Consider the following 57,671-nt stretch of genomic DNA (forward strand, 5'->3'; position numbering starts at 1 on the left):
TAATATTATGGGGAAAAAACAGATGGTCCATTTGTGAAATGTGTCAAAGTATTGATGCAGGAATGGCGATTGGTTCTTGTCAAGGTTCTAATCTAAAAAAGGTGCGAAACCATATGCTAATGTCCAATATGGATTTGGATTGGGTACATCTCTGAATGCAAGTATTGGATTTCAAAAGATATATTTTTTGAAAAAAATCATCTCAACCTCACCTTCTGCCCATAATTCAAATCGACATTTGAGAAACTTAAACATTCCTACTAGTATTCCAAATACTAATGTAAATAATATATTTAACACAGAAACAATAATAAATAATTTTAATTTTTTAATGATAAAGTAATCAAATATATGAAAAATATTTTAATATTTTTATTATTATTATCAGGATGCGATAATTTTGTAAGCCAAAAAGCACTTTCCTCTGATTGTTTAAATAATGCTGAAATTAGCCAATTAATGGAATGTGCAGAAAATGGAAATCTTGAGAGTCAGTACGAGTTAGGTATGGCTTATTTAGATGGACAAAATACAGCCCAAAACACTCAAAAAGCATTTGATTGGATAAGCCAGTCTGCCCAAAGTGGATATATGCCTGCTCAAAATATGATGAGTTGGTTTTACCGAACAGGAACTGTTGTCAACCGAAATGATAAAGAGGCATTTAATTGGGCTGTTAGGGCTGCTGAATCTGGTTCTCTGAATTCTTTAAATAATGTTGGTTTTTATTACCAACAGGGAATCGGGGTTGAACAAAATCAAAAGAAAGGGCTTGAATATTATTTGAAAGCGGCAAAACAGGGAAATATTAGTGCTCAAAAAAACTTAGGATTGGCTTATTTAAATGGATGGGGAACAGAAAGTAATCCTCAAGAAGCCCTATTTTGGTTTTTAAAGTTATCCGAACAAAATGACCCTGAAGCAATGGTTAATGCTGCAGCAATTTATAAAGTATTGGGAAATCATCAAGAAGAACTGATGCTAATGAAAAGAGCTGCTAATTTAAATTATATTTTGGCTCAAACTAATTTAGGTTATATGTACGCAACAGGAGAAGGTGCACCACTTGATAAAGCACAAGCTCTATTTTGGCTAAATAAATCAATGAATGAGGGTGACAAAAATGCTTATTATTTGATGGGGAAATTTCATGCGGAAAGCAGTGGAGCATTTCCTCTAAATGAAGCCGAAGCTTTTCAATACTATTTAAAATCAGCTGAACTGGGATCTAGAGACGGACAAAATGCCATAGCCAATTGGCTGATGAATGGTCGTTATGTTAAAAAAAACGAAGTCAAAGCATTAAAATGGTATGAACAAGCTGCTAATAATGGACTTATCGAAGCCATACAAACATTGATAAAAATCTACGGGCAAGGTACAGAAAAAATTCCAAAAGATAATGTTAAAAAACAATATTGGGAAAATAAACTAGAGCTTAGAGAGGAGTTGTAGTTTACATTATCGACAGCAATGGGCGGGTGTTTCATCTGGCTTTCGGCAATGTCGGTGACGCAGCCGACCCCAAAATGCGGCTGCTGTCGGTATCGCTGCTCGAAGCACTGCCCGCAGCGGGTGCAGATGCTCCCAGCGGTGAGGTAGACGAAACCGACAACCTGATTTACAGCAGCGACTAGAGAAGCGGCGTAAGAAAACTCGAATATGACCAACTCGGCAGAATCACCAAAGCCAATAAAGAAACCTTTGCCTTCGACCCGCCCACAATATCCTTTCAGACGGCCTCAAAGATAAGATTGCCGATAACCGTTTAAAAACCTACAACGGCATCAGCCGTTTAGGTTGCAAAACCAGTATTGCGACCAAGAAACGGGTTTGCATTATACTTCTTTAGGTATTACGAGCCTGATTGCAGGCGGTTTGTGAATCAGGATCGATTGGGTTGTGGGGCGGAGAAAATCTATATATTTATATGATAAATAACTGGATAGATAGTTTAATGACTTTATTATAAAAAAAGCCAGGTTTTCCTAGTGGAATTACAAGAATTATGATTCCAGGAGGAAACTAAGAATAGTTTTGATACATACAATACTGATCCTAATTTAAGGGTGTCTAAAATACCCCTTTAATAAGTGATAATTTAGAATGGGGGGCTGGATGCGGTGACAAAGACACAGATCATAAGGTTCCAGACTTTGCTGTAATTAATGGTAATACTGCCATTATGTCAACAACATGATAAATATTATAGCTCTGCAATAGATAAAAGGGTAAGTAAATTGCGTTGTGATGTACAGTTAGAACATAATATAAAGCAAGAATGTAAAATGCATAGAGGAATTAGTACAAGGGATTGCAATGCTCTTGCTCAGAGAACTTATTTAGGTGTCCGACTAGGGGGGAGTCGTGCATGGAAAAATGCAGGAGGAAAAAACCCATGGACAATTGAAAAATAGGAGAAATAAAATGAACTTCTATATCCAAGTATTAATTTATATATTTTGTAATTGTTTTTTAATAGCTTGCACACCTTCAAATAAACAACAAAAAAATATAGAAATTAATACTAATACTTTTTTTGAAATAAATCCTATTGATACTGATATTAAATATGGATCAGTTATTATTTCAAACGAACTAACTTCTCCTATTTTTTTAATGACAATAGGAGAAAAAGCGTTCAAAAATAAAAAAATAGAACTTGTGAAAACAAAATTTCAATTAAATGAAAAAAATAAATTTACTTTAATTAATGAGCCTTGCAATAAACTATGTAAATTAAATTTTGAAGTTATGGCTTTTGACTCAAATAAAAAATTAAAAATCTTTGGGACAAATGAAATATTTAATGAAAATGGAGAAGTTTTATTAAAGAAAAATGGAATAATAAAGCCTGTATTTAATAAACAATCTGAAGCTATCGGAATATTAAATTATAGTAATTTAGATTATGATAATCCAAATACGATATATACTGTAACCTATCAAAATTTAAGTGGGGAAACAATTAAAACATTAGAGCAGTGTGGGAATGAGGGTGTTAATACTAGCTTTCAATTCGGATCATATTGGAGCAATAATAAGATTAATTTTTTTTCAATTAATTTTGAAGAAAAATTATTATGCATTGAAGCTATAAATAAAAAAATCAGAAAAGTAAAGTGGCCTTTTTCCAGAATTAGCTTTACAAATGCATTTGAAGAAAATTTTTTAATTTTACAACCCATTAAAAGTGAAAATGCAGTTCAAATAATACTGGTAAATAAAGAAACACTGCTTCCCAAAAAACTTTTCAAATATTCAAAACCAGATATATTCAAACTAATTAGTGATACTAATAATTTTTCAAATGCTACTTCATTTAAGGGTTGTGATGACTACGATTATTTTGCTGTCAACTTACAAGGAGGAGTAGATTATCCTTTTTCAAGAGTCTTAATTTTCAATAAACAAGGTCATATTATTTTTGATATGAAAAGTAATAGAATCCACGATCTATATTACATAAATCATCTACATAAAATTTTATTAATAGGAAATGATGGAGTATTTTTGTTAGAAGATAAAAGATGTTAACAAACCGTAGTGGCATCCGACGGCGGCGAGAGTTCACGTTTTGCCTGTGCGGGAAAGTTTGGTATGGCAGTTTGTTGTTTCAGCTAGCCCAGCGGGTCGAGTTCGTAGCGGCTGGCGAGCTTACCCTGAGTCCGTTCGATTTAGCGGTATGGTTTGAGGTCTTTACAATAAGATAGGTTGAGACCTTTGCGAAATAGCCCTTCACCCGACAGCCGAAATCCTGTGCTTGGAGTTCGGCTTTCTGTTAAAAAGCTATTTCGCAAAGGTCTCGGACTATTATTTTTAAGAAATTAAGAACTAGTGTAGCAAGTATAGATGGGTATCGACTTAACAAACCGTAATAGGCTACGACTTACAGCGAGCTACTGGCATAAATCCACAATTGGACAAACGAAGAGGGGGGAAGCTACCAGGAAACCAACTACTTCCATTTCGACCAAATCGGTATTCAGCGAGAGATGACGGATAAAGATGGGAATTTATTGTGGTTTGGGGATTACTACGGTTAGGGTAAGCTGAAAAACAAAAAACCAATATTACCGGAGTGCATCAGCAGTTTAGGTTGCAAAACCAGTATTGCGACCAAGAAAAGAGCTTGCATTATAACTTCTTTAGGTATTATGAATCTGATTGCAGGCGGTTTGTGAATCAGGATTCGATTAGGTTAGATGGTGGGAGAAACTTCTACTACACTTTTGTGGCTAACTTCCAAGTATAAATTGACTCTATAAGGCTTAAAGATACATATGAATAAGCCATGAAAAAAGCTATGAATTGTTAATAATACATGGTTTTAAAGCTGAAAAGTTCTTTTAGGTAGGCTTGGTAATACTGTTGAGAAACCTGTAGAAATACAAACAGTTGATGACTGGTGTGATTTTAGAGTTGAATTTGAAGAACGTTTAGAAGCATATATCAATGGTCAAGCAGGCAAAAGAAGGTCCACATTTCTATTTGAAGCTACAGACAAAATATTTGAAAAATTACAAAAAATATTCGGGAGCTGATTATATATATGTTTGATGATGAATTAAATAATTTTCTTAATTTAAATAGTATTAAATTTTCAATTTTAGATAAACAAGTATTCAATAGGTATGTAAAAATCGAAAATTATCCTTTTATTGGTTCTAGAATTTCTTGGAGCAAACTCAAGATTCACATTAGCAAGCCATTTCATGAGCTGGAGAAATTTATTGATGAAACTTTTAATATTATATTGGAATTGAATAAAAATCAATCTGATATTATTTTAATCGGAAATGATTTTAAAGATGGATATAATATTGAATTTTCAAAAGAAAATTTAGAGCTGATTTTAAATTTTCTATTAGACTATCCAGGAGAAAATTATCTGTTTGAGTTAGAGCAACAATGGTGTATTTGTATTTATGATGTACTAGATTTTGGACTATCTGAATTGAAATTATCTCTAGAAGATAAATAACTTGAGCTGTCACAACCAGCCTGTCCTGTTTCAGGAGGTTTATGGAAATGGCAGATATACCTATATTTACACTAACGAAGACAGTTATTAATCGCTAGTACAAGTTCACACATTATACCAATGTAGAAGGCAAAGACGAATGGGTTTGCCCACAGGTGCATCAGCTATTTAGACCACAGAATGCGACCAAAAAACAGGCTTGTATTACAATTTTTTAGATCAGGATCCGATTGGGTTATGTGGTGGAAGTAATTTGTATCAATTTGCACTAAATAAACAGATTGGAGTGGATGTGTTTGAGTTAAGCATAAATATCCCTCAAGAAAAAAATTTTAAATTATTGGGTTACCTTAAAATAAATTATGAATCTCATGGTCAACCAGTGTTTGAAAAAACAAAAACACTCCTTTCGGGTGTTCTAAATTTATAGTCTGGATAAAGATGGTCACAATGGAGGTGCTTGGAAGTAGATTCAATAAAAATATTGGTAGTAGGCAATAAAATTAGGTACATATGATGCAGTTCTTAAATAAATTGGAATTAAATGATGAAATATTCTTTTAGAATAACAAAATACAAAATTTATGGTGATGATAAGAAAACGTTATATTCTCTACCTGATGAATGGACTAGCTTTTTTGATGTAGAGAAAGGTATTGTTTCAATGAAGGAATATAAAAGAGTTGAATTAGAGTATATCAATATTATATTAAAAATATGTGAATTATTAAATGTTAAGTGTTTAAAAATAAAAGCATTATCGATTTATAGCAATATAAAAGCATATAAAAACAATCAACATATTGATATAAAGAAGTTACCTAAATTGCTGGAGCTTATATTAAGGGAAGATATGTGGTGCAAACTATGTTCTAGAAACTGTCAATTCCACTTTGGGTATGACTATTATTTATATGCTGTTTGTAATAAAGATATTGAAAAAAAAACTCAAAAACTCATCAGATATATTAAATATAGAAAAATTTATATCTCCCTATTTAAAGGCTAAACAAGCATTGAGAATCAAACCATTTTAAGTGTTTATATATTTTCTGTTTAAAATTCATCAGCAAAAAATCTTTTCTGGTGGCCTTAATCTGGTTCTTTAACAATAGAGTCTGATTTTTGCCGACCGGTAGCTTTTTCTAGAAATGCGATTATTACACCCCCACCGGCATGATTTGATTCTCAAAGTACTGGCCAACCGCACCAGTTTGGGCGAAGAATAGCATTTCAATTATCACAACAGCCATGCCGAAGTTGCCGACATTCTCCGCCATCTCGAACCATACCATTATGATGACAACAACGAGCTGACCAAACGGGTCTATGCTGGCGATAGTGAAGTCTTAATGGAACGTGACCATCTTGGACGGTTGCTCAGCCACGCTGACGTGATAATGCCATTCTGTATTTCGACTACGAAAACAGCTACGCCTAAGACAAAACTAGCAACCTGATTTACAGCTGTGACTCTACCATAGCACCCCGCCTACAATATCATTTCAGACGGCCTGTATACCTATTAGACCTTTGCAAAAAAATATTATTAACAAAATTTAATATATAAAAATAATTGAAATATTTATAACTAACTAAAACCTTTCTAATTTTTAATGAAAATTGGGTAAAATTAGAAAATTTTTTATTTTGAAAATTTTATTGAGTATAAAATCTTAATAGCCTATATTATTGCGAAGACCTCGGATCTTTAGCACAAATCCGCAATTGAGCAAGTAAAGAGGAGGAAGGCTACTAAAAAATAAACTATTTCCACCGCGATCAAACCGGTATCTCATGAGAGATAACCGATGAAGACAAAAATTTATTGTGGTTTGGGATAAAGATTGGGGAAAATTAGAACAAGAGACTGATATTACCAAGTGTATCAGCCGTTTAGATTTCAAAACCAGTATTGTGACCAAGAAAGGGGGCATAATAACTTCTTTAGTTATTATGAGTTTTATTGCGGGCGGTTTGTGAATCAGAAGCTGATTGGGTTGGATGTTTCAATAAATTTATATATCTTTGGGCTTAATACTCAAATTTAGGTAAATTTATTGAGATTAAATAATACATAAAAATGTGTATCAATTGCTAAAAGAGTAAAAAATTTAGAAAATGAAATATATAAAAAAATGAATTATCCTAATAATTTGCCATAGAGAATCAGGCAGGGTGAGACACTTAGAGATACCGTTAGAGGGCATATAAAATTACTAAATTTGGCTTATACACAATTAGTAAAAGCTGAAAAAAATGGAGAAATAATAATTTTGATAAACCATCACCTCCATCTTTTCCTAATAAAAAGTACTCAAATAATTTAAATTCGAATAAATCAGATTCATCTCATACACTAAATTTTATATAAATAATTGATATTGATACATTAGTTTAGGGTTATATATTCAACTACAGGTTTATTGTGATACTGCACGACTTGGTGAGGAAGGCTTGGCTGGAACTTAATCATTATAACTAATTAATTTAAATAGGAATATTTATGGCGAGTCAAGATTTATATATAAAAAATAAAATAGAAAAAATATTAAATAATGGAAATATAAATAAACTAATATTATATTTTGATCATTTACCAATTAAAAATATTAGGAGAAATTTATCTATTTTATCTGAGATATTTCCAGATAAATTAATAATTTCTGATAATTATTTTGATTTTATTAAATATATACTAATTAATGATAAGTTTCTAAAAGTACAGAGCATATCAAGTTTTATAAGAGCAATAAATATTATTAAATTCAATGATATACAAAAAAATTACCTTTCTGATTTAATTCTTTCAAAAATAAATTTACTAAGTAAATATTGTGATTTTGAATTGAATATGTTAATAATTAATATATTTAAACCTAAAGATTTTATGAAAAGATTATTTCTTTACAAAATTTATTTAATGATGATGCAAAAATTATTTATTAAATTTTATTTTATTTGAAGATGATTATTGTGAAAATTATATGGAAGAGGAAATAAAATATTTAAAAAATATATTAAAAAATAAAGAATAAGTTTTCAATAAAAATAATATGCTCAAGCTATTTGGTTTATATAGTTGTAGCTATAAGAATGATTGTTGGATTAGTGTTGTTATTATGGCCAAATTCTATATAGTTAATGTCAAGATTTAGATTATTATTTAAATAATCCGGATAAGTATGGAGGAAATAAATGAGTTCTGTTCATGACAAAGAAATTGTTGGAGTATTTCATCATAAGGAGAATAAAACGTTAACGATCCAATTAAGCAATGGTGAGTCAATAGTATATAAAAATATAATTTTTTTTCTAATTAAGAATTTATCAGATCAAAATATAATTTTTGATATATATTACTTTGATAATAAAAATATTCCTGATGATATCATAGAAAACTTTCCAAGTTTGTTATCTTTTAAAAATAGTAATGAAAATTATGAAATTTCCTATATACATTCATCTGTTGGTATGGAGGGCGTGGTTGTTTCTTACTACTTAAATTAACTTTAAGGAATTAAGTTATTACAATACGAGCATTTTCTTAGTGTAAATACTTAGAGACTTTGTTGAAAAATATATTCAAATATTTAAGGATTTAGAGAAGGTATTAAAAAACATAAAAATAGTTAAATGATAATATACTACCAATACAAGCGAAATGTATTTATTCTGTTTCAAAACCTGATACTGTACCGCCTAAATCGCAAGAAAATTTAAAAACTGCTGGAAAAATTGTAGGTACAGCTGCTGCTGTTTACATAGGGTATAAAGTAGTTAGAGTGGTTGCATTATCATTTGTTGCGACTCCAGTGGCCGGAGTTGGTAGTTTGGTATTACCATAAAAATGTTATTTTAATAATGTTTAAGAGATAAAATAATTATGCAATTATCGTATGTAGCTATATCTAAAATGAGTAATAAGGAAATTATAAATTACTTAGTAAATGTAGAACAAAAAGATTTACAAGCTGCATTGGAATATATTTCTATTAATTTAGATTCAAGTAGGTTCCCAACCTTCATTGATAAAGATACATTTTCATTTATATCATGTCTTTTTACTCATAAAAAAATAATTCAAAATAGAGGATTTTTTTATTGGATTGTTGATTTTGAAAATTCAGATTTAAATTTCTCTAAAATTGATAAAACTGATAGGTTTAACTTAATAAAAGAAATTATGTCACTTTGTGAGTTTTATGAAGAATTAAATACTAGTGAAGTAGGAAGGTTTATTATTCGATGTTTATTGATTAACAAAATAGAGCGTATGGAATATATCAATATAAGTAAGAATAATTTAAATAAAGCTAAATTAAATTTTATAGATATTTTATATTTTATGTTATTGGAATATGAAAGTTATAAAGAGCTTACTGAAAGTGAGAAAATTAAAATAACTGATTTTTTAAAAGAAGTTAGTGCGATGTAGAAAGCCATATTCCGTATAAAAAACCTATTCAAATCATAATAAGTAAGAGTAGCATGTAGAGGATTTGATTTAGACATAGAGGGGCGATATTTTAAACCTATTGGTTCCGGCCGTCTGAAATCTTTCAGACGGCCGGAACCAATGCTTATTTAAGCTAACATCCTTATTATTAGGAAAACTATATTGATTTCCATTAAAAAATACATCGATATCGTATTTTATATGAATTTTATGACATAAATTTAATTAAAAGCTGAGAAGATAAAAAATAGAAAGGGTATTTATGAAATTAAAAAAGAATGAGCGTATGGAAAGAGGAGGCTATTATTCGGGAGCGGCCTGAGAAACATTGTTGGGAAGGTAGGGATAGTGGGCATGGGCAAGCCATGACTCAAGCATGGAATGTTTATACTCATTGTAAAAAAACTATTACTATAGATTTTATTTTAGGATTGTAACAATGATTTATCAGATATCTTATCGTTCATTGCCTAAAGACGGGCTCGTTTCAAGCCAATATAAAAATAATTTATATATTATGTCAGAGTATAAAAGTGATTTTGAATACTATGAAAATACTAATATAAATCAAATTCAAATAGATGAACATCACTTAGTCCCTTGGTGCTATTTTTCACCAGAGGGGGTAAATTATTTAATTCCCAGAATTATTTTTAGCATTCAAAACAATATTTTTGATATTTCGATAAATATTCAGGATTTTATCAATAATTTAATTTACGAAGAAAGCTTAAAAGATTCATTAAGATATTTAAGCCATAGTGAACTAATAACTCTGAAAGATTTTTTTGAATGGCTATTATTTTATTCAGATAGACTAGAAGATATATTTGGAGATAATACATTAATTAACAATATTGAATACATGGAAAATTTAATCAACATCAAAATATAGTAGATAACTATCTTTATTGAATATAGATCTTTAGACGGTTCTGTATCGTTGTGTTTTGCGCCGTTAACGGTTTCCAACGATGATCCGAACGGCGAAAGTTATATCGAACTGCACTTGGTCGCCGTAGAAGATAACAATGGCAACCACCAGTGTTTTGTTTACCGCCCCGTCACCGGACTGTCGCAATACATTATCAAAGGTAATAGTGAGTGTTTCATCTGGCCTTCTGCAAGCCAACTCCAACATACGGCTACAGCTGCTGTCGCAATCGTAGTCTTTACATTACGTTCGACATTCACTGTATGCAGTAAATGTAGCACACCTCAGCCTAAATGTTTTTCTGATGTTTGTGTGAAATTAAACAAGGCTGTACAAAAAGCCAAAACCTATACTTCAAGCTTAAGTGGGTGTAAAGGATGGATGGAAAGTCATAGTTTATATATGCAAATAAAAAAGCTTAAAGTAAGAAAAAAAAGAGAAATAATTGCTGAAATGGGGGATATTTGGAACATATACAACGAGTAAATAATTCATGTAATCAAATTAAAAAAATATAAAAAGTATATTAGTAGAAAATAGCGTAGATATTAAATATGAAAGATAAAATAATATTAATTAAACCTAAAGCTTGGCCTAAAAAATTCTTAAATATCGAAAAAGATTATATTGCAATTACACGTCCTGAGGATTTGGATGGATTTGAATATGCTACATCTTTAAGACCGAATCAATCAATTGATTTTAATAGATTAGATCTTGCATGTACTGATATAACTTGGGAAGCATGGAATTATTTGTTACCACTAATGGAGCGGCGTTATTTTGAAAACTTGCCTAATGAGATGGAAGATTTTTTAATAAGCTTTTTTTACTATCTTTCTGTTAGTAATAATTTACAAAATTTATTAGATTTTTTAGATACTGAAGATTTAAAAAATTTTAAAGATTGGATTTTGTTCATATTATTTTCAGGTGATGATCCTAATTCTTTTGTAGTGGAAGATGAATTATTGTCTATTTTAGAAAAGCTATAATTAACTATAAATTTAGCTATTTTTATTCAAATTGTGATTGTTTTTGGGCATAATAAAAATATGTTTTAAAACCTGAGTAATTAAAACCTAGTATGGTTCCTGTTGAACTCTTTATTAATTAGGTAGAAAAATTATGAAATACTCTGATGGTAACAATGTGAAATTAGGAGATAGGGTTTTTTGGATAGCATCAAATCCCATTGAAAAAGGAACAGTTGTTTGTTTAATTGATGAAGGAAAATTTTTAGATGGATATGATTTTACTTTACTTAAACAAAAAGGGGGAGGAATTATGGTTTTATTTGATGATATGGGCTTGGTTCAAATATTTAGAGATGATGATACGGATTTAGGTATTATTAAAAGAAAAACAGGTTTTTTAGATAGTTAGCAAACCGTAGCCTGTCAGGATAATAAAGATTTTTTATTTTGTCATGGCTGGAACACATAGATAGTAAGCAATTGAAATATATAGAAAGAGAAATAAATGTTAACCAAAAAAATTGCGAAAATTTTTAAAGATTCATCCATTCAGTTTGAAGAACTTCTTTTTGATTATGAGACATTTGAAGAACCCCCTTTAATTAACAGATATACTAAAGTAAAAAAAATAGCAAAAGATATAGATAGAAAGGATTTAAATACTTTTTTATTTAATTTGGCTTTGGCACATTTAAACAGTGTGGTGTTATATGCAAAAAATAAACTAACCCCGGAAGAGTTTGCTAATTTTTTTATTTGTTTAACTTATACTGACGATGAAAATGATGAGGTATATTCAGGTGTAAGTGAGTTTGGTTTTTATATGCCATCTTTTTGGGTTACAAGAAAAGAGAAGCAATTTGACATTAAAAATAAAATTAAAAAGAAAGCTATTATTAATTTGGAAAACTATCCTATCATAAAAAAAACGCTAACGGATTTAAATCTCATTCAAATTATGGATGTTTACCTTGAAAGTTTTACTGACCAATTTGGCTCTGAAATTAAAAGATTTTTCTTTTTATATAAGGAAAATTAAATAATTGTATTTTTATGGAATTTCTATTCAAAGCGTGAGGTGTGTGCCTTTTGGGCACGCACCTTTTCTTGAAAAGAAGCGGCGTAACACAATTCGAATACGACAAACTCGGCCGAATCACTCAAGCCAACCAAGAAACCTTCGCCTTCGACCCCGCCCACAATATCCTTTCAGACGGCCTCAAAGACAAGATTGCCGACAACTGCCTCAAAACCTACAACGGCATCAGCTATTACTATGACGACTTAGGCAATCTGATTCATAGAGAACTGGCTGATGGCGAAGTACAGAACTATTTCTACGATTTGCACGACCAACCGGCGAAAGTGGAAATCTTCAAACCCGAACAGGGAAAAGACATTTGGGCTTATAACTACAATGCACTAGGCAGAAGAATCGGTAAAGGCCGTCTGAAAAACGGTCAAGAAGTTTCAGACGGCCTAGAAGATACAACTGACTTTACTTTGGACGGCAGCCATATAGGATAAATAAAGAGGGAGAAAGCTACCAAGGTATTAATTATTTCCATCGAGATTAAGTTGTTATTCCGCAGGAGATAACTGATAAAAACGGGAATTTATTGTGATTTGGAAAATAAAAGGTTAGGGAAAGTTAGAGGAAGAGACTAATATTACCGAAGTACATCAGCCATTTAGGTTGCAAAATCAGTATTGTGATACTGAAACTAAACTGCATTATGACTTCTTTTGGTATTACGAGCCGGATTGAGGGTGGTTTATTAATTAGGATTTGATTAAATTAAGTAGAGGAAGTAGCCTTTGCGGGCTATGTGAAATAGTAACATGGGCAGATCCATTAGGATTGAGTGTAAGTAAATCTCTTGGACATGTAATGATCCTTGTGCAGAGCAAGATCCAGCAAGAGGAGGCATACAATATTATCTTCCTAAGGAAATTTGAGGAACTTTAGTTGCTGGAAAGGTGAGATCTGTAGTAAAGGGTCAATTAGGAAGTATTTTTATCTTTTTAAAAAACCGCCTAACTGTTGGCAAAGAGTTTTTAACTGATAATATTAAATATTCTATTAATAACAATATTCATTTTGGATGGGATGATGGATGTAGATGTAAAGCTCATAATCATTTTTTAGTAGTCAGGCAATTGTAATAATATAAATTTTAGTAGCCTGTAATATAGTATGATAAGCAAGCGGTGGCTTACATGGGGTATTTGAGAATGAAGAGAAAATATGCTTAAAAAAACCAATCAATTTATTCAAAACAACTGGTTAAGTATTTTAATATGGTGTTTACTATTGTCTATATTTTTCGCATATTATTCAACTAATTTAATATTTAAATTACTTGGGGCACCAATAATTTCACTTTGTTTAGTTTTATTATTTCATTTAGAATTAGAAAGGAAACAAATTAGATTTTTATCTATAATACAGGTTTTTATTGGAATACTATTTGGGTTGGCGCTTCAAATCAAAAGAGAAAACTTTATGGTTATAGAAGGGGTGGTATTTGGAGGGATTATAGGGCTTTTAACTCCATTATGGGTAAAACTATTTCTACTTTTAAAAGAAAAAATAAAAGATTATATATAAGTTATTAATCAAAAAATTATTTTAGTTTACTAGGATAGCCACTATTTTAATTATAGTGGATCGAGCTTTCCCTTTCCTTTATTTGCCAATTTGAGCAGCGCTAAAACTGTTACCAAAAACGTTAAAGTCAACCGCAAACCCGCCTTTGTATTCAATGTCAGTAAGGCCTGTAAAACTTATGACGATGAAACCGCCTTGCCCTGCTATAAAGGTTCGTTTCGCGCACTCCTACTAAACAAACTGTACAATCAACTGGTTAAAGTGAAAATCTTCAAAAAAGACAGCAGCAAAGAGACTTGGATTTATACGCACGATGCGTTAGGCAGAAGAACCAGCAAAGGTCGTCTGAAAAACGGCCAAGAAGTTTCAGACGGCCTGGAAGATAAAACCGACTTTACTTGGGGCGGCAGTCACCTGATACAGGAAACCCGTTCAGACAGCCCGTACACTTTACTATGTAAAACAACTGGAAACTATTGATTGGTCGCAATATAGTACATTTGAAGAAGCGTGGGCTGCCATTGTAGCTGCTTGTAATCAATAAGCAGAAGTTGGAAAATGTGTAAAGAAAACTCAATTAACCTAAATATAAGGGGGCTAATACAATGAAGAATTTATTATTCTTTATTATCATATCTTTGATTCTTTCTTCATGTCTTTATAATAAAGAATCAACGTTAATAAAAAGCACTAATTTATTGGATGAAACAGGCCTTGAAGAAAGTATTGGCGATAATTTTAATGAAATTTTTAACCTGCTTTCTGACGATGGGATTAAATCAGCAAGCATACATGCAAAAGTAATTGAGGTAAATGGATATAAAATATTATATTCAAAACCTAATGATATATTTATTTTAAAAGATAAAGATGTAGTGGCAAGAATTAATAATGATAGCCGTATTTTTTATAACTCTAGTGCAGCTCCTTTAGTTGGAGAACAGGTTCTATTAAGAAAAAATATTATTGTTTATAATAATAACAATAATAGTTTTATTGATTATGGTATTGATGGTCTTGATATCATTGAAGAAAATCAATTTAAATTCCTTAGGGAAAGTCAGGATAATCAAAGTAAAAAGTTACCAAACTCCTCGTTTGTCAATGGAAATAAGTGTCTTAATCCAATTGAAGGTTTAGCTGGAGTAGCTTGTTGTGGGCAATCAGGGTATGCCTTTACTTTAGAAAAAGGATGGACAGTTAATGAAAAGTTAACACAAAAATGTCAATCTATAAATTAAATATATAATCTATTTTCTATTTATTTTATTTGATATATATTAAGCCTTAGTTTACATGAAATGGTTATTCGAAGCGTAGAGTGTGTGCCCTTTAGGTATACACTCCTTTTCTTGTTCTTGGTGCCATCTGAAAATACTGATTCAAAATTCAGTAGCTCCTCCGGATCAATATCATTAAATTCATCAGGAAGCTCATTATGAAAAATGGATTAATTATGTCTAGCATTGTAAGTTTTATATTGTCAGCTTGTTCTCTTAAGAGTGAAGAGATTAAATTAGATAATATTTGGAATTTTAAAATTACTGTCAAAGAAAATCATGATAATAGACAAGTTGAGTTAACAGGTTTATTAAATAATAGCTCAATGGGAATATCTAATATGAAAACAAATATTAATAATGATGAGTTAAATATAACTTTATATCAAAAGTTGGCCGGTAATAAATATTCTGGGCAGTTAAAAAAAGAAATTACTATTGGAAAAAATATTAATATGATTACCTATGGGTTGGAGAGAAAAATCATATGGAAAAATAATAATTAATTTGTTAAAAAATTAGCAGAAAATATACTCATTTATTTGGCAAACTAAAATCTGGTAAAGCTCGTAGAAAAGTAGGTAATTAATATAGTGGAAAGCAAAGCCTATTTACTAATGGTTCATGTTAATTAGTAAGAGGATAAAATAATGAAAAAATTATTTTGGTTTATTAAAAAGCATGGTTTTAATATCTTATTATGGTGGGTCGGGCTTTCTATAATTATGTCTTTCTATGCTAGTAATAATATTAGGTTTAATTTAATTGTCATTCCTATTATTTCTTTTTTTATAGTGTTACTTTATCATTTGGAACTAGAAAGAAAAAATATCAGTATGATATCGGTTATCCAGATAATTTTGGGTATGTTTTTAGGATTGGCTTCACAAATAGAAAGAAGTAATACATTCATCATAAAAGGCTTGTTAATTGGTGCATTATTAGGACTTGCTACACCTGTCTGGGTTAGGCTGTTTCTTGTTATTAGAAAGAAAATTGGTAATTATATATAAATATAAACAATGCAGAATCTAATAGAATAAGTAAAAATAAAAGAGGAAATCCTAGATAACTAAGCCAAATTATCTCTTACCAATTGTTTTAAAAGAATAATTTAGACTTTATCTCACTGTCGTTAAAACGCTATTCGCGCTCCTTCAAAATACAGCTTAAGATGGGCTTTAGGAATACCATTGAACTTACGCAAATGACGTTTCGCCTGATTCCAAAAGTTCTTAATATCGTTTATGTGGTTTTGCCTGTCTACAAAATAAATCTTGTCATTTCACTTTAACAGCTTGAATACCGGTACCTTCCCGGGTGCACTGTGGAGCTATGTTTATCTTTTCTGCGGCCACTAAAATAGCTTTTATGGGCTTCGATTTTACCGTTGAACATTTCCAAATGTGTCAGTAGTATTTTTTCTGTCTCTTTTTGTTCCTGAATAAGTAAGGCGGATCTCGTTGTTTTGAGGATAGGTGTAGCAGGTAAAGCTGTCGTGTCGGTACGATGATAGTAGCAAATGAAAATCAAGTAGATACTGGTATTGCTAATCAGGTTTATACAAAAGTAGATAAGTGCTTTCAAAGTACAGGGAAAAAAATAGATAAGTCTGAGGTGTTGTAAGAATTAATTGATTCTGGACAAATATTTGCTAAACGAGCCAAATCTATTTAAAGGCTTAGGGTATTGGCATTTTCGATATTCTAAAGATAAATGTAGGAAATAATATGGGAAAAAATAAAATTTCAGATTTTGATGCTTTTTTAATATGCAAAGATTTGCCAATTAATGAGCTATTAGATCATTTACTCAATTCCAGTAAAGTGCTTCGATATGAAGCAGCGAAAAGATTGCAATTTTTTCAGTATAAAGAAATTAAAAATATAGTACAAAACATTTTGCTGAAGAGTCGTTATGCTCGCCATAGAGAGATTGCAGCATTCATTTTGGGGCAAATTCAAGAAAAACTTGATAAAGATCTATTGGAGGAGGTTATTTACACATTAATTAACATGGTGTTAAACGATAAGAGTATAAATGTAAAATCTGCTGCAATATCTTCTTTAGGACATATATTTCAATACTATAGCTTAGGAGAGAGGAAATTCTCTTCAATAGAGGATAGTCTTGTTGAGCTTTGGGATTTAAATAGGTACTCCATAGTAATTTCACTCACGTTTAGCTCTGCATTTTTTCCAACGAGGGATTACATAAAAAAATATCTTATCAACAATTTATATAATAATCATCCCCAAATTATTTCATGGACTCTATACTCATTGAAGAGAAAGCAATATCAATCTAAATTGATTGAAGATATTTTAGTTACCAGACTAAATGATTTACCTGAAAATTCTTATATATATAGTGAAGTGGTTGCATTCTTAATTTCAATCAATTCTCAAAGAGTTATCCCTTATTTAACAAATATTTTAAGAAAAAATAAAATTGACGATGAAATTTATACTGAACTCAAAGCTAATTCATCTAAAATTTTTAAAAATCTAAAAGATATTATGTTAGAAAAATTTAATTGATTTTTAAGTTCACTTACTGCAACAATCTGATGATATCATACAAAAATACTATAAGATTAAGCTTCCTATAAATTATAAATATAACTATTATTTCAGTAGATAAATACTTATGAATGATACACTTATTTTAGAAATAAAAGAAACCTTCATTTTTTTGCCAGATAAAAATCAAAATATGGAAGATGAAATAGCTAGAATAAATTTTTTTAATAATTTGAAAAAATTATTGATTGATGCCATCTCATTGCCAACTGTTAGTAACAGTATTTTTTACATTAATGTTTTAATTGGAGAATCTAAAAATTATAGTATAGATTTTTCAATTTCTTTACTCAGAACTTTGTCAAGGAATCAAAAAAAATTAGTTAATCAATCAGTTAAGATAGTTACTAATTTTTTGTACCAACAAGAAATTGATCAGGAGGTACAGAAAAAAGCCGATGATGCAATCTATATGCTGAAGTGGCTGATTATGGAAGAATATTTTTATGATGATTTAAATAACCATTTTAAATCACCAGGAACCATTTCTTCGGAAAAAGTTTTAGATAAAAACTCTTTGGAATTCAGTAGGGAAAGTGACCAAGACATAAATTGGTTAGCCCATAACGTTAGTGAAATACATTGGTATGATTTACAAACTGAAACTTTAAATTCTATTTTGGAGTCTCGTAATTATTATTTATTAAGTCCTATTGCATATAAATTCTTAATTCCTGCAGTCATAAGAAATATCAAAGGATTATTATCGGCTGCAACTAATGGAAACTTCTATATTAACTTAATTGAACTTTATGATCTTATATATTATTTAAATCCTGTTAGTGATTATAAGTTAGAGTTATTAACTCAAGAAGAAAAAAATTATGTTGGCGCTTTTATGCTTATGATTAAAATTTTATTTAATATAATAGGTAATGAAGAAGGAGTAGATGATTTAATGGCTAGCAAATATTGGAATAGCTATTTATCAAATAATAAATAAACTACATCAAAAATATATCAAAGTCATATTTATATAATCATATTCTGAGGCTTTTGCAAAACCCTAAAAATCCCCTAAATTTTTCACCGAGATATCTAAGAAATGTCTGATAAGTACTTTTTTCAACAAACCACGCAAGCCATGATTGCCAAATACATCGACCGCTTTCCTTTATTAAAGCTCGAGCAGGTGATTGATTGGCAGTCGATGGAATAGTATCTGAACCGCTAGACAACCAAAGAGTTTTTATTATTAGAGTATTATTCAATATGTGCGGTACTCATCAGCCGCACGGCTTTCAGACGGCCTGTTTGTTCCTGATATTCTGCTAAGCCGATAAAGGTGTTGTCTTCACCGTATATTCTCATCGGGCTGGGTGATTGCGGGATGATATGGCATGTCGGTTGTCGGCCTTTTTGTAGCATATCGACTGCTTCGGGGTTTACTACGAGCTTGGGTAAATGGCGGACTAAAACATCGCATGGAAGCAATAGGGCATCGCGTTCGGTTTCGGTTAGCGTTTCCAAGTCGGTTAGGGTGTGGCTTTGAGTGATATCGAACCCGGCGGTTTCCGTACGGCGAAGGGCGGTTAAGTGGGCAAAGGTGCCGATGTGTTTGGCAATGTCTTCGCTTAGGGTGCGGATATATGTGCCTTTGCTGCATCGCACATCAATCACGGCTTCGGGTGGGGCATAGTGTTGGATATCAATGTTATAAATGGTGATGTTTCGCGGTTTGCGTTCAATCACAATACCTTTGCGGGCATATTCATAAAGTGGTTTGCCTTCGTGTTTTAAAGCGGAAAACATCGGCGGCACTTGGCGGATAGGGCCTGTAAGCGCCGAACAGGCCGTCTGAAAGTTTTCGAGGGGGATATCGGCGTTGGCGGTGTCGATAATACGGCCTTCTGCATCACCTGTTTCAGTGGCTTCCCCTAGTTTCATGGTAGCGGTATAAGCTTTGTCGGCATCGAGTAGATATTGTGCGAATTTGGTGGCTTCGCCAAAGCAGATGGGCAGCAGCCCGGTTGCCAACGGGTCCAACACACCGGTATGGCCGGCTTTTTCGGCACGGTAGAGACGGCGGGCTTTTTGTAGGGCGGTATTGCTGGAAAGGCCTTGGGGTTTATCCAGCAGCAGAACGCCGTTTACAGGCCGTTTTTGTGGTTTTTTTATATTGGTGGCGGGCATATTGGGGCAAACTTCTTAACAGGATAGGGGATGGTGATTGATTGCGGATCAACAGGGAAGATTAGGTATAAACTAATGAGATGTTTGAACAGGCCGTCTGAAATTTCAGACGGCCTGTTTATTTCATTAATCTTCTATGGGCTTTTCAGAAGCAACCTGATCAATTAAATGTGAAATGCTCATACCGCGTTCGAGTGATTCGTCGTATTTAAAGTGTAACTCGGGGGTTTTAAACAGTTTGATGCGTTTAGATAATTCGGTGCGCAGATAGCCTTTGGCATTTTCAAGCGCTTCTTCGGTAATCTCGCGTGTATTGTCGTCTAAAACAGTATAGTAAACGGTGGCATGGCTGTAATCACGGGTAACATCCACTTCGTTGATGGTGATAAAGCCTGCACGCGGATCTTTCAGGCCGGTACGCACAAGTTCGGCCAATTCACGCATGATTTGTTCTTTTACGCGGTCTTGGCGGGCATAGCCGCGCTGTGGTTTTCTCATGGGATTCCTTGTTGCTGAATGAGTCAGGATAAAAACTGTTATTATACTGCTTTTCTTGATTTAAGGCTTTAATTAAGAAGAGGTCGGCTTTAGATAGCTTAGAAAATTGGCTTATTAACTGAGTAGTTTAGATAAAATAAAAATAGTGTAAGTTGCGAGCCAAACAAGCAGATGGTTATAATTAATTAACATGTGGTTATCAATGGCATATACTCTATGCAGTCTTTTACTCATAATAGGAGTTTTGATGGAAAACCCCAGTATCCTTTCCCATGTTTCTCTAGGTACAAACCGCTTTGACGAAGCCGTTGCTTTTTATGATAAGGTTTTGGCTACGCTCGGTATTGGCCGTATTTTAGATGTAACCGAGCATTTTCCGGCTATTGCTTATGGTCGCGCTTATCCCGAATTCTGGATACAACAACCGTTTAACGGTAAACCGGCGGAGGCTGCCAACGGCGTACACATTGCTTTTATGGCTAAAAATCGCGAAGAAGTGCATGCATTTTATGAAGCGGCGTTGGCGGCAGGAGGGAAAGGTGACGGAGAACCCGGCCCGCGCCCGCATTATGGTGATGCTTATTACGGCTGTTTCGTACGCGACCTTGACGGTCACAAAATCGAAGCGATGGCATGGTTAGAGGGTGAAGTGGTTAGCGGGTAAACTATATTATTTTGTATCATATAGATAAACAAGCCGCCATGTTTTGTAATATGGCGGCTTTTTGATAACTAAAAATAAGAAGTGTAGCTTTGATAAGGCTTGAATAATGAGGCCGTCTGAAAATATTTTGACTTTTTAATATCTTGCATTAACCAATCGGCCTTTTTGGTAGGTTTGTTGCTGCATAATATTACCGTTATAAGCGTAAACTGTTAATGTACCGTTTTCAGGGTGGGCTCGGAATTCGAGTAAATGTTTGCGGTCGACTGTATAGGGATCGGTACGTTTTCTATTGTTGTCGCTGTAAAAATCTTGCACAACATATTCATTACCGCGTCTGTGCAATAGTTGACGATGGAATCCACCTTTAACAGCACTGTTGCTTATCTTACCTTGAGCATCGAAATAAGTCACGATGGGTTCTTCAACGGTTTTAATACTGTTATTTTCCGCTTTACCGATATTGGTACCCACTGGAATATTAATGGATGTGCCTAAACCGATATGTCTACCAATGCCGGTTCCCAGCCCAACACCGACCGACATACCGGGTGTGCCGACTGAGCAGGCACTTAAAGTAGTTACCAACAAGCCTGCAAATAGGATGTTTTTCATCATATATCCTTTATTTATATCAATAATATAAGAGTATAAAGGTATTTTAGAGTTGATTTTGTTAGTATTGGTAAAGAGTAGGGTGCAGATATTGTATTTAATGCTATAAATTTTAATTATTTTAAAGGCTTAGCAATATATTAATATTGTTGATTGAGATGTGTTACAAATGATAAAAAGGCCTGTTGCACGAAAAGTGCAGCAGGCCTTTTATTTTGGGGAATATATTTAATCTGTTAAACCGGCCTGTTGAATAGGAGCTGTATTGCTGAATTTAATTTCTTTGATAACGCTAAATTGAATAGCATCACCATTCATAGTAACAGGGCGCATATATTGTGATTGAATCCAGTTGATTGCCTCTTCATCGATAGTAACAGAGCCACTACTGCGGACAATACGGGCATTACTCACTTCGCCGGTAGGGCCGATACTGATACTCATAGCAACGTCACCATCGGCTTTGCTGTTGATATTGCTATCATGGAATGTAACATTTTGGGCTGAAGCGATTTGAGTGCCGGCGAAAAAGGCAAAAGCGGTTAGAATGGGTAGGACATGTTTGATTTTCATATATTATCCTTTTGGCAAATATGCCTGAGTAATGTGTTTGGCCATTTTTATTTAGAAGTTTTGAAACAAAAACCATTATTTCCTTATTGGGGAATAACTTTTGGTTCTAAGTTGTTTCGTTATCTATTCTGTATGAAGATTATCTATACGGCAAGAAAAATTTAAATTAATTGGCATAAAAACAGGATAATCGGTTTTTATGTGATTTATAAAAATTATATTTTTATTAATTATTATTCTTGTTCTTTTAATATAAATAACTGTTTGCTTTGGTACTTTGTGAGTAAATGGTAAAAAACATTATCTTTGCCGTTTGTCTTTTTTATTGTCCGATTGTCTCGTCTTTACAACTTTAAGGTAGTTGATTGTGTAAGTAATGATGAACGGCTGTCTGAGAAAAATAGCTCAAACAGCTTCATAAGGTGCAATTTTTATTAAGTTTAAAGGTGTCTGATTTTTCTGTTAATTGCTTATGTTGGATACATATTTGAAGATTATGGTAAAAATATTAAATAATAATTTAAATAACTATTTTTGTGTTTGTTATCTCGGGGTAATAAAGAGGGTTTTAAGTGGTTATCCAAAAATTTAAGTTGCTGATAACATATAATCAAGCGCATTATCGTGTAGAATCTGATTGGTTTGTCAGACGGCTTTGAAGATTGCCGGTGTTATGGTAAGGAAATATGATGAAGACATTGAAATTTACTAAAATGCATGGCTTAGGTAATGATTTTATGGTTATCGACGGAATCGGTCAGTCGTTTGATCCCACGGATGCCCCACTGACTCAATGGGCGGATCGCCATAAGGGTATCGGATTCGACCAGCTTTTATTAGTGGAAAAACCGCAATCGGATGCAGTCGATTTCCGCTATCGTATTTTTAATGCTGATGGTAGTGAAGTTGAACAGTGTGGTAATGGTGCGCGTTGTTTTGTACGTTTTGTAGTAGATAAAGGGTTGACCGATAAACATGAAATTGTAGTGGAAACGGCAAAGGGTATTATTGTGCCACGATTGACGGAGAAGGGTTTGGTGACCGTGAATATGGGGAAACCGCGTTTTAGGCCGTCTGAAATTCCGTTTACACCGGCATCAGATGAAGTTGAAGATGATGTGACTCATATTGTTTTGATCGGCTTAGAATCTGTACCGGTCAGTTGTGTGAATATGGGCAACCCCCATGCAGTGATTATGGTTGATGATGTGGAAACAGCGCCGGTTGAGCATTGGGGAGAAGCGATTGAGTCGCATGAACAATTTCCGGAGCGTGTGAATGTCGGCTTTATGCAGGTTGTTGATAAACAGCATATCCGCCTGCGTGTTTATGAGCGTGGGGTCGGTGAAACACAAGCTTGTGGAACGGGGGCTTGTGCGGCTGTGGTTGCGGGTGTCCGTCTTGATTTATTAGAGGCAGGTGTTCCTGTAAGAGCCAGTTTGCCTGGGGGGGATTTGTATATTACTTGGCAAGAAGGGACGGATGTTATGATGACGGGCCCTGTTGAAACTGTATTTGAAGGTGAGTTGCAATACTAATGAATAATTTAAACCCACAAAATGTTTTAGATTTTTTAAAAGAACATCCTGATTTTTTGGTAGAGCATGCGGCTGAATTAGGTGTGCGCTTGCGAGATGACAAGGTTCGTTCTTTTGCACAGGCCAAATTGGCTGAGTCACAGTTGAAAATTGAAAAAATGGCCGGTCAATTAACGTTGATGATGGCAGATGCCGAAGCCAATCAAAATACTATGCTGCGTCAGTTTGCTTTGGATATTGAATTATTAAAAGTGAATACGGTGGGACAGTTGGCTGATGCCTTATATAAATCGTTGCAAAAAGATTTTGGCTTGCAGCTTTTTAAATTAGTGATTGCTGCCGAGCCTAAAAAAGCTAAAGCCCGTATTCCCGAGGATATGGTAAGCGGTAAAAAAGTGCGTGAAGAAATTTTGGCGATGACAAAACCTATCTTAGGCACCAAGATAAGCAAAGAGATAAAGAAGTTATTGCCATCAAGCGATATTGTGGCGGAAAGTTATTTACAATTGCCCATTTTGGTTGGCAAACAAACCGGTGCGGTATTATTAGCGGCTGATAGTGATGTCAATCGCTTTGCTGCAGGCTTGGAAACTGATTCGGTTCAATATATGGCTGATGCGATAGGTGCTGCTTTATCGCGCATTATGGGTTACCGCTAAAATGATGCCAGGGTTGAATTTATGGTTTTTAGCGGTTTATATCACAGTATTTCTAGTTGCCGCTTATCGTTCCGGTGAGTTTCAGTGGATTTGGGGAAGTGTGTTGTTATGGGTTGGTTTTAGTGCTGTCGGCCTACGTTTATTGCCGGGTTTGTGGGGGCTGACTCATATTGCACCATTGTATATTCCTCATTTTTATATTGCCTTGGCTAGTTTGTTTTTCTTTGTCAATCAATGGCGTAGATTTCCTGAGGGAAAAATGTGGTATGCGGTAGGTAGCAACGGTTTTATCAGTCTGTTTGCTGTCAGCAGTATGTTGATGAGTTTGGTATCGTTTTTATTGTTGTTGATCGTTTATAGTCGTTTTCCAATCGGTATCACGCCTTATGTCTTACCGGCTTTTTTGCAGATGTATGCTTTGGAACCCGGAGGTTGGTTTGTGATGCAGGGTGTGATAATGATGATTTTTTATATTCACCGGACAATGATTTTAAAGGAGCCGTCCAACTATTTTAGTAGTCGTCAGTTGCAACTTGGATTTTTTTTGGCTTTAATATTTCAGACGGCCTATATTGTTTGGATATTGTTGAATTTTCGCCATGTTTAACTATATAGTACGTCTCCGTAGATATTGGTATTTTGGCATAAAAAATATAGGAGTAGAGAGTTAAAAATAGTGTACTTATCCTATCATTTAAAAATAATTATTTTTTATAACTAAAAGTTATAAATTAAGAATAATAAATTATTGGTTTTTTAGATAGCTTCACTTTACGATTTACACTTTAATTGAACTCTGGGGAATTATTATGAATATTGCACACAGCATTACCGACTTAATAGGTAATACACCGCTTGTCGAATTAAACCGTTTAACTGAAGGCTTACCCGGTCGTGTCGTTGCCAAGTTGGAGTTTTTTAATCCCGGCAGCAGTGTTAAAGACCGTATTGCTATCGCTATGATTGACGAAGCAGAAAAAGCCGGCAAGATTGATAAAAATACCACTATTATTGAAGCCACCAGCGGCAATACCGGTATCGGTTTGGCTATGGTGTGCGCTGCGCGTGGTTACAAGTTGGTAATTACCATGCCGGAGAGTATGAGTAAAGAGCGTCGTATGTTATTACGTGCGTATGGTGCCGAATTAATTCTTACTCCTGCTGCAGAGGGTATGGGTGGTGCGATTGCCAAAGCACAATCTTTGGTAGATGAGCATCCGGATACTTATTTTATGCCGCGCCAATTTGATAACAGTGCCAATCCTCAGATTCATAGAGAAACCACAGCCGAAGAAATTTGGAAAGATACCGATGGCCAAGTGGATATTTTTGTTGCTGGTGTCGGTACCGGTGGTACGGTAACAGGTGTAGGCGAAGTGTTAAAAGACCGCAAACCAGAAGTACAGATTGTGGCCGTAGAACCGGAAGCTTCTCCGGTATTAAGTGGTGGTGAAAAAGGCCCGCACCCGATTCAAGGTATCGGTGCCGGTTTTGTGCCCAGTATTTTAAATACTAAAATCTACGATACTGTAATGAAAGCTTCTAATGAGGCATCTTTTGAAACCGCCCGGCTGATGGCGGAAAAAGAAGGTATTTTGGTCGGCATTTCTTCCGGTGCTGCTGTATCGGCCGCTTTGGAATTGGCAAAAAAACCGGAAAATAAAGATAAATTAATCGTCGTATTAATACCATCTTACGGAGAACGTTATCTTTCTACACCATTGTTTGCCGATTTGGCTTAAAGTTGTATTAAGCATTTAATATATTGAGAAGAGGCTTTTTAAAGGCCTCTTTTTTATGCTTGCTAATTGAAGGCCGTCTGAAAAAATACTAGGTCGGTTGGTATTATTCAGTTACTCCACAATATGCTACAATCCCGCGTTAAATTTTACATTTGTTTCGAGAATTAAATATGAGCTTAAAATGTGGCATCGTCGGCCTGCCCAACGTCGGCAAATCTACTCTTTTCAATGCGTTAACCCAATCCGGTATTGAGGCTGCTAATTATCCTTTTTGTACCATCGAACCTAATGTCGGCATTGTCGAAGTACCTGATCCACGTATAGATGCGCTGTCTGCCATTGTTAAACCGCAAAGAATACAGCCTGCTATTGTTGAGTTTGTCGATATTGCCGGATTGGTAGCAGGTGCCAGCAAAGGCGAGGGCCTTGGTAATCAATTTTTGGCTAATATTCGGGAAACCGATGCTATTGTAAACGTTGTCCGTTGTTTTGATGATGACAATATCGTACATGTTTCTGGTAAAGTCGATCCGATTGCCGATATAGAAACCATTGGTACCGAATTGGCACTGGCTGACTTGGGTAGTGTGGAAAAAGCCATTGTGCGCGAAGGTAAACGTGCCAAATCAGGTGATAAAGATGCCCAAAAATTGGTGGCACTGCTTGAAAAGCTATTGCCGCATCTGAATGAAGGCAAGCCTGTACGTTCGTTCGGATTAGATGAAGACGAAATCGCTTTATTGCGCCCGCTGTTTTTACTGACATCCAAACCGGCGATGTATGTCGCCAATGTGGCTGAAGACGGTTTTGAAAACAACCCGCATTATGACCGTCTAAAAGAATTAGCAGCACGAGAGAATGCTCCTGTTGTAGCTGTCTGCGCGGCACTTGAAAGTGAAATTGCCGAGTTGGAAGATGATGAGAAAGCTGAGTTTTTGGCTGAAATGGGTTTGGAAGAACCTGGTTTGAACCGCCTTATCCGTGCCGGTTATGATTTACTCGGCCTGCAAACTTATTTTACCGCTGGTGTAAAAGAAGTTCGTGCATGGACTATTCATAAAGGTGATACCGCGCCGCAAGCAGCAGGTGTGATTCATACCGATTTCGAACGTGGTTTTATCCGCGCGCAAGTGATTGCCTATGATGATTTTATTGCACTAGGCGGTGAGGCCAAAGCCAAAGAGGCTGGTAAAATGCGTGCGGAAGGCAAAGAATATGTAGTGCAAGACGGTGATGTAATTCATTTCTTATTTAATGTTTAAGCAACATTTAAAATCAATTTTTTAAGGCCTATTTATAAAGGCTGAAATAAATTTATATCAAATGGGCTGTATCAGATAAAAAAGATTCTGATGCAGCCTCAATATTTAATAAAATATAAATTATCATCTTGATGATAATTTATATAATATTTGATCTGGCTCTATAAAAGATATATTTATTCTTTTTGCATACCATATTTAACATAAAGTATACGTCTTTATACAATATTCACATTAATATAGAGCACTATTTAAAATTAATAATATAGTTATTGTAAAAAATAGATTGGGTAAAAAATTCTTATTAAGTGATTAAGAATTAAATCACGGATTTATTTTATTGATATATCAAACTTTTTTAAATTAAAAACAAGGATAATAAATGAACTTGAATAAAGCTTTATTCCTACTGCCTGTTTTATTAACCGGTTGCATTTATATCGGTGATACAGATAGCATTCCTGAAACCCATGAACATCCGCGTGGGCAACCCGCACCTAAACGCCATCCGAGAATCCATTACCCTTCTGAAAATACGCGAACTTTCCGTATTCAAAATGTAGATGGTAAGTGTTTGGATCTGAGCGGTGCCAATGGTAAAGATATTATTTCTTATAATTGCCATGGTCAAAGCAATCAAAGGTTTACATTTAAAAATAATAGTCTCCGTGTAAATGGACTATGTTTGGATATTGCTGAAGCTGAAAGAAGAGATGGGGCCCCTGTTATTGCTTATGCTTGCCATGGTGGGGATAACCAAAAATGGTACCGTGATGGGGAAACTATCCGTAGTGCATTGAATGGAAAATGTTTGGATACGGGTAAGGGTGGTAACCGTGTACGAATGTATCGTTGTGATGGTAGCAGAGGGCAAAGATTCCGAGTTTCATACCGATAATGACTTGGCAGTAATTATGGTTTAAAACTATATTATTTTTAGGGTTTAAGTAAATAAGCCTATATTTCAAAAAGCCGTCTGAAAATTAGATTTCAGACGGCCTTTTATATTAATAATATATTAAATACAATTGGTTATAACTAATCTTAACCACCAAATAAATTCTTTAAATCTGAAGATTTTTTGCGATAAGGTAAACGGATATCGACACGGAAAATACCATCAAGCTGTCGGCTTTTAATTACGGCATCATTGTCGTACATTAAGGCGAGGCGTTCTTTCAGGTTGTGCAATGCCATTGAATTGCCTTTATGCGGTTTGGCATTTTCTTGGCTTTCCGTCGGTACATATGGGTTTTCAATCCGAATATAAATCCAATGTTTTTGACGGGTGGTTAATACAGATACGCAGCCGGGGCGATGGGTGGATTCGATTCCGTGAAAAACGGCATTTTCTAATAAAGGTTGCAACAGCAAGTGGGGGGTTTCCGCATCGTCAGGAGCATGGTGTTGCCACATCACTTGAACGCGTGTGTGCCCCATCCTAATCTGTTCAATGGCAATATATTCTTGAGCCCATTCAATTTCTTGACCTAAAGTACTGTTTTGGCTACCGTCCCGTAGTTGCGCACGGAAAAGGTTGGCTAAGTTTTCAAGCAAGGTTTCGGCATCATAAGGTCTTAATCTAATAAGGCTGATAGCTGCATTCAAACTATTAAAGAGAAAGTGTGGGCGGATGCGTGCTGTTAGTGCACTTAACCGTGCTTCTGAAAGTGAAGGTACGAGACTATATCGGCGTGAAGCTTCGGAATACATAAAACCAAAAGCAAAAATATTAAATAAAAAGAAGTGCTGCCAAAAGTACATCCGTTCACCTAAAATCACGCAATCAATGAATGAAAATATTGCTAAATCAGTAAGATGAAAAATTAATACAGCCCATTTAGATTCAATAATGCGAGGAAATACGCTAACCAGTATATAACCTTTAATCAAAATCAATAATAATGTCGGAGCTGTCCAAGCAGAATGGATATACAGCTGCTCCAAATAGCTTGCACTTGAACCACTGATTAAAGGGTATAAAACCAAAGCCAATATTCCGGTCATAATTAGGCGCGAAATTGTGCCGAAATTTCGAAAATCAGGCAGTACAAACCAAGATTGTATTTGACGTATAATAGGCATCTTTACAACAAACTCTCTTAGATACTATAAGCGAATGGATTAATTTATGAGTGATAATAAAACTTGGTCGGGGCGTTTTAATGAGCCCGTATCCGAACTGGTAAAAAAATATACCGGCTCAATCGACTTCGACAAACGTCTGGCAAAGTGGGATATACAAGGATCTTTGGCTCATGCACAGATGTTACAGCAGGCAGGTGTATTGAGTGTGGAAGACTTATCCGCTATCCGCCAAGGAATGGCCGATATTATATCAGAAATAGATGCCGGACGAATGATTTGGTCGTTGGATTTGGAAGATGTCCACATGAATATCGAGCGGCGACTAACCGATAAAATTGGCGATGCCGGTAAACGTTTGCATACCGGACGAAGCCGAAATGATCAGGTTGCCACCGATATCCGTTTATGGTTGCGCGACCAAATCAGTGATATTCAAGTATTGATTCACGATTTGCAAATGGCATTGGTTGATTTGGCTGAAAAAAATGCAGATATCGTGATGCCGGGGTTTACCCATCTTCAAGTGGCACAACCGGTAAGCTTTGGTCATCATATGCTCGCTTATGTTGAGATGTTGGGTCGTGACGATGAGCGTATGGCCGATTGCCGCAAGCGTGTTAACCGTATGCCTTTGGGTGCGGCTGCACTGGCAGGTACCACTTATCCGATTAAACGGGAAACCACTGCTGAGTTATTAGGCTTCGAACAGATTTGTCAGAACTCATTAGATGCTGTTTCCGATCGGGATTTTGCAATTGAGTTCACCGCCGCAGCCAGTCTGTTGATGATTCACTTGAGTCGTTTGAGTGAAGAGTTGATTTTATGGATGAGCCCGCGTTTCGGCTTTATTGATATTGCCGACCGCTTTTGTACCGGCTCTTCGATTATGCCGCAAAAGAAAAATCCGGATGTGCCGGAATTAGTGCGCGGTAAATCGGGCCGAGTTATCGGCCATTTGACGACATTGTTAATGCTGATGAAGTCCCAACCTCTTGCCTACAATAAAGACAATCAGGAAGACAAAGAACCTTTGTTTGATACGGTAGATACATTAATTGATACTTTGCGTATTTATGCCGATATGATGCGCGGCGTTAGCGTTAAGCCTGAAAACATGCGTGCGGCCGTGTTGCAGGGTTTCGCGACGGCAACAGATTTGGCGGATTATTTGGTGAAAAAAGGTATGCCTTTCCGCGACAGCCATGAAACCGTTGCATTAGCGGTACGTCATGCCGATACTGAAGGAGTGGATTTGAGCGATTTGCCTTTGGAAACCTTGCAAAGCTTTAGCAATCTGATTGATAAAGATATTTATGATGTTTTAACACCTGAAGGCAGTTTGAATGCCCGTAACCATATCGGTGGGACAGCTCCTGAGCAAGTTCAGCTGCAAGTGAAACGTTGGAGAGGTTTATTAGCAGATTGATATATTTGTGATTGGAATATGTTAGGCCGTCTGAAAGTTTTCAGACGGCCTTTTAACAGTATGATTTTTTAAGATTATAAAATCAAAAATTACTAACTTATTATTTAAGTATCTTTGTTCTGCTGTCGTTTGAGTGATCCGTTAGTAGATAGAGCCATAGCCGCTACCATCTCATCTGAATTTTCCATCGTATGTTCACATTCAGGTAATGGTTTCACACCCACTATACGTTTTTGCAAAACCAAACCATAAACTGCTGCTGCCGACGGCCACCATCGGTTTCCTGCTGCTTCCATAAATTGCCAGCGCTTTAGTGCTTGTTCAGTTTTTACCGGGGGTACATAGACCATAAATTGGCCTTGTTCAATCTCAAAATTTAATGATTTAATTTGTTTTTTTAAGTTTGCAAGTGGTTGGCAGTGTTGTTTTTCAGGTAGTTTTTTACCGTTAAACCTGTAATACCATAAAGAATAAGGGTTAAAACCACTGATAACCAATTTGCCTTCAGGTTCGAGAACGCGAAATGCCTCTACTAATGTTTGATAAGGGCTATCACTAATTTCTAATGTGTGGGGCATGATCAATAAGCTTAGAGAACTGTCAGGAAAAGCTAAAAAATCAGGCTGCATCAAAATGTCACGATATACACAGATATCATTTTCAGACAGCTTTAGCCAATCTTCCATGCCAAACTGTACTATTTTGCCTATAGTTTTTTGTTTGGATGTATGGCGTTTGAAAAAACGTTTTTCCCAGTCGGCAGTATATAAACCGATAGGGTTATCTAAAAACCATTTTTTTAAAAGCTCATATCTCATTAGAATTAAACTCTTTTTTATTTTATACCATACCTACAGTTAAATGATAACCTCATATTTAGTTTAGGTAAAAATCATTTTTTATCTATATAGTTTTGATGGTAAATATTTAAAATATTTCATTTTATTTTGTTTATTTTACAATAAAATCTTGACGATATTATGTGAAAAATATTACTATCCGATACATTCAAATTAACTATTCATATTTTATTTAAAACTATGGCCAAATTAAAATCAATAGCCCTGGCCGTAACCGGTGTCTCTGCGGTTTCAGGTGCGGCATACAGTCACGCAGCAACTTCTAACCAAACAGGTATGGCAATGATGCGTTTAAATTCATCATTACTCGACCAAGTACAAAAAAAGACAACGGGAGGAAGCCTCTGGAGTGCAATGCGTAAAAATTTCCAGATGGCCGAAGTCAACTCTGAATTAGTACGGCGTCACGAGAGTAAATTTTCTGCCGGTCGTGCTTATTTCGACCGTACTATCAACCGCAGCAAACCTTATATGTATCATATTGCGAATGAAGTAAAAAAACGCAATATGCCTGCTGAAATCGCATTATTACCCTTTATTGAAAGTGCTTTTGTCACTAAAGCCAAATCGCATGTGGGTGCATCCGGTTTATGGCAATTTATGCCCGCAACCGGCCGCCACTTTGGTTTGGAGCGTACATCAATATATGACGGTCGTCATGATGTTTATGCTGCCACAGATGCAGCATTAAATTATTTAGAATATCTTCATGGCATGTTTGGTGACTGGTCTTTGGCATTGGCTGCCTATAACTGGGGTGAAGGTAACGTTAGCCGTGCAATGAAACGTGCACGTGCCCGAGGGCTGGAGCCGGTATATGAAAATTTGAAAATGCCTGCCGAAACCCGCAATTATGTGCCTAAACTGCTTGCTGTTCGAAATATTGTTAATAATCCAGAATCTTTCGGAATCGGTTTGAGTGAAATCGAAAACAAACCTTACTTTAAAGCAATTAGTGTTGATAGGCCGATGGATACCGAGGCTATTACACGTTTGGCCAATATTAGTGAAAGTGAATTCTTGGCACTAAACCCTGCTTTTAATGCACCGGTATTTGTTCCGAAAACCAATCGTAAACTACTTCTTCCTGCTCATGCTGTTTCTACATTTGAGAAGAATTACCGTAATACCAAACCTGAAAATTTATTCTCTTGGCAAACTTATGCTGCAAACGGAAAAATTAGTTTGAGCCGGATTGCCGCTGATGCAGGAATGACTGTAGCAGAGTTGAAAGGACAATATGTACCAAGTACAGACGTTTTCAATTCTACTCAAAATATTTTAGTTGCTAAAAATGATAAGGTAGTTCCTGATAATTCAGGCTTTATACATGTTGCTGCAACCAATAAAAAATTACCGGATAGCTATAAAACCAATTTAACTTCTTTACAAGAAATTAATAGTAATTCTGATCGTCAGAATTCCTCACCTATTACCATTTTGGCACAGCAATCGAAACCGGAAATTAAACCGGAACAAAATACGGCTTCAAAATCTATCTCCATTGCTGCTGCACTCATTGCTCAAAATCAGGCATTAATCGATACAGGTAAGTCGAATACTGCAAACCTTGAGAGTGATATTCAAATTGCTTCAAATACTATTGAAGCCCCTGAGCTTTCAGCAGACAGTATTGAGGTAGCTATTACGGAACCGTTGCGATTGCCTACTCAAACTTCAGCAACACCGGGACCGGATCAGCCGGCGCCTTCTGATAATCCAGTAGATGTCGCGATTACTGAAATTAACCTGACTAATAGAAATAATACCTCAGAGTCTAAAGACCCGTTATTAGCATTGGTTAATGATGCGGAGCAACAGCGTTTAGATGCTGCTGAGCGTGTTAAAAACTCTCTGGCTCAATCTGAAGCGGAAGAGGCAGCAGCTAAATCTCGTGCAGAGCGTATTGCTGCGAACCGTATCAAGCAACAGCAACGTACTGAAGCACGCTTAGCACGTGCTAATGAGGCTGCAATGCAAGCCAATAATACGCACAAAGTGGTGACTGGTGATACGCTATTTAATATTTCTCAACGGTATAACGTCAGTGTTGCAGATTTGATTACCGTTAATAATATTAAAGGTAACAGTATCCGCAAAGGACAGGTATTGAAAGTAACTGCTGCGGCCGTTCAGCGTAATGCGGTACGTAATGTTTCTTATACTGTTCGCAAAGGCGATACTTTAAATACGATTGCCAGCCGTTTTAATGTTGATATTAATGATATCCGCCGTTGGAACCGTAATACACGTACAGTAAAACCGGGACAACGCTTAAGATTGATCGGCAGTTAAAGTAAATGTGAATCCATATAAAACACCTGAATATTTTCAGGTGTTTTTTTTAGCAATTAGAGAATATCTACACAATCAATACAAGGCTGCCGTCTGAAAATCTTCAGGCGTTTTTATTCATCAATCTACTTCTAAAGAACTACCCATCCCCTTATTCCAGCCATTTAATACACATTATTTTGCTGTTTCTGATTGCGCTTTCGGGGCATATTTTTCTTGCGTGCTATCCACTAAGCTTTTATCAGTGAAAAAGCTATAAAAATAAAACCGCTATTTCTTAAAAGCTACTTTCAGACGGTGTGAAATATGCCGTTTGAACAGCCAACCCAAAAGGAACACGATAATGAAAATAAGAGCACAAGTCGGCATGGTTTTGAACTTAGATAAATGTATCGGCTGCCATACCTGCTCCGTTACCTGTAAAAACGTGTGGACTTCGCGCGACGGTGTCGAATATGCATGGTTCAATAATGTGGAAACCAAGCCCGGAGTCGGCTTTCCGAAAAACTGGGAAGATCAGGGCAAATGGAACGGCGGTTGGGTTCGCAAACCTGATGGCAAACTGGTTCCCAAGCAGGGCGGTAAACTAAAGATTTTGGCCAATATTTTTGCCAACCCCAATATGCCGCAGATTGATGATTATTACGAACCGTTTACCTATGACTACCAGCATCTGCAAAACGCACCGAAAATGTCCACGCCGCCGACAGCACGCCCGATATCGGTATTAACCGGTAAAAAAATGGACAAAGTAGAGTGGGGGCCAAACTGGGAAGACGATTTGGGTGGTGAGTTCGAAAAACGGGCGAAAGATGTTTTGTTTGAAGGCATTCAAAAAGACATGCATGCCGCATTCGAACAGACTTTCATGATGTATTTGCCGCGCTTATGCGAGCATTGCCTGAATCCGACTTGTGTCGCATCCTGTCCTTCCGGCAGTATTTATAAGCGGGAAGACGACGGTATTGTATTGATTGACCAAGATAAATGTCGTGGTTGGCGGATGTGCGTTTCCGGCTGCCCCTATAAAAAAATCTATTACAACTGGACCAGTGGTAAAGCGGAAAAATGTACGTTTTGCTATCCGCGTATCGAGGGCGGTCAGCCGACGGTTTGTTCGGAAACCTGCGTCGGCCGCATTCGTTATTTAGGTGTGTTGTTATATGATGCCGACAAAATCGAGCAGGCTGCTTCTATCGAAAATCCGCAAGATTTGTATGAACAACAATTGGGTTTGTTTCTCAATCCGCACGATCCCGAAGTACAACGCGAGGCTTTAAAACAAGGTATCAGCCAAAGTTGGATTGACGCGGCTAAAAAATCACCGGTCTATAAAATGGCGATGGAATGGAAAGTTGCTTTCCCATTGCATCCCGAATACCGTACCTTACCAATGGTTTGGTATATCCCGCCGTTATCGCCGATTCAATCTGCCATTGAAAACGGTTTAGTGGGTGAAAACGGCATTATTCCGAGTGTGGATGAAATGCGTATCCCGTTGCGTTATCTGGCCAATTTGCTGACCGCCGGCAAAGTGGAACCGATTAAATTCGCATTGGAACGCATGATTGCCATGCGCCGTTTCAAACGCGGACAAGTGGTACATGGTGAAACATTGGCACAAACATTGGAAGGTACGGGGCTGACACCTGAAATGGTTGAAGATATGTATCAAACCATGGCCATTGCCAATTATGAGGATCGCTTTGTTATTCCGACTTCTCATAAAGAAATGGTGGAAAACAGTTTTAATGATCAATCAGGTTGCGGCTTTACATTCGGCAATGGTTGTTCGGATGGGGAAAGTAGTGAAAGCTTATTTGGTAAACGAAAAGGTGCGCCGATTGTTTTTTATGGTTTACGAAAAGATGTTGAAGAAAACCGTAAGGAAAAAGAAGAGGTGCGCTGATGGATACTTATCCTGTTTATCAATGGTTTTCTGCGCTTTTGTGTTATCCGGAAGCCGAGTTAATTGAGGTTTTACCCGAGTTTCAGACGGCATTAAACGAATGGCCGCAGCTTAGCCGTCAGGCAGGCCGTCTGCAAATGTTTTTAGATTATTTAAACAGCCATAGTCTGCGCGAATTGCAAGAAAATTATGTCGCGACTTTCGATCGCAACCGTAATCATGCACTGTATATTTTCGAGCATGTATATGGAGAAGACCGTGACCGTGGTAGTGCTATGGTCGATCTATTAGAGGAATACCGTAGCGGCGGTTTTGAATTGGGTGATGAAGAACTGCCTGATTATCTGCCTGTATTATTGGAATATTTGAGTCAGGTGCCGGCCGAATATGCGCAAAAGCTGTTGGGCGATGCAGTTCATGTGATTGCTCATATCGGTAATAAACTGGCACGAAATGATTCACCTTATGCTGTTTTGTTGCAAGGCTTGACCGAACTCAGCCCAATCCGACCGATGCCGCTTACCGAGCCGCCAGTGCGTGATATGGATGAAGCCATGGAAACGTTCGGTCCTGATATTGCAGGTATCGAGCCTCTCTTGAGGCCTTCGGTCGAAACCATACAGTTTTATCCTAAAGCCGCATTTCAGACGGCCTTAAAAGGAGCATAAACCATGAACACGTTTAACCAATTTTTCTTCGGTATCTATCCTTATATTTGCTTGGCTGTTTTCTTCTTAGGCAGTTTGGTTCGTTTTGATCGCGAGCAGTATTCGTGGAAGAGCGATTCCAGCCAGATTTTATACGACGGGCGGCTTCGCTTAGGCAATATTTTGTTTCATGTTGGGATTTTGGCTATTTTCTTCGGCCATCTATTCGGCTTGCTTACCCCGTTGTGGTTTTGGGATGCTATCGGCGTGTCTCATGGTGCTAAACAGATTTTTGCGATGGTGATGGGCGGTGTTTTCGGCATTATTGCCATGATCGGTTTGATTATTTTATTACAACGCCGTCTGAAAAGTGAACGCCTTGCCGCTAACAGCACTTGGCGCGATAAACTGGTATTAATCTGGTTGATTATAACGCTAAGCTTGGGTCTGCTTACTATTTTTGTCAGCATGGGGCATACCGATGGTGAGGAAATGGTGAAACTAATGAGATGGGCACAGCATATCGTGACTTTCCGTGGTTCGGCGCCTGTTTATATGGAAGATGTGAATATCTTGTTTAAACTGCATATTTTTATGGGTATGACTTTTTTCCTGATTTTCCCGTTCACCCGTATGGTGCATGTATGGAGCGGTTTTGCCAGTGTCGCTTATTTAGGACGGGCATGGCAGTTGGTTCGGCGCCGTTAATCATACATATTTATCAAGACAGGCCGTCTGAATATTCAGACGGCCTGTTTTATATGGATTTTTAAGTGTTGAGTACGGACGGTACAAAACGTAAAACCGTATCACGCAACGCAATTAGTTTGCCGTGGAAAAAATGGGAAGCTTCTGGAATCACGATAACCGGCAATTCTTGGGGCTCTGCCCATTTGAAAGCATTTTCAAGCGGTACGACTTCGTCAATCTGACCGTGAATAAGTAAGGTTTTATTCGTATCAGGAGCCTTTGGTTCGGTGATACGGTCATAATATTTAACGGCAGGCGCCATTAAAAGTAGCAAATCGGGGTTGCGCTGTTGGGCGGCAAAAAGGGAAACATAACCGCCGAATGAAAAACCGCTGATAATCAGTTGGGATGCTTTTGGGTGTTGTGCCCGGACATAGTCGATAACGCTGATACAGTCTTCGGTTTCGCCCTGACCGTGGTCATGCTCGCCGTCACTATTACCAACACCGCGAAGGTTCGGTAGATAGCAATGAAAGCCAAGTGTATTCAATGCTTTGGCAACGGTTTGTATCACTTTATTGGTATTGGTGCCACCATGTAGCGGGTTTGGGTGATTGATAACGGCAACGCCGCGTTCCTCACCTTGTGCCGGTAGATAAATGGTTTCTAATCCACCGACAGGGCCGGGAATGGTTATTTTATCAACGGGTTTCAACATAATATGCTCTTGGTGTGAATGGGTTGGAAAAATGTATCTAAAAATGTTTTCAGACGGCCTTATTCGTTTTCCGCTTCCGGCGGGTCGATAAGCAGTCGCTCGACAGCCTGGCCTTGTACCAAATCCTGATCAAGGATGTCTTGTAGGTCTTCTTCATCAACATAAGTGTACCAACGCCCTTCCGGGTAGATAACCATCAGCGGGCCCGATTCGCAACGGCCGAGGCAGCCGGTTTGGGTGATGCGTAGTTTGCCGGGGCCGATTAAACCCATTTTTTTGGCATTGCCCCGAATAAAATCAATGGCCGTTGTCGCTTCATCGTTGTCGTTACAACTTTGTTTACAGGCATCGTGGCGGGCATTGGCACAAATAAATAAATGGCGGTCGAAATAGCTCATATTTTTTGCCTTCTTTTTCGGTGTGCGGCGTTTCAGACGGCCTTAAGCCGTATTATAGATAAAAATGTTTGCCGTTGTTTTGGTTGTTGGCTTTTAATGCGGACAACATTCCTTTTAAATCAATATCATATTGTGTTGTTAGTTTTTCAGCCCGTTTTTTAAGTTTGTCGATATTTTGTTCTTTAGGGCTGCTTTGAAAGGCCATAACGGCAACGTTGCCGTGACTTTCGGCGGGTAGTTCTAACACACGACCCTCGAAAACATTCAACAGTCGTTCGACAAAGCGTTGGTAACGGCGGTCGCCGCTCCACCAGTTAGTTACGAAAATGCCGTTTTCGGAAAGTGCTCTTCGGCAATCTTCAAAAAAAGGTTCTGCTACCAAAGCATCAATAATCTGCTCGCCGTCGAATCCGTCGGTTAGAATCACATCGGTGCTGCCGAGCATGGTTTTAATATATTCGGCACCATCGGCTTCGATAATTTCAAAATGCTCATCTTCAAAAGGTAGCTCGAAGAGATTGCGGGCTACATTAATCACTTGCGGATTGATATCAATAGCGGTTTGCCGTGTGTTAGGCAGATAGGCATCAATCCATCTGGCGAAAGAGCCGCCGCCAAGTCCGATTTGCGTGATGTGGCGGGGCTGATCGTTGAATAGCAGCCAACCCATCATGGCCCGGCTGTATGACAATACCAGTTCGGCAGGGTGATCAAGGTTCATCGAACTTTGTACGGTAGCGCTGCCTAAATGTAGCGAACGTATATTGCCCGTTTCGGAAATACCGACTTCGGGCAGTTCGTTTTTTTGCGCCCGTAGGCGGCGGTAAGGGTGATGAGCCATAAAATGATTGTGTGTAAGAAAGGGGGTATTTTAATACAGTTTGTACTTATGTGAATGGATTTCAGACGGCCTTTGCAACCATAAACTAAAACCTTAACCGAATAAGATTATGGTTTGGTGGTATGTGTGAAACAGCATTTAAAGAATAGGGAAGCTGTTTCACACATATATAAATGGTTACTTATTTTGAGAGGGCGTCACACTCAGTTGTTGTTTGCTCGGCCTGCAAACGCAGTATTTTACGTTTTTCGGCAGCTTCAAAACGGCAATGTTGTAATGCTGTTTTCAGTTCTAGTGGTGGAACAGGGACGGGCTTGCCATCATGCATGGCAACCATAGTGAAATAGCAGCTATTGGTGTGGCGGGTTGTGCGGTCGTGTATGTTTTGTGATTCGACACGGATACCGATTTCCATAGAAGTACGGCCTACATGGTTAACGCTGGCTAAAAAGGTTACCAATTCACCAACATGGATAGGCTCTTTAAAGGTGACTTTATCTACGGAAAGGGTAACGCAGTAATGACCGCTATAACGGCTGGCACAGGCATAAGCTACTTGATCGAGTAATTTGAGTAAATCGCCACCGTGAACATTGCCGTTAAAGTTCGCCATATCGGGGGTCATTAAAACAGACATTTGTAATTCATGTTGAAGTGCGGTAGGGGTGTGTATATCCATAATCAATGATTCTTTCATTTGGGGTAAAGTGGTTTGAAGCGGTTTCGTATTGTCTGAAAAATACTGTTTGAATATATGGAAACCGTCGGTTTTTATCATATAGTGCCAAATGTATATTTTTCCATCTTAGGTAATATTTTTTAGTATGGTGTTATATCAACTTTATTTGGAATATTCTCTATCGGCGTTGAATTTTAATGGGCTAGAGTGTTGAAAAAATTTAATTAAATACAATTATTTAAATGTTTCAGACGGCCTTAAGGCCGTCTGAAAGTTTATCCGCAACAAAGGGTAGAGGCTAGGTTTATGCCTAGTATATTGACCGTGCAATAGCAAAAATTAATTAACCCCATATTATTATTTTTGTGATGCGATTAAGGTTTGTAGCGCACGGCTATTGTTGATAATACCGCCGCTGTTTTGAACAGGCAGAATGGTTTCGGCAATCAACAGATTGGCAGGCCGCCCGGCATGCAGGCTCATGCGCATTTCTGCAGGTGTAAACGCCAATTGTCGTGAAGCGGCAAATGTGCGGGCGCGGCGGTTGGCTGTTTGCAGCATGGGCAACAAGGTGATATCGAGATGGAAGCGGCGTACACCTAATACGATAATCCGTGCGGCAAACCAATCGGCTTCTTCGGTAAAGACTTCCGGGCTGCGAACGCTGAAATCATGCCGCATTGCGGCGATTAGCGTGGCAACGGTACGGATTTGCGGCAGAAGGGATTCACTGATTTGAATACCTTGTGTTTGTGGTACGCCGGGGGCGCATAAATCGGGGCGGTGTATATTGCTGTCGGCAATAATATGGATGGTTTGCAAAGGCTCGGTTTTCGGTGGTGTCGGTAATGTTGCGGGTTTCATTTCTAACTTGCTCCTGCGGTATTAGGGGACAGGCGGCAAAGCAATAAAAAAGGCCGCCTGGTTTTCGGGCGGCTTCTTTTTCGCGTTTGCTTGGGTTTATCTGTATGGTTTCAGACAAGCGCAAAAGAGTACCGCACGTTTGTGTGGTACCAATAAAAATAAGCAAAGGGGCGAATGTTTAATGTTTTCATAAGTGGGCATTAGAAAGGAATATGGCTATATTGTCAACTATTTTTTCATTTTGGAATAATAATAGGGCAAATTTTTAATTTTGTAGACAAATAGTTTATTCGCCCCACTTAGGCATTAATGTATGAGGAATATGTAGTTGGTCAAGAATTCGGGCAACCACGAAATCAATCAAATCATCAATGGTTTGCGGATGATGGTAAAAACCGGCTGCCGGCGGCAGAATCACCGCGCCTAAACGGGAGAGTTTGAGCAGGTTTTCCAAGTGAAGTGTAGATAGCGGGGCTTCTCTGGGTACAATCACCAATGGGCGGCGTTCTTTTAAGCATACGTCGGCGGCACGCTCAATAAGATGGTCGGAGGTACCATGTGCCACGGCGGCAACAACGCCCATACTGGCCGGACAGATAATCATGGCATCAGCAGGATTGGTGCCGGAAGCGGGCGGGGCAAACCATTCGTCTTTACCAAACACGCGCAGTTGTGTGGGGCGGACATTAAATTTTTCGCATAATAAAGTTTGGCAGGCTGCTGCGGAAGCGGGCAGAGTAAGGCTCATTTCTTGTTGTGCAACAACTTGCGCTGCTTGCGAATATAAAAGCCATACTGTTTTTCCACTTTGCAACAGACATTCTAATAGCCTTATGCCGTAAGGCATGCCAGATGCACCGGTTAGCGCCAGTGTAACGGTTTGAATCGGATGGGGATATTTGCTCATATGGTTTGACCTATGATTTCAATAAGAATAGGGAACTTGATAGGATACGGTATTGTGTAAGGCCGTCTGAAAACATAATCAGGATTTCAGACGGCCTTTAATCAAATCGGTTTGCTTGAGTCATAAAAAATTTTTATTTAACTATTATCAACACTGCGTTCGATTTCAATACCGACTTCTTGAACATCGGGCAAAATGCCGGGTTTGACAATGCGGATTTTCACCCATTGGGCACCAAAATCTTGCAAAACAAGTTCGGCAATATGTTCTGCCAGTGCTTCTAATAGTAGAAATTCCTGTACTTTCAAACTATTGCGTACTGTTTCACATACGTCGGCATAATGAATGGTATGGTTGATATTATCATCTGCGGCAGATTTTTCCGGTATGCCTATGGTTAAATCTAATATCAGCGTTTGTTTGCGTGTGCGCTCCCAGTCATATAAACCGATAAGCGTATCGGCTTTAATACCGTGTAAAAAGATTTTATCCATTTTGTGTTACGCCGTTTTCACGTTAAAATTACGGTTCATTTTAAAACAAACCAAAGCTTCTGTAATGTTTAATTTATTGGTTATTATCGGCGGCTATTTAATCGGCTCGCTTTCTTTTGCTGTTATTGTGTCTAAGTTTTATGGGATGGCAGACCCGCGTACTTATGGTTCCGGCAATCCGGGTGCAACCAATGTATTAAGAAGTGGTAAGAAAAAGGCGGCTGCTTTAACTTTGCTGGGCGATGCGCTCAAAGGATTATTCGCCGTTTTACTTGCGCTTAACCTGCAAGAATTTTTTGCCTTAGATCATGTCACCATCGGCCTTGTCGGGGTTGCCGCATTGGTAGGGCATATGTGGCCGATTTTTTTCCGCTTTAAAGGCGGCAAAGGCGTTGCAACGGCTTTAGGTGTTTTATTGGCTTTATCATGGCCGACAGCACTGGTTTGCGCTGCTGTTTGGCTGGTTATGGCTTTAGGTTTCAGAGTGTCGTCTTTGGCGGCTTTGGTAGCGACGGTTATCAGCCCTGTTGCGGCATATTTTTTCATGCCTTATATGTCTTGGGTATGGAGTACAGTGGCAATTGCTTTCTTAGTACTTTACCGACATAAAGAAAATATTCATAAGTTAATTAAGGGAGAAGAAGGCAGAATTGGTGAAAAAGCCGGTTCAGTAGATAAAGGGAAATCCGAATAATGGATAAAAAGCAGCTATGCTGCTTTTTTTCATTGGCTTAAGGAGCATTGAAAATATGAGAAAATATTTTTCAGACGGCCTTAGAAAATATATGGCCTTGTCCGGGTTGTTTCTGATATCGGCCTGTACATTGGTTCAGTTTCGGCCATTGCAGACAATTCAGCATATTGATAAAGAGCAGGGATACCGTCTGGAAAAAGCTTTAAGCCGGCGTGCACAAGATGATACTTTTATGATTCTGATGTTCTCAGGAGGAGGGACTAGAGCAGCCGCACTGGGTTATGGCGTGTTGGAAGCTTTTAAAAAACAACCTGTCATAGTAAGTGGAAAAACGACTAATTTGATGGATAATGTCGATATGGTCTATGGCGTTTCCGGTGGTTCGGTGCTGGCAGCGTATTTTTCTTTATATGGTGCAGAGACAGTTCCTTCTTTTGAGTATTTGTTTCTAAAGCAGAATTTTCAAAAGCAGTTCACAAAACAGGTATTTTCTTTAGCTAATCTGCCGCGTTTAACCTCTTCTGAATATGGTCGAGGTGATTTGCTACAAGAACAATTTGAAAATACTTTGTTTAAAAAAACCACTTTTGGCGATTTAGATCAACATCGTAAAGGGCCGTTTGCTGTTATCTCCGCCACCGATATGGCTGCCGGCAGCAGGGTAGATTTTACTCAAGAATTTTTCGATATGATGTGTTTAAATCTGTCACAGCTTCGTATCGCCCGTGCTGTGGCGGCTTCCAGTGCAGTGCCCTTGGTGTTTAGTCCTATTACATTGAATAATAATGGCGGCAACTGCGGTTATGTTATACCTAAACAGGTGAAACAGGCAGAGCAAGAAAACAGTGAGCGCCATCAATATGAAACACACCGTGAATTTACCCGTGATTTACAGCAATATAGCGATAGTCGTAAACGCCCCTATATTCATTTGCTAGATGGCGGTTTAACTGATAATTTAGGTTTGCGAAGCCTGTTAGATGTGGCTGATAGCCGCACCAGCAGTATGCTGCAGCATCAGATGGCTAATGAGCATATCCGCAAGATTATTATTATTAATGTTAATGCACAAAACCAAATCAAGAAAAATATCGATGAATCGGCCGCTATTCCCGGGGTGGCAGATGTGGTTAGCGCAGTAGTTGATATTCCGATTGATAAATATTCGCAAGAGTCATTACGTCGTTTTAGAGCTTACGTTGATGAATGGAATGAAAGTATAGGTGATGGAGAGCGGCCAAATAGGGCAGGAATATATTTTGTGAGCCTGAATTTGCGTGACTTACCAGAGTCTCCTTTGCGAACCAATGTTTTAAATATACCTACTACTTTTTATCTGCCGCCTGAAGATATTAACTATTTGAAAAAAGCTGCCCGAATATTATTAGCTCAATCGTCAGAATACCAACGGCTGTTAAGAGATTTGTCTGCCAAGCCTGAAGTTGAAGCTGAGATTAATGCTCAGGATAAAAACCAGTTAGGCAAGCAGGCAGAATTAACTGATTTTATTTCCCCGGAAGATTATCAGGCTGTATCTGAAGGACAAGTTAGTGATTAAACTGAGTCTTGATATACAACATAAAATTGGCTGATGCTGAGGAATGCTTTGCTATCCTTATAGGGTTTCGGTATAATTCGTTTTACACAATTTTTAATACAAGCCGCCGTTTTCGGGCGGCTTGTATTTTTATTTACATAAATAATCTATGGTCAAAACGGCCGTTGCTTACTCGGAGAGTAGTTACATGAAGAAAATTCCGTTAACCGTGCGCGGTGCAGAATTATTAAAAACAGAATTGCAACAATTAAAAAGCGTTGCTCGTCCACAAATCATTGAAGCGATTGCAGAAGCCCGCTCTCATGGTGATTTATCTGAAAATGCCGAGTATGAAGCGGCAAAAGAACGTCAAGGTTTTATTGAAGGCCGTATTGCCGAATTAGAGCATAAATTATCGGTTGCCCACGTGATCAATCCGCTGGAGATACATGCCGAAGGTAAAATTGTTTTTGGCGCAACGGTAACCTTAGAAGATTTGGATACAGAAGAGCAAGTGCGCTATCAAATCGTAGGTGAAGATGAAGCGGATATTAAATCCAATAAAATTTATATTGGTTCACCCATTGCACGAGCTTTAATTGGTAAGGAAGAGGGTGATGTTGCAGAAGTGCAGGCACCTAGCGGTGTCCGCGAGTACGATATTATTACAGTAGAATATATTTAAGCTTTATTGAAAAAATACTTTATAAAATAATCTTTCAATAAAAGAAGGCCGTCTGAAAAAATTTTCAGACGGCCTTTATTATAAATGTTTATTTATTCATTAGTTTTAAGAATAAGACCTAACCATATCAAGCAGCCAACAATACGATAGAAACCACAACTACGGCAATTATTAGTGCTGCCAAGAATTTACCGATGCCGGCAAATTTTAAAATTGGTAATTTACCTTCTAAGTATTTATAACCGCTAATCATAGGTGTAATCAAATTATGTTTTTTCACCCATTTATAAACCAAAACCGCAGTAATATGTGCAGCAGCTAAAGCCAATAAAATATTAAAAAATGTACCGTGTATTTTTCTAATAGCACTACTTGTATCTTCACTTATTAAGTGGCTGAGATAACCGTTATATAAAAAAGTATTTTCATCGGAAGTAAACAAGCCTGTGGTTACTTGAAACAATACCGACCCAATTAAAGCCAATACCATTAATGCACCTAAAGGATTATGGCCGGGTTGCTCATTTTCAGTCAGTTCACCTTTCAGATAACGTTTTATCTGGCTTGGGCCACGTACAAAGTTTTGAAAGCGGGCTGTGTCGCTACCCCAAACACCCCAACATATGCGGAAGACCACTAAACCTAATATAAATAAACCAATGCGCAAATGCCATGCCAGCAAATTGCCGCCTGTTTTTGCGCTATACCACATAAAAGCTATGGCCAATACCAAGCTCCAATGAAAAAGACGGGTGGGTAAATCCCAAACTTTGAGTTTTTGCTTCATAATATATCCCGATTCTTATATGATGGTTTGTGTCGTTTCAGACGGCTTGATGAAGGCCGTCTGAAAATATTGTAATGGATTTGTTTACAGGTAGGAAATAGTGATGTTTTTAAGCCCTTACCAAAGTTTCAAATTATCCGAACAAGCACAGATTACAGCATGTTTTCCGGATATTTTTATCCCCCGCGATGCCGACAGCCACAAAGGTACGCATGGCACCTTGGCCGTTATCGGTGGTGCGACCGGCATGAGCGGTGCTGTTATTTTGGCGGCAACTGCGGCACTTTATAATGGTTGCGGCAAGGTATGGGCAGGCTTTAATCAAAATATACTGCCTTTGCCCGTTATCCCTGAGCATCCTGAAATTATGCTGGCGACAGCTGCTGTTCTTCAGCAACGGCAAGATATCAGTGCTTGGGCAGTCGGTTGCGGCTTGGATGTGTTTGGCGAAGCCTTGCATATTGTACAAAGCCGTTTGGAAGCCGATTCGGATAAGCCGCTGTTGTTGGATGCAGACGCCTTAAATCTTTTGGCACAGCATCGGGTTGAGCTGGTAAAGTCGGCACAAAAATATCACACGTTGGTGCTTACGCCCCATCCGGCCGAAGCGGCGCGCCTGCTCGGTGTCACCACTGCCGAAATACAGGCGGATAGAACAGCGGCGGTAGAGCGTATCAGTGAAATGTTTCAAGCCTATACCGTATTAAAAGGCAACCAAACATTGGTATGCGATCCCAACGGTAATCTATACACCAATCATAGCGGCAACCCCGGCTTGGGCACGGCAGGCAGCGGCGATGTATTAAGCGGCATTATCGGCAGCCTACTCGCCCAAGGAATAGAAACTTGGCAGGCGGTGTGTGGCGGAGTTTGGCTACACGGTGCGGCGGCAGATGTTCTACGCGATTCCGAAATCGGAGAAACCGGCATATTGGCCGGCGAGATAGCTCCGGCAGCACGCTGGTTGCGCAATCAGATTATCCGTATGCATCATCCCGCGCATGGGACTTCTGATTAAATATAGGGTTTAAAATATATATAAAGCCGTCTGAAACTTTTTCAGACGGCTTTATATGATTAAAAAACACTTGGCCTCGTTCAGCCAAGTGTTTAGGGTTTTATCCGGTATTTATTCGGATACGCAGGGTCTATTTTTTCAGTTCGGCCAAAATTTCATCAACGGTAGCTTTGGCATCACCGAAACACATTACACTGTTTTCATTAAAGAAGAGCGGGTTTTGTACACCAGCATAACCGGTATTCATCGAACGCTTGAACACCACCACTTCTTTAGCTTTCCAAACTTCCAATACCGGCATGCCGGCAATCGGTGAGTTTGGATCAGTTTCGGCAGCAGGGTTCACCGTATCATTGGCACCAATCACCAGCACCACATCGGTTTCTGGGAAGTCGTCATTGATTTCATCCATTTCCAAAACAATGTCGTAAGGCACTTTGGCTTCGGCCAGCAATACGTTCATGTGGCCGGGCAGGCGGCCTGCTACAGGGTGGATACCAAAACGCACTTCCGCACCGTTTTTACGCAACAGTTCGGTAATTTCGGCTACGGGATATTGTGCCTGTGCCACAGCCATACCATAGCCCGGAGTGATGATAACACTGCTTGCTTCTTTCAGCATTTCGGCTACTTCGGCCGGTGATGCTTCACGGTATTCGCCGATTTCTCCATCAGCGGCAGGAGCGGAGCCGTCGGTACCGAAACCACCGGCAATCACGGAAATAAACGAGCGGTTCATGGCTTTACACATAATGTAGGACAGAATGGCACCGCTTGAGCCGACCAATGCACCGGTAACAATCAGTAAGTCGTTGGAAAGCATAAAACCGGCAGCGGCAGCGGCCCAACCTGAATAAGAGTTCAACATTGAAACCACAACCGGCATATCCGCACCGCCGATAGAAGCCACTAAGTGCCAACCGAAAGCCAAGGCAATTAAGGTCATCAGAATTAATGCAAACCAACTGCCTTCGGCAGAAACAAAAATCAGCATTAAGATAAACGATACCACCAAAGCCGCCAGATTCAGCTTATGCTTATGGGGCAATTGCAAAGGCGCACTGCTAATTTTACCGTTTAATTTACCGAATGCTACGATAGACCCGGTAAAGGTTATGGCACCGATAAAGATACCGAGAAATACTTCAACCAAATGAATGGTTTCCATATCGTGAGATATGTCGCCCGGTTCGATAAAGCTGTTGAAGCCCACCAAAACGGCAGCCAAGCCGACAAAACTGTGCAGCAAGGCAATCAGCTCGGGCATTTCGGTCATTTCTACTTTGCGGGCTTTGTAAACACCGGCTGCGCCACCGATAATCATAGCAATAATAATCCAACCGAAGCCGGCGGTATTCTCGCTGAAAATAGTGGCAATCAGGGCGATCGTCATACCGATCATGCCGGAATAGCAGCCGTTTTTAGCCGTTTCCTGTTTGGATAAACCGGCCAGTGAGAAAATAAAGAAAATAGCGGCGACGATATATGCCGCAGTAACTAATCCATGTGACATTATGCGTCTCCTTAACCTTTACGGAACATATTCAACATACGGCGGGTAACATAAAAACCACCGAAGATATTGATGCTGGCAATCAATATGGCAACAAATGCCAAGAAAGATACCAAGCCGTTACCCTGACTGATTTGCAGCAACGCACCGACAACGATAATGCCGGAAATGGCATTGGTTACCGACATCAGCGGAGTATGCAGCGAATGGCTGACATTCCAAACCACATAATAACCAATCACGCAGGCTAAAACGAAAACGATAAAGTGGTTTAAAAACTCGGTCGGTGCAACAGCACCCATCCACAACACCAAAATCGCACCAATCACGGCAGGCGCCAGTTTTTTCCATGCGGCAACTGGTTGTGGTTCCGGTTTGGCAGCCGGAGCAGCTTGCGTTTGTGCTTGTGCCTGAGGTGCGGCGGAAACCTGAATCGCAGGCGGTGGGAAAGTGACTTCGCCGTCGCGGGTAACCGTCATATTGCGGATAATCACATCTTCAAAGTCTAAATTGATTTCACCGTCTTTATTGGGGCTGAGCAGTTTGCTCAAGTTCACCAAGTTGGTAGCGTAAAGTTGTGAAGATTGGCCTGCCAGACGGTTGGCCATATCGGTATAACCGATAATTTTCACGCCGTTATCGGTGACAAAAAGTTCACCGGGCTTGGTGAGTTCGCAGTTACCGCCGGTTGCCGCGGCCAAATCGACGATCACCGAACCGGCTTTCATGCTTTCGACCATTTCTTTGGTAATCAGCTTAGGTGCAGGTTTACCCGGAATGGCAGCGGTGGTGATAATAATATCGACCTCTTTAGCCTGTTCGGCAAATAACTTCATTTCGGCAGCAATAAATTCTTCACTCATTACTTTGGCGTAACCGTCGCCACTGCCGCCGGATTCTTGCGGGAAATCCAATTTCAGGAATTTACCGCCCATTGATTCGATTTGCTCGGCCACTTCCAAACGGGTATCGAATGCTTTTACGACAGCACCAAGCGAATTTGCCGTACCGATGGCAGCCAAGCCCGCCACGCCGGCACCAATCACCAACACTTGCGCCGGTGGTACTTTACCGGCGGCGGTAATCTGACCGGTGAAGAAACGGCCGAATGCATTGGCCGCTTCGATAACAGCACGGTAACCGCTGATATTGGCCATAGAAGAAAGGGCATCTAAAGACTGGGCACGTGAAATGCGCGGCACCATATCCATAGCCAATACATTGATTTTTTTATCTGCCAGTGTTTGCACCAAGTCGGGATGCTGTGCCGGCCAGAAGAAGCTGACTAAGGTCTGTCCTTCTTTCAGACGGCCTATTTCGTTTTCGCTCGGTGCGTTGACTTTATAAAGCAACGGGCAAGACCATGTTTCTTCAGTATCGGCCACTGTCGCGCCGGCTGCCTGATAAGCAGCATCATCCAAACTTGCCAATAGACCGGCGCCGCTTTCGACTACTACATCGAAGCCTAGTTTTTTTAACTGGGCTACCGTTGCAGGAGTACATGCCACACGGGTTTCGCCGGCAAGAGACTCTTTCGGAATACCAATTCTCATATCGATTTCCTTCTCAAACACGTTTATAAAATGTAAATAATAAAATATAAATTAACAGCCTCTTTATAGCGAATTTTAAGCATAAGCACAACTTTAAATCTATTGGAATAACAGATGAAACACCTGATAGAAATTTAAGAAAGGGTAAAGGCAGGCATTATTTTTTATTTTGTTTGAAACAGATTTTTGGGTGGTTAGTAATTTGAACGTTCTTGATAAATTAATATCTTAAAAATATTAAAAAAGGTTTTAAATATTAAAATGATAAAAAATTAAATTACATTATTCATATTAATCATATTGTTATAATCTAATATTTTCAATATCAAAAGTTTTTTAGCATAAATTTTTAAAGAATTATGACTTGAAAATTAAAAAAATAACCTACCTATTTTTCAAACAGCATTAAAAATATTGAATACAATGGTAAAATAATCCAATCATATATTTATTTATTTTATACGCTAGTGTTTAACGAAGTTTTTCACTATTGTATTTTTGGGAGCAGGCAGTGTTTCGTAGCAGGCATATTCTTACCGGAGAAATTTTATACGAGCGTATGCCACAAGAGTGGGATGAGTTCGAATATGAGTTAAGGCAGTTACGAAAACGGCAACTGGTTTTTTCTGCCTTAAGTTTAAAGGAACGAACCGACTTATTAACAGCGTTTGCCAATAGATTGGAAGCCGAACGGAACCGGTTGGCAGTGATGATATGCGAAGAAGTCGGCCGCTGTTTGCGTGAATGTGAAGCTGAGTTGGATAAGTCTTTGGCGCTAATCCGTTATTATGCGGAAATTGCACCGAAATTGCTGGCGCATAAAACTATTACAACTCAGGCGAGTCTTAGCCAAGTAAGGTTCGAGCCTTTGGGCGTCATATTTGCGGTGATGCCGTGGAATTATCCGGTGTGGCAGATTTTACGTTTTGCCGTTCCCGCTTTGTGTTCCGGTAATGCGTGTGCCGTTAAACCGGCACCAAGTGTGGGCAAAGTCACTGAAGCTTTATTTGATATTATCGGTGATGATTTGCCGTTTATACCGGCTTGGTTGGATCATCATGATACTCGGAAAGCGATTGGCTGTACCGATGCCTTGGCTTTTACAGGTTCGGCCGATACAGGGCGGCGTTTGGCCGCGCAAGCCGGGGTTTATTTGAAAAAGGCCGTTTTGGAACTGGGCGGCAGCAATGCCTTTATTGTATTGGATGATGCTGATTTAGAACTGGCAGCAAAAGATGCCTGTTATTCGCGTTTTCGTGATGCAGGGCAATCGTGTAATGCGGCCAAACGGATTATTGTTACCGAATTGGTGGCTGATAAATTTATTGATCTGTTTTTGGCTGAATGTGCAAAATTAAAAACTGGTGATCCGATGGATCCGAAAACCACATTAGCACCATTACACAGCCGTAATGCACGTGAAACAATACATGCCCAAGTCATTGATGCCTTGATAAACGGGGCGGATTTGTTGTGTGGCGGCGAAATTCCGGAAGTGACCGAGCCGGGATGGTTTTATCCCGCTACGGTGTTGGATAGGGTGAATCATCATTGCCGTGTTTATCATGAAGAAGTATTCGGCCCTGTAGCTTCGATTATACGGGCACTGGGCGAAGAGCATGCCATTGCATTGGCCAATGATACGCCGTTTGGTTTGGGTGCAAGTATTTATTCGCAAGACAATGATAAAGCTTGGGCATACGGATCCAAGCTGGAAACTGGTGCGGTTTATATCAACCGCCATACCAGTAGTGATTTGAGGCTGCCTTTCGGTGGTGTTAAAGCATCGGGCTATGGCAGGGAGTTGTCGGAGTTCGGTTTATACGAGTTTGTAAATATAAAGTCTTATTGGCAGAAATAGATAATTAAAATGAAACCATTATGGTATGCAGGTGTTACAGCCGCAGTGCTTGTGGGAATGCCTCTGGCGGCTATGGCACAAGAAAAACAAGAAATATATTTTAACCGACAGGGACAGATTACCAATGCTATGTCGTCGGTGGCTTATGTGCGCCATTACGATGTTAAAGATAAAGTTGCTCAGGTACAGGATTTTTATTATCCATCTATGAAAAAATATTCGGATCCCTATCAGATACCGGTTGCCCAAGTTAAAGTTTTTGTACCTACTTTGGAAAATGGTACGGTGACTTTCTGGCATTTTAATGGTCGGAAAAAATTAATCGTCCGTTATAAAAATGGTAAACCTGACGGTGAATGGATCAGCTGGTATCCAAGCGGTAACAAATCTGCAGTTATTCCTTATGTACAGGGTATGAATGAAGGGGTTGGTTCCCGATATTATCGAAATGGTAATAAAGAGAGTGAGATTCAGTTTAAAGATAATAAGGCAAACGGCTATTGGAAACAGTGGTACCCTAACGGTCAGCCGAAAGCTGAGATGTTGATGGAAGCTGGGAAACCTACCAGCATCGTCAGTTGGGATGAAGACGGCATGCTGCTTTCGGAATTAATTTTCGAAGATGACCGCCGCAGTGGCGTGGTATTAGATTGGCATCCTAATGGAGCTAAAAAATCGGAAACGGTTTATTTCAATGGCAATTTGGTGAAAAAAACGATTTGGGATGAAGAAGGTTATGTATTATCCGAATAATCTTGATAATAATATTTGAATATTTAAATCCGTTTTTTGATTGAATATATTAGAATGGCTAAAGGCCGTCTGAAAACCTTTTCAGACGGCCTTTAGCCATTCTGCCCGAACAAGGTTATAATGAAACTATTACCACTAATAATAGGGTAGTTTGAGCTAAATTATGACAACTATCAAAGAAAAAATTCTTGCCCAAGCCAAGCACGATGGTGCGCAAGTCACCGCCTTGCGGGAACAGGTGCTTGATATTATTTTACAATCTTCCGGTGTGATTAAGGCATACAATGTGCTTTCGCAAATGCAGCAGCAAAGCGAGGGTGTGGTTGCGCCGCCGACGGCCTATCGTGCATTGGATTTTTGGGCAGAGCAGGGCGTATTGCATAAAATTGCTGCCGTAAACGGTTATGTGTTGTGTAGTCATGCCCAACATGATTGCAGTACGCATTGCCATAATGAAGACGAATCCGCACACCATAGTGCCTTTATTTTGGTTTGTACCGAATGCGGTGCTGTTGATGAGCAAACGCTCAGTAAAGAATGGGCGGCTTTGCGTGCGGGTGTTGCGGCCAGTGGATTTTCTCTTAAAGAGGAACATGTTGTATTAACAGGAGTTTGTAAGAAATGCCAATAAAAAAAACCAAAGTCCATTTGATATCGGGCTTTCTTGGAACAGGAAAAACCACTGCCTTAAAAAGTTTGATGGAACAAAAAGACCCTGAAGAAAAATGGGTGATTATTGTGAATGAATTTGGCGAAATCGGTATTGACGGTGCCGTATTGAGTGATAACGGCATTCCGGTTGCCGAAATTGCCGGCGGTTGTTTGTGTTGTACCGCGGGGCCGCAATTATCGGCTACCGTTCAAAAAATGCTGCGCGATACTCAGCCAGACCGCCTGATGATTGAAGCCAGCGGCTTGGCTCATGCTGCCAGTGTGATTGACGAACTAAAAGAAAAGCCGCTCAACGAACAGCTTGAAATCGCAGCTGTTTTCACCGTAGTGGATCCGCGCCAGTTTGTTGATCCTAATTATGCGCAACAAGCGTTATATAAAGATCAAATCGGCGTGTGTGATGTTTTGGTTGCCAGCAAAACCGATTTATGTACGCCTGAAATATTGGCCGATTTCCGTGAAAAAGCCGCCAAGCTGTTTCCGCCCAAAGCCAAAGTGGTTGAGGTGGAAAACGCCAAAATGAATATCGAATGGCTGGATATTCCCGTTGTCGAAAAATCGCGCTACCGTTTAAAAGCATTGCCGGACAATACCATGGGCTATCAGTCGCAAGGCTTTACTTTCCCGGCAGGAAAAGATTTTGACGGCGAACGTTTAACCCGTTTCTTTGATGAATTGCCGAAAATGACCGAAGGCTTGGTACGCGCCAAAGGCGTATTTCAAGTATTGGGTACTTGGGTATGGCTCAATTGGGTCGATGGCAGATGGGGCGCCAACCAAGTTTCATGGCGGCGTGACAGTCGTTTTGAATTGATTGCCAAATCGTTCGATGCCGACTTAATCGAACAAAAGCTTAAAGAAGCTTTGGAATAAATCATTAATAACTATTATGAGGCCGTCTGAAACAAAATTGATTCATTGTTTTCAGACGGCCTTATCATCATAGAATAGGGCATGCTGATTGCTATTGCCGTATATCGGTAGCGTAGGTAGGTGAATTCTATTAAAATCTTTATGGATTTATTTTCCCGGCAACATCACACAATCATCTTCAGACAGGCTGTCTGAAACTCATAGACTAAAGCGAGAATATTTATGACTACTTTATCCCAATTTCTTACCGAGCATATACAGCAAAACAACCTTCCTACTGCATTAGGCGATGTTTTCGAGTCTGTGGCAAAAGCCTGCGTACAAATTAACCGTCAGGTTCGGCAAGGCGCGTTGGCCGGTATTTTGGGAGAAGCCGGTACGGGCAATGTGCAGGGTGAAGATCAGAAAAAATTAGATGTGATTGCCAACCAGCAGTTAATTGATGTTTTGAAAACCAATGCCGATATTGCCGGCTTGGCCAGTGAGGAAGAAGATACTTTTGTGGCTTGCAATGAAAACGGCAGCTATCTGGTGTTGTTTGATCCGCTTGACGGTTCGTCTAATATTGATGTCAATATTTCGGTGGGCACCATTTTCTCTATTTTGAATAAGCCTGAAGGTGCGTTAAGCGAACAATCTTTTTTACAGGCCGGACGAAATCAGGCCGCCAGCGGCTATGTGTTATACGGTCCGCAAACCCAATTGGTTTTAACCATGAAACACGGGGTTTTTGTGTTTACCTTAGATGCGGATGGCAATTTTGTACAAACACAAGCCAACCCGACAGTACCCGAACAAACCAAAGAATTTGCCATTAATATGTCGAACCAACGCCATTGGTTTAAGCCGATGCAGCAATATATTGAAGCGCTATTGGCAGGAGAAACGGGCGTACGCGGTAAAAATTACAATATGCGCTGGGTGGCTTCAATGGTTGCAGAAATCCACCGTATTCTGATGCGCGGCGGGGTATTTATGTATCCGCAAGATGCGCGAGATCCGGCCAAACCCGGTAAATTGCGTTTAATGTATGAAGCCAATCCGTTGAGCCTGATTTTGGAACAGGCCGGCGGGGCAAGCAGCAATACGGTAAAAAATATGCTCGATATACAGCCGGAAAGTTTGCACCAACGGGTATCGGTTGTGATGGGTAGCCGTGAAGAAGTGGAATATATTGAGCAATTACACCGTTAAATAGAGCGGTTTGAATGCTTAAATAAAGGGATTGTTCTAGATAACTAGGGTTATTCAAAACATATAAAATAACCCTTCGGATACGGTTTCGCCGTCAATATTGATTTGATGTAGGTGGCCGCTGCCGTAGTAAAGGTAATGGATGTTTCTGCCGTCGGGCAGGGTGGTTGAATACGGTTACCGAGCGGGTCGTAGGCGTAGGCGACGGTGGTGGTCTGGCCGTTGTGGACGGTGGTTTCGCTAATAAGTTGGCCGAGGGGGTCTTGGCCGAGTTCGACACTGCTGTGGGCATTTCGGGCTTTGACGGGCAGGCCGCTGAGGTGGTCGTATTCGAAACGGGTGCGGGTATAGCCTTCGTCTTTGCCGCTGCTTTTGCCTTCGACGCGAGGCGGCTGGTTTTTTCAATCAGTTGGCCGAGGATATCGCGGTTGAAGTGGTGGATATACCAAAAAACGTCGGGGCGGTCGTTTTGGCCGTCTGAAAAGATAAGGCTGTCGAAAAGGGTAGAATTTTTCAGACGGCCTTGAGGGGTAATAACGCGTGCGTGCTTGAAAGCACACGCGGGGTATGCAGGCTATGGCTTGCTGCCTTACGCGAGCACAATAACGCTTGCTTGGCGGTAAATCAAATTGTCCAAAGGTCTCAATTTGTGTCTTTAGGATATGCAGGTTGCTATTTGCTTCAGTATAAGGCGAGTATATGAAGTTTAATGTGGAAAATAGTTAATCTGGTAACCATGATCTGTATTTTGTATTTTTATAGTCTAGTAATTCTGTAATTGTTTTTCTATTGATATATGAATAGTTATTAGATGTAATTGAAATTAATCCATCTTGTATACTTATTAATCGAAACTCATTATTAGAAATAGAAATAAAGTTTCCATGTTCCTCTTGTGTTAATAAATAGTTGATTATTTGTTGTAAAGTTATTTTTTCAAAGATTTGTTCTTCTTTTATATCACTTAATATTTTAAATTGATATACATTATGATATAGAATTTCTGAATTTAATTTAAGTACTAAATTATTTATATTTTGCTCAAAAGGGTAAGTAAGTAATTTTGTTAGAAAAAATTTATTTTCATTTGGCATATAAGATAAATAGGAAAGTTTAAAATAAATAAATGAACTATTAGGATTTTCTGATAGCCATCCTATAATATTATTTGATATTGCAATTAAAGCTCTTGCATCATATTCTTGATTTAAAATTGAACTGGTAGGATATTGATTTTTATTTAAAAAATTAATATTTTGTAGGTCATCAATACATAATCCTAGATTATATAATTTTTTATTTAATTCATTGTTATTTAATATTTTCATATTAATTTACCTTTATATAATATTTTATTATTAATAATTTACTTTTGAAGAAAGTTATTAGAAGTACTTGGATTACACTCTTGTGGATTATTAGAATAAGATAAATCTTGGCATTTGCTAATTGGAGATAGCGTTAAAAGTAATGCTAATCCTAACCCTAGGCGAGTGAAAAGAGTAATAAGTAAAGGTGTTTTTTTCGCGGAGCACTTATTTTTTTAGAGTTGCCCGGATGTGCTTGTTGAGTTGTTATAGGTTGTCCTCTTAGATGAAAGCGTTGCCATCCTTTATCTTTTTGATTTTTTACTTTGAAATATCCTTCTTTTGCTCCAGGCATACCGCCTTTAGAACCAACACCTTCTGGTGGGACATATTGACAAAAAGGTCTGGGTCCTTTTGCCTCGGGTTGTTTAGTACAGTAATATGATTCTGGGCACTGTCCTGTTGCAGGTGTCAAAAAGTCCTCCTAGTATATTTGATGGGGGGTGGCCAATTCGTGAGGCCAAAGACATCAACCCAACCTTGCCCATTAGGCGCAAACCAATAAAGATTATCCCCACCAAACAACCCAATCGGATCCTGATTCACAAACCTACCGCTATCCGGCTCATAGTAACGGAAAAAATTGTAATGCAGCCCAGTCTCTTCATCATAATACTGGTTCTGAAGCCTAAATGGTTGATGCACGAGCGGATAAACCCGTTCGTCTTTGTTGAGTTTACCCCAAGCGGAATATTCGCCATACCATAACAGATTACCGAACTGGTCGGTCATTTCTCGCGGGATACCGATTTGGTCGGTGTGGAAATAGGCTAGGTATTGCTGCTCATCTTTAATGTTAAAGAATACCTGTGCTAGCGGTTCGTAGCTGTCTTGGTC

General features: G+C 38.4%; 64 protein-coding genes and 3 pseudogenes (2 of these 67 only partly in view). 47 read left to right on the top strand and 20 right to left on the bottom strand.

Features of this window, described 5'->3' with window-relative positions:
- From D0T92_RS06305 to D0T92_RS06405, 23 genes and pseudogenes are all read left to right on the top strand, one after another.
- Positions 1-37, top strand: partial view of a hypothetical protein gene (locus D0T92_RS06305; RefSeq protein ID WP_151051246.1) — the 3' end only. Its footprint begins 146 nt before the window's first position; only the last 37 of its 183 coding nucleotides appear in the window; the start codon falls outside the window, past its left edge; the stop codon is at positions 35-37.
- Positions 38-351: 314 nt separating this feature from the next.
- Positions 352-1,455 (top strand): tetratricopeptide repeat protein, encoded by a 1,104-nt coding sequence (locus tag D0T92_RS06310; protein ID WP_151051248.1) that lies wholly within the window; start codon positions 352-354, stop codon positions 1,453-1,455.
- A 26-nt stretch (positions 1,456-1,481) separates the two neighbouring features.
- The gene (locus D0T92_RS11375) at positions 1,482-1,637 is read left to right on the top strand and encodes a hypothetical protein (protein ID WP_191963612.1); all 156 of its coding nucleotides are present in this window, start codon (positions 1,482-1,484) and stop codon (positions 1,635-1,637) included.
- Positions 1,638-1,785: 148 nt separating this feature from the next.
- A pseudogene (locus tag D0T92_RS11850) lies at positions 1,786-1,951 on the top strand (RHS repeat-associated core domain-containing protein); the annotation flags it as partial.
- 476 nt (positions 1,952-2,427) lie between these two features.
- Positions 2,428-3,537: a hypothetical protein gene (locus tag D0T92_RS06320; protein WP_151051250.1), complete on the top strand. Its 1,110-nt coding sequence runs from the start codon at positions 2,428-2,430 to the stop codon at positions 3,535-3,537.
- 458 nt (positions 3,538-3,995) lie between these two features.
- A complete protein-coding gene (locus tag D0T92_RS11720) occupies positions 3,996-4,046 on the top strand; it encodes a hypothetical protein (protein ID WP_263641708.1) in 51 nt (16 codons plus the stop codon).
- Between the two features lie 35 nt (positions 4,047-4,081).
- Positions 4,082-4,255: an RHS repeat-associated core domain-containing protein gene (locus D0T92_RS11570; protein WP_225315085.1), complete on the top strand. Its 174-nt coding sequence runs from the start codon at positions 4,082-4,084 to the stop codon at positions 4,253-4,255.
- Positions 4,256-4,552: 297 nt separating this feature from the next.
- Positions 4,553-4,984 (top strand): hypothetical protein, encoded by a 432-nt coding sequence (locus D0T92_RS06330; RefSeq protein WP_151051252.1) that lies wholly within the window; start codon positions 4,553-4,555, stop codon positions 4,982-4,984.
- Positions 4,985-5,528: 544 nt separating this feature from the next.
- Positions 5,529-5,993 (top strand): hypothetical protein, encoded by a 465-nt coding sequence (locus D0T92_RS06335; RefSeq protein WP_225315086.1) that lies wholly within the window; start codon positions 5,529-5,531, stop codon positions 5,991-5,993.
- A 1,497-nt stretch (positions 5,994-7,490) separates the two neighbouring features.
- Positions 7,491-7,949, top strand: a complete 459-nt coding sequence (locus D0T92_RS06340; RefSeq protein WP_151051254.1) for a hypothetical protein — start codon at positions 7,491-7,493, stop codon at positions 7,947-7,949.
- 233 nt (positions 7,950-8,182) lie between these two features.
- Complete coding sequence (locus tag D0T92_RS06345; protein WP_151051255.1) at positions 8,183-8,494, top strand: hypothetical protein; 312 nt, start codon at positions 8,183-8,185, stop codon at positions 8,492-8,494.
- Between the two features lie 376 nt (positions 8,495-8,870).
- Positions 8,871-9,422: a hypothetical protein gene (locus D0T92_RS06350; RefSeq protein WP_151051256.1), complete on the top strand. Its 552-nt coding sequence runs from the start codon at positions 8,871-8,873 to the stop codon at positions 9,420-9,422.
- Between the two features lie 460 nt (positions 9,423-9,882).
- A complete protein-coding gene (locus D0T92_RS06355; protein WP_151051257.1) occupies positions 9,883-10,338 on the top strand; it encodes an asparagine synthase in 456 nt (151 codons plus the stop codon).
- A 48-nt stretch (positions 10,339-10,386) separates the two neighbouring features.
- Complete coding sequence (locus D0T92_RS06360) at positions 10,387-10,863, top strand: hypothetical protein (protein ID WP_151051258.1); 477 nt, start codon at positions 10,387-10,389, stop codon at positions 10,861-10,863.
- 68 nt (positions 10,864-10,931) lie between these two features.
- The gene (locus D0T92_RS06365) at positions 10,932-11,372 is read left to right on the top strand and encodes a hypothetical protein (RefSeq protein ID WP_151051259.1); all 441 of its coding nucleotides are present in this window, start codon (positions 10,932-10,934) and stop codon (positions 11,370-11,372) included.
- Positions 11,373-11,505: 133 nt separating this feature from the next.
- Positions 11,506-11,763, top strand: a complete 258-nt coding sequence (locus tag D0T92_RS06370; protein WP_151051260.1) for a hypothetical protein — start codon at positions 11,506-11,508, stop codon at positions 11,761-11,763.
- 96 nt (positions 11,764-11,859) lie between these two features.
- Positions 11,860-12,393 (top strand): Imm15 family immunity protein, encoded by a 534-nt coding sequence (locus D0T92_RS06375; protein ID WP_151051261.1) that lies wholly within the window; start codon positions 11,860-11,862, stop codon positions 12,391-12,393.
- A 50-nt stretch (positions 12,394-12,443) separates the two neighbouring features.
- Positions 12,444-12,881, top strand: coding sequence for a hypothetical protein (locus D0T92_RS11575; RefSeq protein ID WP_225315087.1), 438 nt, complete (start codon positions 12,444-12,446; stop codon positions 12,879-12,881).
- A gap of 721 nt (positions 12,882-13,602) precedes the next feature.
- Positions 13,603-13,965 (top strand): cytochrome C biogenesis protein, encoded by a 363-nt coding sequence (locus D0T92_RS06385; RefSeq protein ID WP_151051262.1) that lies wholly within the window; start codon positions 13,603-13,605, stop codon positions 13,963-13,965.
- A gap of 90 nt (positions 13,966-14,055) precedes the next feature.
- Positions 14,056-14,445, top strand: a complete 390-nt coding sequence (locus D0T92_RS11380; protein ID WP_191963613.1) for a hypothetical protein — start codon at positions 14,056-14,058, stop codon at positions 14,443-14,445.
- A gap of 125 nt (positions 14,446-14,570) precedes the next feature.
- On the top strand, positions 14,571-15,206 hold the full coding sequence (locus D0T92_RS06395) for a hypothetical protein (protein WP_151051263.1): 636 nt from the start codon (positions 14,571-14,573) through the stop codon (positions 15,204-15,206).
- A 197-nt stretch (positions 15,207-15,403) separates the two neighbouring features.
- Positions 15,404-15,751 carry a hypothetical protein gene (locus D0T92_RS06400; RefSeq protein WP_151051264.1) on the top strand — a complete coding sequence of 116 codons (348 nt, stop codon included), beginning with the start codon at positions 15,404-15,406 and terminating at the stop codon, positions 15,749-15,751.
- Positions 15,752-15,895: 144 nt separating this feature from the next.
- Complete coding sequence (locus tag D0T92_RS06405) at positions 15,896-16,258, top strand: cytochrome C biogenesis protein (protein ID WP_225315088.1); 363 nt, start codon at positions 15,896-15,898, stop codon at positions 16,256-16,258.
- Positions 16,259-16,317: 59 nt separating this feature from the next.
- Here the strand turns inward: D0T92_RS06405 and D0T92_RS06410 are convergent.
- A pseudogene (locus D0T92_RS06410) lies at positions 16,318-16,652 on the bottom strand (IS1595 family transposase); the annotation flags it as partial.
- A 323-nt stretch (positions 16,653-16,975) separates the two neighbouring features.
- On the opposite strand from D0T92_RS06410, the gene D0T92_RS06415 reads away from it, so the two are divergent.
- Together D0T92_RS06415 and D0T92_RS06420 are read left to right on the top strand one after the other, a co-directional pair.
- On the top strand, positions 16,976-17,785 hold the full coding sequence (locus D0T92_RS06415) for a hypothetical protein (protein WP_151051268.1): 810 nt from the start codon (positions 16,976-16,978) through the stop codon (positions 17,783-17,785).
- A 109-nt stretch (positions 17,786-17,894) separates the two neighbouring features.
- Entirely contained in the window at positions 17,895-18,770 is an 876-nt protein-coding gene (locus D0T92_RS06420; RefSeq protein ID WP_151051270.1) for a hypothetical protein, read from the top strand.
- Positions 18,771-19,030: 260 nt separating this feature from the next.
- Here D0T92_RS06420 and truB read toward each other — a convergent pair whose 3' ends face one another.
- Together truB and rbfA are read right to left on the bottom strand one after the other, a co-directional pair.
- Positions 19,031-19,960: a tRNA pseudouridine(55) synthase TruB gene (gene truB, locus D0T92_RS06425; RefSeq protein WP_151051272.1), complete on the bottom strand. Its 930-nt coding sequence runs from the start codon at positions 19,958-19,960 to the stop codon at positions 19,031-19,033.
- A 126-nt stretch (positions 19,961-20,086) separates the two neighbouring features.
- Entirely contained in the window at positions 20,087-20,458 is a 372-nt protein-coding gene (gene rbfA, locus D0T92_RS06430) for a 30S ribosome-binding factor RbfA (RefSeq protein WP_151051274.1), read from the bottom strand.
- A gap of 247 nt (positions 20,459-20,705) precedes the next feature.
- Here rbfA and D0T92_RS06435 point away from each other — a divergent pair, with 247 nt between their 5' ends.
- A complete protein-coding gene (locus D0T92_RS06435; protein WP_225315089.1) occupies positions 20,706-21,122 on the top strand; it encodes a VOC family protein in 417 nt (138 codons plus the stop codon).
- Between the two features lie 135 nt (positions 21,123-21,257).
- On the opposite strand, the gene D0T92_RS06440 is transcribed toward D0T92_RS06435, so the two are convergent.
- Positions 21,258-21,737: a NemA protein gene (locus D0T92_RS06440; protein WP_151053006.1), complete on the bottom strand. Its 480-nt coding sequence runs from the start codon at positions 21,735-21,737 to the stop codon at positions 21,258-21,260.
- Between the two features lie 228 nt (positions 21,738-21,965).
- Positions 21,966-22,310 (bottom strand): TonB family protein, encoded by a 345-nt coding sequence (locus D0T92_RS06445; protein ID WP_151051278.1) that lies wholly within the window; start codon positions 22,308-22,310, stop codon positions 21,966-21,968.
- A 689-nt stretch (positions 22,311-22,999) separates the two neighbouring features.
- On the opposite strand from D0T92_RS06445, the gene dapF reads away from it, so the two are divergent.
- From dapF to D0T92_RS06475, 6 genes are all read left to right on the top strand, one after another.
- The gene (gene dapF, locus D0T92_RS06450) at positions 23,000-23,848 is read left to right on the top strand and encodes a diaminopimelate epimerase (protein ID WP_151053007.1); all 849 of its coding nucleotides are present in this window, start codon (positions 23,000-23,002) and stop codon (positions 23,846-23,848) included.
- Complete coding sequence (locus D0T92_RS06455; protein ID WP_151051280.1) at positions 23,848-24,507, top strand: DUF484 family protein; 660 nt, start codon at positions 23,848-23,850, stop codon at positions 24,505-24,507. The genes dapF and D0T92_RS06455 overlap by 1 nt, the downstream gene beginning before the upstream one ends.
- Position 24,508: 1 nt before the next feature.
- Positions 24,509-25,114: a hypothetical protein gene (locus D0T92_RS06460; RefSeq protein ID WP_151051282.1), complete on the top strand. Its 606-nt coding sequence runs from the start codon at positions 24,509-24,511 to the stop codon at positions 25,112-25,114.
- 202 nt (positions 25,115-25,316) lie between these two features.
- Entirely contained in the window at positions 25,317-26,249 is a 933-nt protein-coding gene (cysK, locus tag D0T92_RS06465) for a cysteine synthase A (protein ID WP_151051284.1), read from the top strand.
- Between the two features lie 170 nt (positions 26,250-26,419).
- A complete protein-coding gene (gene ychF / locus D0T92_RS06470; RefSeq protein WP_151051286.1) occupies positions 26,420-27,511 on the top strand; it encodes a redox-regulated ATPase YchF in 1,092 nt (363 codons plus the stop codon).
- A gap of 382 nt (positions 27,512-27,893) precedes the next feature.
- Positions 27,894-28,409 carry a lectin gene (locus D0T92_RS06475; RefSeq protein ID WP_151051288.1) on the top strand — a complete coding sequence of 172 codons (516 nt, stop codon included), beginning with the start codon at positions 27,894-27,896 and terminating at the stop codon, positions 28,407-28,409.
- A 146-nt stretch (positions 28,410-28,555) separates the two neighbouring features.
- Here D0T92_RS06475 and D0T92_RS06480 read toward each other — a convergent pair whose 3' ends face one another.
- Positions 28,556-29,596 (bottom strand): sensor histidine kinase, encoded by a 1,041-nt coding sequence (locus D0T92_RS06480; RefSeq protein ID WP_151051290.1) that lies wholly within the window; start codon positions 29,594-29,596, stop codon positions 28,556-28,558.
- A gap of 46 nt (positions 29,597-29,642) precedes the next feature.
- Between D0T92_RS06480 and argH the strand changes: the two genes are divergently transcribed.
- Entirely contained in the window at positions 29,643-31,025 is a 1,383-nt protein-coding gene (argH, locus tag D0T92_RS06485; protein WP_151051292.1) for an argininosuccinate lyase, read from the top strand.
- A gap of 104 nt (positions 31,026-31,129) precedes the next feature.
- Here the strand turns inward: argH and D0T92_RS06490 are convergent, their stop codons facing one another.
- Positions 31,130-31,843 carry a class I SAM-dependent methyltransferase gene (locus D0T92_RS06490; RefSeq protein WP_151051294.1) on the bottom strand — a complete coding sequence of 238 codons (714 nt, stop codon included), beginning with the start codon at positions 31,841-31,843 and terminating at the stop codon, positions 31,130-31,132.
- A gap of 222 nt (positions 31,844-32,065) precedes the next feature.
- Here D0T92_RS06490 and D0T92_RS06495 point away from each other — a divergent pair, with 222 nt between their 5' ends.
- From D0T92_RS06495 to narI, 4 genes are all read left to right on the top strand, one after another.
- Entirely contained in the window at positions 32,066-34,180 is a 2,115-nt protein-coding gene (locus D0T92_RS06495; RefSeq protein ID WP_151051296.1) for a lytic transglycosylase, read from the top strand.
- Between the two features lie 343 nt (positions 34,181-34,523).
- A complete protein-coding gene (gene narH, locus D0T92_RS06500; RefSeq protein ID WP_151051298.1) occupies positions 34,524-36,089 on the top strand; it encodes a nitrate reductase subunit beta in 1,566 nt (521 codons plus the stop codon).
- On the top strand, positions 36,089-36,757 hold the full coding sequence (gene narJ / locus D0T92_RS06505; RefSeq protein ID WP_151051300.1) for a nitrate reductase molybdenum cofactor assembly chaperone: 669 nt from the start codon (positions 36,089-36,091) through the stop codon (positions 36,755-36,757). The genes narH and narJ overlap by 1 nt, the downstream gene beginning before the upstream one ends.
- Positions 36,758-36,760: 3 nt before the next feature.
- Entirely contained in the window at positions 36,761-37,444 is a 684-nt protein-coding gene (gene narI / locus D0T92_RS06510) for a respiratory nitrate reductase subunit gamma (RefSeq protein WP_151051302.1), read from the top strand.
- 61 nt (positions 37,445-37,505) lie between these two features.
- Here the strand turns inward: narI and D0T92_RS06515 are convergent, their stop codons facing one another.
- From D0T92_RS06515 to folB, 7 genes are all read right to left on the bottom strand, one after another.
- On the bottom strand, positions 37,506-38,144 hold the full coding sequence (locus D0T92_RS06515) for an alpha/beta hydrolase (RefSeq protein ID WP_151051304.1): 639 nt from the start codon (positions 38,142-38,144) through the stop codon (positions 37,506-37,508).
- A 59-nt stretch (positions 38,145-38,203) separates the two neighbouring features.
- Positions 38,204-38,542, bottom strand: a complete 339-nt coding sequence (locus D0T92_RS06520) for a (2Fe-2S) ferredoxin domain-containing protein (protein ID WP_151051306.1) — start codon at positions 38,540-38,542, stop codon at positions 38,204-38,206.
- A gap of 52 nt (positions 38,543-38,594) precedes the next feature.
- Positions 38,595-39,383 (bottom strand): polyamine aminopropyltransferase, encoded by a 789-nt coding sequence (locus D0T92_RS06525; protein WP_151051308.1) that lies wholly within the window; start codon positions 39,381-39,383, stop codon positions 38,595-38,597.
- Positions 39,384-39,564: 181 nt separating this feature from the next.
- Positions 39,565-40,062 (bottom strand): acyl-CoA thioesterase, encoded by a 498-nt coding sequence (locus D0T92_RS06530; RefSeq protein WP_151053008.1) that lies wholly within the window; start codon positions 40,060-40,062, stop codon positions 39,565-39,567.
- Between the two features lie 357 nt (positions 40,063-40,419).
- Entirely contained in the window at positions 40,420-40,926 is a 507-nt protein-coding gene (locus tag D0T92_RS06535; RefSeq protein ID WP_151051310.1) for a hypothetical protein, read from the bottom strand.
- A gap of 286 nt (positions 40,927-41,212) precedes the next feature.
- The gene (locus D0T92_RS06540) at positions 41,213-41,833 is read right to left on the bottom strand and encodes a flavin prenyltransferase UbiX (RefSeq protein WP_151051312.1); all 621 of its coding nucleotides are present in this window, start codon (positions 41,831-41,833) and stop codon (positions 41,213-41,215) included.
- 137 nt (positions 41,834-41,970) lie between these two features.
- Positions 41,971-42,327 (bottom strand): dihydroneopterin aldolase, encoded by a 357-nt coding sequence (folB, locus tag D0T92_RS06545; protein ID WP_151051314.1) that lies wholly within the window; start codon positions 42,325-42,327, stop codon positions 41,971-41,973.
- A 64-nt stretch (positions 42,328-42,391) separates the two neighbouring features.
- Here folB and plsY point away from each other — a divergent pair, with 64 nt between their 5' ends.
- From plsY to greA, 3 genes are all read left to right on the top strand, one after another.
- On the top strand, positions 42,392-43,021 hold the full coding sequence (gene plsY, locus D0T92_RS06550; RefSeq protein ID WP_151051316.1) for a glycerol-3-phosphate 1-O-acyltransferase PlsY: 630 nt from the start codon (positions 42,392-42,394) through the stop codon (positions 43,019-43,021).
- A 55-nt stretch (positions 43,022-43,076) separates the two neighbouring features.
- Positions 43,077-44,579, top strand: coding sequence for a patatin-like phospholipase family protein (locus tag D0T92_RS06555; RefSeq protein WP_151051318.1), 1,503 nt, complete (start codon positions 43,077-43,079; stop codon positions 44,577-44,579).
- Positions 44,580-44,766: 187 nt separating this feature from the next.
- Positions 44,767-45,243 (top strand): transcription elongation factor GreA, encoded by a 477-nt coding sequence (gene greA, locus D0T92_RS06560; protein ID WP_151051320.1) that lies wholly within the window; start codon positions 44,767-44,769, stop codon positions 45,241-45,243.
- A gap of 127 nt (positions 45,244-45,370) precedes the next feature.
- On the opposite strand, the gene D0T92_RS06565 is transcribed toward greA, so the two are convergent.
- Entirely contained in the window at positions 45,371-46,030 is a 660-nt protein-coding gene (locus D0T92_RS06565; RefSeq protein WP_151051322.1) for a cytochrome b/b6 domain-containing protein, read from the bottom strand.
- A 103-nt stretch (positions 46,031-46,133) separates the two neighbouring features.
- On the opposite strand from D0T92_RS06565, the gene D0T92_RS06570 reads away from it, so the two are divergent.
- A complete protein-coding gene (locus tag D0T92_RS06570; protein ID WP_151051324.1) occupies positions 46,134-47,048 on the top strand; it encodes an NAD(P)H-hydrate dehydratase in 915 nt (304 codons plus the stop codon).
- 130 nt (positions 47,049-47,178) lie between these two features.
- On the opposite strand, the gene pntB is transcribed toward D0T92_RS06570, so the two are convergent.
- Together pntB and D0T92_RS06580 are read right to left on the bottom strand one after the other, a co-directional pair.
- Positions 47,179-48,561, bottom strand: coding sequence for a Re/Si-specific NAD(P)(+) transhydrogenase subunit beta (gene pntB, locus D0T92_RS06575; RefSeq protein ID WP_151051326.1), 1,383 nt, complete (start codon positions 48,559-48,561; stop codon positions 47,179-47,181).
- An 11-nt stretch (positions 48,562-48,572) separates the two neighbouring features.
- A complete protein-coding gene (locus D0T92_RS06580) occupies positions 48,573-50,114 on the bottom strand; it encodes a Re/Si-specific NAD(P)(+) transhydrogenase subunit alpha (protein ID WP_151051328.1) in 1,542 nt (513 codons plus the stop codon).
- 511 nt (positions 50,115-50,625) lie between these two features.
- Between D0T92_RS06580 and D0T92_RS06585 the strand changes: the two genes are divergently transcribed.
- The 6 genes from D0T92_RS06585 (at position 50,626) to D0T92_RS11585 (ending at position 55,994) form a co-directional block, all read left to right on the top strand.
- Positions 50,626-51,975, top strand: a complete 1,350-nt coding sequence (locus D0T92_RS06585) for an aldehyde dehydrogenase family protein (RefSeq protein ID WP_151051330.1) — start codon at positions 50,626-50,628, stop codon at positions 51,973-51,975.
- Positions 51,976-51,984: 9 nt separating this feature from the next.
- On the top strand, positions 51,985-52,728 hold the full coding sequence (locus tag D0T92_RS06590; protein WP_151051332.1) for a toxin-antitoxin system YwqK family antitoxin: 744 nt from the start codon (positions 51,985-51,987) through the stop codon (positions 52,726-52,728).
- Between the two features lie 163 nt (positions 52,729-52,891).
- Entirely contained in the window at positions 52,892-53,359 is a 468-nt protein-coding gene (locus D0T92_RS06595) for a Fur family transcriptional regulator (RefSeq protein ID WP_151051334.1), read from the top strand.
- Positions 53,350-54,273 carry a CobW family GTP-binding protein gene (locus D0T92_RS06600; protein WP_151051336.1) on the top strand — a complete coding sequence of 308 codons (924 nt, stop codon included), beginning with the start codon at positions 53,350-53,352 and terminating at the stop codon, positions 54,271-54,273. The genes D0T92_RS06595 and D0T92_RS06600 overlap by 10 nt, the downstream gene beginning before the upstream one ends.
- A 222-nt stretch (positions 54,274-54,495) precedes the next feature.
- Positions 54,496-55,467, top strand: a complete 972-nt coding sequence (locus D0T92_RS06605) for a class 1 fructose-bisphosphatase (RefSeq protein WP_151051338.1) — start codon at positions 54,496-54,498, stop codon at positions 55,465-55,467.
- A gap of 167 nt (positions 55,468-55,634) precedes the next feature.
- On the top strand, positions 55,635-55,994 hold the full coding sequence (locus D0T92_RS11585; RefSeq protein ID WP_225315090.1) for a hypothetical protein: 360 nt from the start codon (positions 55,635-55,637) through the stop codon (positions 55,992-55,994).
- Between the two features lie 195 nt (positions 55,995-56,189).
- On the opposite strand, the gene D0T92_RS06615 is transcribed toward D0T92_RS11585, so the two are convergent.
- The 3 genes and pseudogenes from D0T92_RS06615 to D0T92_RS06625 all read right to left on the bottom strand — a co-directional run.
- On the bottom strand, positions 56,190-56,795 hold the full coding sequence (locus D0T92_RS06615; protein ID WP_151051340.1) for a hypothetical protein: 606 nt from the start codon (positions 56,793-56,795) through the stop codon (positions 56,190-56,192).
- A gap of 157 nt (positions 56,796-56,952) precedes the next feature.
- A complete protein-coding gene (locus tag D0T92_RS06620; RefSeq protein WP_151051342.1) occupies positions 56,953-57,249 on the bottom strand; it encodes a hypothetical protein in 297 nt (98 codons plus the stop codon).
- 41 nt (positions 57,250-57,290) lie between these two features.
- Positions 57,291-57,671, bottom strand: a pseudogene (locus D0T92_RS06625) (RHS repeat-associated core domain-containing protein) (its annotated part continues 372 nt past the right edge of the window); the annotation flags it as partial.

Origin of the sequence: Neisseria zalophi (assembly GCF_008807015.1) — a bacterium.
GTDB classification, from domain to species: domain Bacteria; phylum Pseudomonadota; class Gammaproteobacteria; order Burkholderiales; family Neisseriaceae; genus Neisseria; species Neisseria zalophi.

Bases quoted from the DNA above. Each gene is read 5' to 3' on its own strand.
- D0T92_RS06310 (WP_151051248.1), top strand. From the start codon at position 352: ATGAAAAATATTTTAATATTTTTATTATTATTATCAGGATGCGATAAT.
- D0T92_RS06320 (WP_151051250.1), top strand. From the start codon at position 2,428: ATGAACTTCTATATCCAAGTATTAATTTATATATTTTGTAATTGTTTT.
- D0T92_RS06330 (WP_151051252.1), top strand. From the start codon at position 4,553: ATGTTTGATGATGAATTAAATAATTTTCTTAATTTAAATAGTATTAAA.
- D0T92_RS06335 (WP_225315086.1), top strand. From the start codon at position 5,529: ATGATGAAATATTCTTTTAGAATAACAAAATACAAAATTTATGGTGAT.
- D0T92_RS06340 (WP_151051254.1), top strand. From the start codon at position 7,491: ATGGCGAGTCAAGATTTATATATAAAAAATAAAATAGAAAAAATATTA.
- D0T92_RS06345 (WP_151051255.1), top strand. From the start codon at position 8,183: ATGAGTTCTGTTCATGACAAAGAAATTGTTGGAGTATTTCATCATAAG.
- D0T92_RS06350 (WP_151051256.1), top strand. From the start codon at position 8,871: ATGCAATTATCGTATGTAGCTATATCTAAAATGAGTAATAAGGAAATT.
- D0T92_RS06355 (WP_151051257.1), top strand. From the start codon at position 9,883: ATGATTTATCAGATATCTTATCGTTCATTGCCTAAAGACGGGCTCGTT.
- D0T92_RS06365 (WP_151051259.1), top strand. From the start codon at position 10,932: ATGAAAGATAAAATAATATTAATTAAACCTAAAGCTTGGCCTAAAAAA.
- D0T92_RS06370 (WP_151051260.1), top strand. From the start codon at position 11,506: ATGAAATACTCTGATGGTAACAATGTGAAATTAGGAGATAGGGTTTTT.
- D0T92_RS06375 (WP_151051261.1), top strand. From the start codon at position 11,860: ATGTTAACCAAAAAAATTGCGAAAATTTTTAAAGATTCATCCATTCAG.
- D0T92_RS06385 (WP_151051262.1), top strand. From the start codon at position 13,603: ATGCTTAAAAAAACCAATCAATTTATTCAAAACAACTGGTTAAGTATT.
- D0T92_RS06395 (WP_151051263.1), top strand. From the start codon at position 14,571: ATGAAGAATTTATTATTCTTTATTATCATATCTTTGATTCTTTCTTCA.
- D0T92_RS06400 (WP_151051264.1), top strand. From the start codon at position 15,404: ATGAAAAATGGATTAATTATGTCTAGCATTGTAAGTTTTATATTGTCA.
- D0T92_RS06405 (WP_225315088.1), top strand. From the start codon at position 15,896: ATGAAAAAATTATTTTGGTTTATTAAAAAGCATGGTTTTAATATCTTA.
- D0T92_RS06415 (WP_151051268.1), top strand. From the start codon at position 16,976: ATGGGAAAAAATAAAATTTCAGATTTTGATGCTTTTTTAATATGCAAA.
- D0T92_RS06420 (WP_151051270.1), top strand. From the start codon at position 17,895: ATGAATGATACACTTATTTTAGAAATAAAAGAAACCTTCATTTTTTTG.
- truB (WP_151051272.1), bottom strand. From the start codon at position 19,960: ATGCCCGCCACCAATATAAAAAAACCACAAAAACGGCCTGTAAACGGC.
- rbfA (WP_151051274.1), bottom strand. From the start codon at position 20,458: ATGAGAAAACCACAGCGCGGCTATGCCCGCCAAGACCGCGTAAAAGAA.
- D0T92_RS06435 (WP_225315089.1), top strand. From the start codon at position 20,706: ATGGAAAACCCCAGTATCCTTTCCCATGTTTCTCTAGGTACAAACCGC.
- D0T92_RS06440 (WP_151053006.1), bottom strand. From the start codon at position 21,737: ATGAAAAACATCCTATTTGCAGGCTTGTTGGTAACTACTTTAAGTGCC.
- D0T92_RS06445 (WP_151051278.1), bottom strand. From the start codon at position 22,310: ATGAAAATCAAACATGTCCTACCCATTCTAACCGCTTTTGCCTTTTTC.
- dapF (WP_151053007.1), top strand. From the start codon at position 23,000: ATGAAGACATTGAAATTTACTAAAATGCATGGCTTAGGTAATGATTTT.
- D0T92_RS06455 (WP_151051280.1), top strand. From the start codon at position 23,848: ATGAATAATTTAAACCCACAAAATGTTTTAGATTTTTTAAAAGAACAT.
- D0T92_RS06460 (WP_151051282.1), top strand. From the start codon at position 24,509: ATGATGCCAGGGTTGAATTTATGGTTTTTAGCGGTTTATATCACAGTA.
- cysK (WP_151051284.1), top strand. From the start codon at position 25,317: ATGAATATTGCACACAGCATTACCGACTTAATAGGTAATACACCGCTT.
- ychF (WP_151051286.1), top strand. From the start codon at position 26,420: ATGAGCTTAAAATGTGGCATCGTCGGCCTGCCCAACGTCGGCAAATCT.
- D0T92_RS06475 (WP_151051288.1), top strand. From the start codon at position 27,894: ATGAACTTGAATAAAGCTTTATTCCTACTGCCTGTTTTATTAACCGGT.
- D0T92_RS06480 (WP_151051290.1), bottom strand. From the start codon at position 29,596: ATGCCTATTATACGTCAAATACAATCTTGGTTTGTACTGCCTGATTTT.
- argH (WP_151051292.1), top strand. From the start codon at position 29,643: ATGAGTGATAATAAAACTTGGTCGGGGCGTTTTAATGAGCCCGTATCC.
- D0T92_RS06490 (WP_151051294.1), bottom strand. From the start codon at position 31,843: ATGAGATATGAGCTTTTAAAAAAATGGTTTTTAGATAACCCTATCGGT.
- D0T92_RS06495 (WP_151051296.1), top strand. From the start codon at position 32,066: ATGGCCAAATTAAAATCAATAGCCCTGGCCGTAACCGGTGTCTCTGCG.
- narH (WP_151051298.1), top strand. From the start codon at position 34,524: ATGAAAATAAGAGCACAAGTCGGCATGGTTTTGAACTTAGATAAATGT.
- narJ (WP_151051300.1), top strand. From the start codon at position 36,089: ATGGATACTTATCCTGTTTATCAATGGTTTTCTGCGCTTTTGTGTTAT.
- narI (WP_151051302.1), top strand. From the start codon at position 36,761: ATGAACACGTTTAACCAATTTTTCTTCGGTATCTATCCTTATATTTGC.
- D0T92_RS06515 (WP_151051304.1), bottom strand. From the start codon at position 38,144: ATGTTGAAACCCGTTGATAAAATAACCATTCCCGGCCCTGTCGGTGGA.
- D0T92_RS06520 (WP_151051306.1), bottom strand. From the start codon at position 38,542: ATGAGCTATTTCGACCGCCATTTATTTATTTGTGCCAATGCCCGCCAC.
- D0T92_RS06525 (WP_151051308.1), bottom strand. From the start codon at position 39,383: ATGGCTCATCACCCTTACCGCCGCCTACGGGCGCAAAAAAACGAACTG.
- D0T92_RS06530 (WP_151053008.1), bottom strand. From the start codon at position 40,062: ATGGATATACACACCCCTACCGCACTTCAACATGAATTACAAATGTCT.
- D0T92_RS06535 (WP_151051310.1), bottom strand. From the start codon at position 40,926: ATGAAACCCGCAACATTACCGACACCACCGAAAACCGAGCCTTTGCAA.
- D0T92_RS06540 (WP_151051312.1), bottom strand. From the start codon at position 41,833: ATGAGCAAATATCCCCATCCGATTCAAACCGTTACACTGGCGCTAACC.
- folB (WP_151051314.1), bottom strand. From the start codon at position 42,327: ATGGATAAAATCTTTTTACACGGTATTAAAGCCGATACGCTTATCGGT.
- plsY (WP_151051316.1), top strand. From the start codon at position 42,392: ATGTTTAATTTATTGGTTATTATCGGCGGCTATTTAATCGGCTCGCTT.
- D0T92_RS06555 (WP_151051318.1), top strand. From the start codon at position 43,077: ATGAGAAAATATTTTTCAGACGGCCTTAGAAAATATATGGCCTTGTCC.
- greA (WP_151051320.1), top strand. From the start codon at position 44,767: ATGAAGAAAATTCCGTTAACCGTGCGCGGTGCAGAATTATTAAAAACA.
- D0T92_RS06565 (WP_151051322.1), bottom strand. From the start codon at position 46,030: ATGAAGCAAAAACTCAAAGTTTGGGATTTACCCACCCGTCTTTTTCAT.
- D0T92_RS06570 (WP_151051324.1), top strand. From the start codon at position 46,134: ATGTTTTTAAGCCCTTACCAAAGTTTCAAATTATCCGAACAAGCACAG.
- pntB (WP_151051326.1), bottom strand. From the start codon at position 48,561: ATGTCACATGGATTAGTTACTGCGGCATATATCGTCGCCGCTATTTTC.
- D0T92_RS06580 (WP_151051328.1), bottom strand. From the start codon at position 50,114: ATGAGAATTGGTATTCCGAAAGAGTCTCTTGCCGGCGAAACCCGTGTG.
- D0T92_RS06590 (WP_151051332.1), top strand. From the start codon at position 51,985: ATGAAACCATTATGGTATGCAGGTGTTACAGCCGCAGTGCTTGTGGGA.
- D0T92_RS06595 (WP_151051334.1), top strand. From the start codon at position 52,892: ATGACAACTATCAAAGAAAAAATTCTTGCCCAAGCCAAGCACGATGGT.
- D0T92_RS06600 (WP_151051336.1), top strand. From the start codon at position 53,350: ATGCCAATAAAAAAAACCAAAGTCCATTTGATATCGGGCTTTCTTGGA.
- D0T92_RS06605 (WP_151051338.1), top strand. From the start codon at position 54,496: ATGACTACTTTATCCCAATTTCTTACCGAGCATATACAGCAAAACAAC.
- D0T92_RS06615 (WP_151051340.1), bottom strand. From the start codon at position 56,795: ATGAAAATATTAAATAACAATGAATTAAATAAAAAATTATATAATCTA.